This window comes from Saccharopolyspora tripterygii (genome assembly GCF_054778355.1).
Map to the genome: position 1 here is coordinate 1 of NZ_BAAGZP010000009.1, position 40,596 is coordinate 40,596.

The 40,596-nt window shown below is 66.2% G+C and carries 35 protein-coding genes; 6 read left to right on the forward strand and 29 right to left on the reverse strand.

The annotated features are described in order from the left end of the window. Positions 1–93 precede the first annotated feature (93 nt). Positions 94–1,068 carry an enoyl-CoA hydratase/isomerase family protein gene (locus tag ACYVF3_RS09535; protein WP_461153874.1) on the forward strand — a complete coding sequence of 325 codons (975 nt, stop codon included), beginning with the start codon at positions 94–96 and terminating at the stop codon, positions 1,066–1,068. Positions 1,069–1,108: 40 nt separating this feature from the next. Here the strand turns inward: ACYVF3_RS09535 and ACYVF3_RS09540 are convergent, their stop codons facing one another. The 5 genes from ACYVF3_RS09540 to ACYVF3_RS09560 all read right to left on the reverse strand — a co-directional run bounded on the left by ACYVF3_RS09540 (position 1,109) and on the right by ACYVF3_RS09560 (position 6,601). Beyond that, positions 1,109–2,467 (reverse strand): phenylacetate--CoA ligase family protein, encoded by a 1,359-nt coding sequence (locus tag ACYVF3_RS09540; protein ID WP_461153841.1) that lies wholly within the window; start codon positions 2,465–2,467, stop codon positions 1,109–1,111. A 34-nt stretch (positions 2,468–2,501) separates the two neighbouring features. Next, positions 2,502–3,326 (reverse strand): IclR family transcriptional regulator, encoded by an 825-nt coding sequence (locus tag ACYVF3_RS09545; RefSeq protein WP_461153842.1) that lies wholly within the window; start codon positions 3,324–3,326, stop codon positions 2,502–2,504. A 348-nt stretch (positions 3,327–3,674) separates the two neighbouring features. After that, positions 3,675–4,715, reverse strand: a complete 1,041-nt coding sequence (locus ACYVF3_RS09550) for a zinc-binding dehydrogenase (RefSeq protein WP_461153843.1) — start codon at positions 4,713–4,715, stop codon at positions 3,675–3,677. Positions 4,716–5,010: 295 nt separating this feature from the next. Continuing rightward, on the reverse strand, positions 5,011–5,772 hold the full coding sequence (locus ACYVF3_RS09555) for an SDR family oxidoreductase (protein WP_461153844.1): 762 nt from the start codon (positions 5,770–5,772) through the stop codon (positions 5,011–5,013). Positions 5,773–5,836: 64 nt separating this feature from the next. Next, the gene (locus ACYVF3_RS09560; RefSeq protein ID WP_461153845.1) at positions 5,837–6,601 is read right to left on the reverse strand and encodes an SDR family NAD(P)-dependent oxidoreductase; all 765 of its coding nucleotides are present in this window, start codon (positions 6,599–6,601) and stop codon (positions 5,837–5,839) included. A gap of 351 nt (positions 6,602–6,952) precedes the next feature. On the opposite strand from ACYVF3_RS09560, the gene ACYVF3_RS09565 reads away from it, so the two are divergent. From ACYVF3_RS09565 to ACYVF3_RS09575, 3 genes are all read left to right on the forward strand, one after another. Further along, a complete protein-coding gene (locus ACYVF3_RS09565; protein WP_461153846.1) occupies positions 6,953–7,804 on the forward strand; it encodes a transketolase in 852 nt (283 codons plus the stop codon). Further along, on the forward strand, positions 7,801–8,820 hold the full coding sequence (locus tag ACYVF3_RS09570; protein ID WP_461153847.1) for a transketolase family protein: 1,020 nt from the start codon (positions 7,801–7,803) through the stop codon (positions 8,818–8,820). The genes ACYVF3_RS09565 and ACYVF3_RS09570 overlap by 4 nt, the downstream gene beginning before the upstream one ends. A gap of 86 nt (positions 8,821–8,906) precedes the next feature. Then, the gene (locus ACYVF3_RS09575) at positions 8,907–10,370 is read left to right on the forward strand and encodes an NAD-dependent succinate-semialdehyde dehydrogenase (RefSeq protein ID WP_461153848.1); all 1,464 of its coding nucleotides are present in this window, start codon (positions 8,907–8,909) and stop codon (positions 10,368–10,370) included. A 616-nt stretch (positions 10,371–10,986) separates the two neighbouring features. Here ACYVF3_RS09575 and ACYVF3_RS09580 read toward each other — a convergent pair. The 4 genes from ACYVF3_RS09580 to ACYVF3_RS09595 form a co-directional block, all read right to left on the reverse strand. After that, the gene (locus ACYVF3_RS09580; RefSeq protein WP_461153849.1) at positions 10,987–11,799 is read right to left on the reverse strand and encodes an alpha/beta fold hydrolase; all 813 of its coding nucleotides are present in this window, start codon (positions 11,797–11,799) and stop codon (positions 10,987–10,989) included. A gap of 655 nt (positions 11,800–12,454) precedes the next feature. Then, complete coding sequence (locus ACYVF3_RS09585; protein ID WP_461153850.1) at positions 12,455–13,354, reverse strand: IS5 family transposase; 900 nt, start codon at positions 13,352–13,354, stop codon at positions 12,455–12,457. Between the two features lie 141 nt (positions 13,355–13,495). Beyond that, entirely contained in the window at positions 13,496–13,762 is a 267-nt protein-coding gene (locus ACYVF3_RS09590) for a hypothetical protein (protein WP_461153851.1), read from the reverse strand. An 811-nt stretch (positions 13,763–14,573) separates the two neighbouring features. Continuing rightward, positions 14,574–15,875 carry an MFS transporter gene (locus tag ACYVF3_RS09595; RefSeq protein ID WP_461153852.1) on the reverse strand — a complete coding sequence of 434 codons (1,302 nt, stop codon included), beginning with the start codon at positions 15,873–15,875 and terminating at the stop codon, positions 14,574–14,576. Between the two features lie 137 nt (positions 15,876–16,012). On the opposite strand from ACYVF3_RS09595, the gene ACYVF3_RS09600 reads away from it, so the two are divergent. Continuing rightward, entirely contained in the window at positions 16,013–16,537 is a 525-nt protein-coding gene (locus ACYVF3_RS09600; protein ID WP_461153853.1) for a CGNR zinc finger domain-containing protein, read from the forward strand. A gap of 13 nt (positions 16,538–16,550) precedes the next feature. Here the strand turns inward: ACYVF3_RS09600 and ACYVF3_RS09605 are convergent, their stop codons facing one another. The 18 genes from ACYVF3_RS09605 to ACYVF3_RS09690 all read right to left on the reverse strand — a co-directional run bounded on the left by ACYVF3_RS09605 (position 16,551) and on the right by ACYVF3_RS09690 (position 35,005). After that, complete coding sequence (locus ACYVF3_RS09605; RefSeq protein WP_461153854.1) at positions 16,551–17,057, reverse strand: flavin reductase family protein; 507 nt, start codon at positions 17,055–17,057, stop codon at positions 16,551–16,553. Positions 17,058–17,062: 5 nt separating this feature from the next. Continuing rightward, positions 17,063–18,595, reverse strand: coding sequence for an amino acid adenylation domain-containing protein (locus ACYVF3_RS09610; protein WP_461153855.1), 1,533 nt, complete (start codon positions 18,593–18,595; stop codon positions 17,063–17,065). 5 nt (positions 18,596–18,600) lie between these two features. Next, on the reverse strand, positions 18,601–19,533 hold the full coding sequence (locus ACYVF3_RS09615; protein WP_461153856.1) for a hypothetical protein: 933 nt from the start codon (positions 19,531–19,533) through the stop codon (positions 18,601–18,603). Next, on the reverse strand, positions 19,530–20,153 hold the full coding sequence (locus ACYVF3_RS09620; RefSeq protein WP_461153857.1) for a 4'-phosphopantetheinyl transferase family protein: 624 nt from the start codon (positions 20,151–20,153) through the stop codon (positions 19,530–19,532). Before ACYVF3_RS09620 ends, ACYVF3_RS09615 begins: the two co-directional genes overlap by 4 nt. Beyond that, positions 20,138–21,292: an acyl-CoA dehydrogenase family protein gene (locus ACYVF3_RS09625; protein WP_461153858.1), complete on the reverse strand. Its 1,155-nt coding sequence runs from the start codon at positions 21,290–21,292 to the stop codon at positions 20,138–20,140. The genes ACYVF3_RS09620 and ACYVF3_RS09625 overlap by 16 nt, the downstream gene beginning before the upstream one ends. Beyond that, positions 21,285–22,457, reverse strand: coding sequence for an acyl-CoA dehydrogenase family protein (locus ACYVF3_RS09630; protein ID WP_461153859.1), 1,173 nt, complete (start codon positions 22,455–22,457; stop codon positions 21,285–21,287). The genes ACYVF3_RS09625 and ACYVF3_RS09630 overlap by 8 nt, the downstream gene beginning before the upstream one ends. Next, entirely contained in the window at positions 22,454–22,699 is a 246-nt protein-coding gene (locus ACYVF3_RS09635) for a phosphopantetheine-binding protein (protein ID WP_461153860.1), read from the reverse strand. The genes ACYVF3_RS09630 and ACYVF3_RS09635 overlap by 4 nt, the downstream gene beginning before the upstream one ends. A 5-nt stretch (positions 22,700–22,704) precedes the next feature. Continuing rightward, positions 22,705–23,955 carry a type III PLP-dependent enzyme domain-containing protein gene (locus ACYVF3_RS09640; protein ID WP_461153861.1) on the reverse strand — a complete coding sequence of 417 codons (1,251 nt, stop codon included), beginning with the start codon at positions 23,953–23,955 and terminating at the stop codon, positions 22,705–22,707. Next, complete coding sequence (locus tag ACYVF3_RS09645) at positions 23,948–25,426, reverse strand: class I adenylate-forming enzyme family protein (RefSeq protein ID WP_461153862.1); 1,479 nt, start codon at positions 25,424–25,426, stop codon at positions 23,948–23,950. Before ACYVF3_RS09645 ends, ACYVF3_RS09640 begins: the two co-directional genes overlap by 8 nt. Continuing rightward, positions 25,423–26,502 (reverse strand): acyl carrier protein, encoded by a 1,080-nt coding sequence (locus tag ACYVF3_RS09650; RefSeq protein WP_461153863.1) that lies wholly within the window; start codon positions 26,500–26,502, stop codon positions 25,423–25,425. Before ACYVF3_RS09650 ends, ACYVF3_RS09645 begins: the two co-directional genes overlap by 4 nt. After that, positions 26,502–27,848, reverse strand: coding sequence for a TrpB-like pyridoxal phosphate-dependent enzyme (locus tag ACYVF3_RS09655; protein ID WP_461153864.1), 1,347 nt, complete (start codon positions 27,846–27,848; stop codon positions 26,502–26,504). The genes ACYVF3_RS09650 and ACYVF3_RS09655 overlap by 1 nt, the downstream gene beginning before the upstream one ends. Further along, on the reverse strand, positions 27,845–28,126 hold the full coding sequence (locus tag ACYVF3_RS09660; protein WP_461153865.1) for an acyl carrier protein: 282 nt from the start codon (positions 28,124–28,126) through the stop codon (positions 27,845–27,847). The genes ACYVF3_RS09655 and ACYVF3_RS09660 overlap by 4 nt, the downstream gene beginning before the upstream one ends. 25 nt (positions 28,127–28,151) lie before the next feature. Beyond that, positions 28,152–29,417: a glutamate-5-semialdehyde dehydrogenase gene (locus tag ACYVF3_RS09665; RefSeq protein WP_461153866.1), complete on the reverse strand. Its 1,266-nt coding sequence runs from the start codon at positions 29,415–29,417 to the stop codon at positions 28,152–28,154. Between the two features lie 6 nt (positions 29,418–29,423). Beyond that, complete coding sequence (locus ACYVF3_RS09670) at positions 29,424–30,152, reverse strand: SDR family NAD(P)-dependent oxidoreductase (protein ID WP_461153867.1); 729 nt, start codon at positions 30,150–30,152, stop codon at positions 29,424–29,426. Continuing rightward, positions 30,149–30,832: a thioesterase domain-containing protein gene (locus ACYVF3_RS09675; RefSeq protein ID WP_461153868.1), complete on the reverse strand. Its 684-nt coding sequence runs from the start codon at positions 30,830–30,832 to the stop codon at positions 30,149–30,151. Before ACYVF3_RS09675 ends, ACYVF3_RS09670 begins: the two co-directional genes overlap by 4 nt. Then, a complete protein-coding gene (locus ACYVF3_RS09680; protein WP_461153869.1) occupies positions 30,829–33,969 on the reverse strand; it encodes a non-ribosomal peptide synthetase in 3,141 nt (1,046 codons plus the stop codon). Before ACYVF3_RS09680 ends, ACYVF3_RS09675 begins: the two co-directional genes overlap by 4 nt. Then, a complete protein-coding gene (locus ACYVF3_RS09685) occupies positions 33,966–34,208 on the reverse strand; it encodes a phosphopantetheine-binding protein (RefSeq protein WP_461153870.1) in 243 nt (80 codons plus the stop codon). The genes ACYVF3_RS09680 and ACYVF3_RS09685 overlap by 4 nt, the downstream gene beginning before the upstream one ends. Positions 34,209–34,270: 62 nt before the next feature. Beyond that, positions 34,271–35,005, reverse strand: a complete 735-nt coding sequence (locus ACYVF3_RS09690; protein WP_461153871.1) for a thioesterase II family protein — start codon at positions 35,003–35,005, stop codon at positions 34,271–34,273. Between the two features lie 271 nt (positions 35,006–35,276). Here ACYVF3_RS09690 and ACYVF3_RS09695 point away from each other — a divergent pair, with 271 nt between their 5' ends. Further along, positions 35,277–35,405, forward strand: coding sequence for a hypothetical protein (locus ACYVF3_RS09695; RefSeq protein ID WP_461153872.1), 129 nt, complete (start codon positions 35,277–35,279; stop codon positions 35,403–35,405). Positions 35,406–35,468: 63 nt separating this feature from the next. Here the strand turns inward: ACYVF3_RS09695 and ACYVF3_RS09700 are convergent, their stop codons facing one another. Together ACYVF3_RS09700 and ACYVF3_RS09705 are read right to left on the reverse strand one after the other, a co-directional pair. Continuing rightward, positions 35,469–38,576, reverse strand: coding sequence for an AfsR/SARP family transcriptional regulator (locus tag ACYVF3_RS09700; RefSeq protein WP_461153873.1), 3,108 nt, complete (start codon positions 38,574–38,576; stop codon positions 35,469–35,471). Between the two features lie 565 nt (positions 38,577–39,141). Further along, positions 39,142–40,518 (reverse strand): recombinase family protein, encoded by a 1,377-nt coding sequence (locus tag ACYVF3_RS09705; protein WP_461153875.1) that lies wholly within the window; start codon positions 40,516–40,518, stop codon positions 39,142–39,144. Between the last annotated feature and the right edge of the window lie 78 nt (positions 40,519–40,596).

The following is a 40,596-nucleotide window of genomic DNA, read 5'->3' on the forward strand; positions in this document are numbered from 1 at the left end:
ACCACAACGACCCACCAAGCCGCCTGACCAACCGTCACAGAAACCTTCAGCAGCCCCGTCACCTTCACGGTCACCCGTGGGGTCGGCTCGATCCTGCTCAACCGCCCGCGCGTGCTCAACGCCGTCAACCGAGCGATGACCTTGGCAATCGACGAACAACTGGCAGCCTGGGAAACCGACGACAGCGTCCGGTCGGTGATCATCACCGGCGCCGGCGAACGCGGTCTGTGCGCAGGGGGCGATATCGTCGCGATTCACCGAGACATGCTGCGAGGAGACGGGATTCGCGCTCGCTACTGGCGCGAGGAGTACGCGCTCAACGCGCGGATCGCGGCCTTCCCCAAACCCTACGTCGCCGTGATGGACGGCATCGTCATGGGCGGCGGCGTAGGGCTCTCGGCGCACGGAAACGTCCGGATCGTCACGGAGAACTCCCGAATCGGGATGCCGGAAGTCTGCATCGGCTTCATCCCCGATGTCGGGGGCACCCACCTGCTCGCCCGTGCTCCTGGCGAGCTGGGTACGCACCTCGCTCTGACAGCCTCGGCGATGACCGGAGCCGACGCGATAGCTTGCGGTCTCGCCGACTACTTCGTAGCTGCCAGTGACCTCGCAGAGTTCTGCGCTACCGTCCGCGCCGGCGCACTGGACACTGCCATCCGCACCTTCTCACAACCCCCGCCATCCGCACCGCTGCTAGCTGAACGTGAGTGGATCGACGCCGCGTACGCCGCAGACACCGTGGAGGAAATCCTCCACAGGCTGCGGGCGAGCACAGCATCGGCCGCCGGTGATGCGGCGCGGGCCATCCAAACGCACTCCCCCACTGCACTGAAGGTGGCATTGCGGTCACTGCGTCGCGCGCGGGAGGCTGGGACATTGGCCGCCGCTTTGGCGAACGAGTACCGAGTTTCGGTCGCTTGCCTGAGTTCCCCGGACTTCGCTGAGGGAGTCCAGGCGAGGTTCATCGACAAGAACCGATCTCCCCGCTGGCGACCCGCGGCACTCGAAGAAGTCAGCGACGAACAGGTTGAGCAGTTCTTCGCAGCCGTTCCGGATATCAGCTGAACCGGCCATCGTACGCCCGACTTCGTGGCTAGTTCTGTCGTCAGACCTGCTGCTCAGCCGCAACCCGCCAGGCGTCCTCCTCGGTCCGACCAGCACGTTTGTCGATCAGGCGCATCGCCTTGTACGCGAACCGCGGAAGGGTACCGACCGCCTCGATCTGGATCTCGACCTTGCTGCCGATCGCGAGCCGGAACCGCTCAGCCAAGGCCGAACGGATCTCAGCCCGGGCCACCTCACCGGTGGACTCGGGCAGCTCGACACGCAGCGTCATCACGTCCAGGTCCCCAACCCGTTCCACGATGACTTGATATTCCGGGGCACCGAGGCCGGGAACTGATCTGACGATGTCGTCGACAGCAGCCGGATACACGTTGGCCGCCCGAACTGTAATCATGTCATCGCTGCGTCCAAGGATTCCTCCAACGAACCGAGCGCTTGTCCGACCGCACGGGCATGGCGACGTGTCGACTCGAACGAGGTCGCGCACCCGGTAGCGCAGCAGTGGTGCGCCGCTCGAGACCACGTCGGTCAGGACCAGTTCCCCGACCTCGCCGTCGGGCACGCACTGGCCGGTGCTTGAGTCGATGACCTCCCAGACGACTGCGTCCTCAGCGATGTGACCTCCTGCCCCCTCCTCGCACTCGGCCCAGATCATGGTGCCGATGTCGGTGATGCCACCAACATCCGACACCCGGCGCACCGTGGGGAAAAGCTCACGCAGTCGGTCCTTCGTCGCGGGGCTGGCCATCCCGACCTCACCGCCTCCGATCAACGTGGTGAGGTGCAGTTCCTTTGACATGCCTGCATCCGCGATCTTGCGTCCGAGATGCAGCAGGTAGCTCGGAGTCGCGTGCAGGGCCGTCACGCCGAGGGTTTCCAGTGACCACATCTGCCGGCTCGTGTTGCCGAGGCCTGCGTTGATGACAGTCACACCCGCACGTTGCGCCCCGCTGTGCAGCGCCAAGCCCGAGGCCATCCACTGGTACCCGAGAATGTTCTGGAAGATGTCTCCCCTGCCGAGGCCTGCAGTGGTGAAAGCACGGGCGTTGAGGTCGGTCCACGTCTCGATATCCGCGGCAGTGCGCGGCAGAACCAAGGGTGCGCCCGAGGTCCCGCTCGTGGTCGCGATCCAGACGATCTCGTCGCCGGCAGCGCTGACGTGGGCACCGTAGGGCTGCGAGGCATCCTGGTTGTCCCGCAACTGTTGCTTGGTCGTCAGCGGCAGCTTGTGAAGATCATCAACGCCACGGATATCGCAGGGCTCCACGCCGACGGAATCGAGCATGGTCCGGTAGAAGGACGACCGCTCGTACACATAAGCGAGCTGTCGGCGCAAGCGCTCGTCCTGCAGGCTCCGCAGCTGTTCACGAGAGGCTGTCTCGATCGTCGGATTCCACATCACGAGCGTCCTCCGCCGTTTGTCGTCCCGCGGCTCACGGTGCCTTCACGTCCTCCTGGCCGTGACTCACCATCCCTGCTGACGATGACTCTGGCCGTGCGATGAATCCGAGCGAACGAGAAATCGCTTCTGCTGCGGCAACAGTCATCTCGGTCATTGACTGTTCCGGACCAACGATGTGCTGCCGGAGACCGCTGACGGCGATAGAAGCCGAGAGACGACCGGCGTGATCGAAAACCGGGGCACCGACCGCCGCGATTCCTCGGGTCACGTCCCCGTCTGAGACGGCGAATCCGGACCTGCGCACATCCTTGAGCCTTTCGAGGACGTCCGACGTGGTCTGGGCACGGCCACTGGCAGGCGGCTCCAGCCCGACCGCTTCGACACGGCGCTGCCATTCGGCATGGAAATCTCCATCAAAGGCGAGCAGGACGACCGGTGACGCACCCAGATGAAGCGGCAATGACCCGCCGAGTCGCAGAGCCAGACTTGCGACTCCGTTGCCCTCGATCCGCTCGATGCACACTGCGTGCATGTCGCGCCGGACGCACAGATAGGTGGTCTGACCGGTTTTGTCGTGAAGCTCCTCGAGGTAGGGTCGCGCAACCTGACGGACGTCCAGTCGGTGCACAGCCCCGGCGCCCAAGCGGAAGAGCTCGATGCCGACCTGCCAGGTTCCGTTGGTCTCTGATTCCTCTACCCATCCGACCGTCGCGAGACTCCGAAGGGTCCGGTACACGCTGCTGCGCGGTTCGCCCGTCGCCCGGGCAAGCTCAGTTGCGTTGGCCTCGCCGAGCGCGGCTAGCTCAGTGAGGAGGCGCGCCACCTTGAGCACGAGACTGGGCGGCTGACCGGTCACGAACGGCTCCTACAGGTCGGTAACGAAGATTTCGATCCCGATTCTAGCGCCATCCGAACACGAATCTCGCCAAATGGAGTCTGTGCAGAGGCCTCCTGTGCGGCGCCTTCGTCACACCCGAGCACGGGCTAGAAGACGCTCGTCTCTGAGCGGGGCATCGCCCCAACGACCCGGACACGTCTCTCGCCGAACGTCGCCGGCTCGATCTGCACTCTGATCAAGGAACTTCGGCGGACCAGCATGAACCATGCGGTGTCGGTGCACGCGAGATGGCCCCGCGCCGGCGCCGCATGATTGGTGGCCCGAAGTAACTGGCGCGCTCGAACTGCGCACACCTGCTCGTGCGAACTATGCAGTGGGATCTTCACCGAATCTCAGGATGACCTTCGTCGACCGCGACGAATCTGCAGCGCAGGCAAAGGCATCGATGACCTCGTCCGCTGTGAACTCATGGCTCACGATCGACGCGAGCCGAGGTTCGGAAGCCAGCAGTGCGACGGCCTCGTCGAGTTCGACATCGAAACGCTGCGAGCCGAGCAGGGTGATCTCCTTCGCGATCAAGCCGGCCAGGGGTAGCGTCTGCGACCCTGCGGGAAGCATTCCCAACTGAAGTACCGAACCGCCGGGACGGACTGCCTGCAGGCCGCTGATCAGGGATGGGACGGCGCCAGCCGCCTCGACCACGATGTCGTAGGCGTCGCTCTCAACCTTCTCACCAGCGCCGAGCGCCACAGTAGTGTCCGCACCCACCTCGCGCGCGATCCTCAGCGGGTGTTCCTGGAGATCGGCTGCGGTGATGGACACGGCACCGGCCGCCGCAAGGCCCGCGATCGCCAGCGCCCCGATAGGACCGGCGCCGTTGACCAGGACACGCGCGCCCTTGACCTTGTTTCCGAGCCGGCCCACCCCGTGCAGAGCCACCGCCAACGGCTCAGCCAGAACCGCAAGACGCAGCGGCAAACCGTCGGGCAGCCGACGAAGCTGTCCCGGCTGAACGGCGAGGTATTCGACGAAGCCGCCTTGGGTGTGCGGATTGGTTGAGGCACTGCCGAGGTATGTGCCGCCAGGCGCAAGATGAAGGCCATGACCTTCGCGGCCGCCTACGGGTGGCGCGGGCGTGGCCGGATGGATCGCGACCGCGGTACCCACCACCGGCGAGCCACTGACCGCCGAACCAATTCGATCGACGATTCCAACAACCTCATGTCCAAGGGTGAGTGGCTCGACAATCGTGTAGGCACCGTTGCGTCCGTCCTGCGCATAGCGCATGTCAGATCCGCAGATGCCGCCGTAGACGATGCGGATCAGGACTTCGTCCGGTCCGGGCGTCGGCACGGGCCGGTTTTCGAGCCCTAGATCACCGGCGCCGTATGCGACGACCGCTTGCATAAGCCCTCCCGAGGTCGTGATGGAATAGCCAGCGGCTGGGAACACCGCTGGCGGCTATCCGTGGGCGCCTGAACGAACGCCGGTCTCACCTGTTGTGCAGGAACACTGGCTCCAGAGCACATACCGGTGGTCGTGAGCCTGACCGCGATCCCCTGGCCACTCGGGGCCCGTGCGCAAAGCACGCACCCGAACAATTCGGCTTTGCTGCTGGCCCGACGAGCAGGACCATCGCTTCGCACGGACGAGCGTGGTGGCCTCAGAGGGCAGCGCCTCAGCGTCCTCTACTGGTCATCTTCTACTGAATAACGAGACCGTCGACGGGCCCGAAGGATGGTTCCGGAAGGTCAGGTGTCGCTTGATAGGTCTTCCCCAAGGCCTGAAGCTGGGTCGCCACCAAGGTCATCTCAGCGACCGACGTGCGGTGAGCAAGAGTCACAGCACTGAGTGCAGCCTCCGCGACGTCCTCAGGTTGTACGAACTTCTCCCGCAGCTCCTGTGGGGGCGGCGACGGGCGCCGGTCGAGGATTGCGGTGTTCACGATGCCCGGCAGGATGGTGCAAATCCTGATACCGTTCCCGTGCTCGTCCAAGCCAGCGCCGCGGGCAAGCCCGAGAAGACCGGCCTTGGAGGCCTGATAAGCCGGTCCAGTGTGGTCCGGCCACGCAGCAGCCACGCTGCTGACAAGCACAACATCGCCCTGAGCTTCCCGCAGAGTAGGCAAGAAGGCGCGCAGGACATAGAAGGGGCCGCTGAGGTTGGTCCGGACGATGTCATCCCACGCTTGCACGGTGAGGTGCTCAAGCCGCCGCCGCGGGACATTGACACCGGCCGCGGAAACGAGCGTGTCAACTGAGCCGAGTTCTGAAGCGAGTGCCGCGACGGCCTCAGCATCTCCGACGTCGAGCGAGTGAGAGTGCAGCTTGCCCTCGTCCGGCGCTGCGTCCCCGGCAAGCTCGGCAACCAGGTGACCGCGCCGGGCAATCCCGTGGACGGTAGCGCCAGCCTCAAGAAAGCGACGGACCACTGCGAGGCCGATGCCACTGCTGGCCCCGGTCACGACGGCAGTGCGGCCGTGCATGTCTCCTAGACTCCGGCGGCATACGTTGGAGGTCGATGTCAACTCAGAACCGCCCATCAATCGTCAAACCACCGTCGACCTTGAGCACCTCTCCGTGAACGAAAGCCGCGTCCTGCGAGGCGAGAAAAGCGATCGCCGTTGCGATCTCGCCAGGATCGGCCAGCCGACGTAACGGCGTCCTGGACACCAGCGCGTCCTGGCTCAACGTTCCCGCATCCAAACCACTCTGGACCATCGCAGTCCTTACGTAACCAGGCGCGACCGCGTTCACGCGGATCCCGTCGGGCCCCCATTCTGCAGCGAGGGTGCGGGTGAGACCGAGGATCCCGCTCTTCGCCGTCGAGTACGCCACCCTTCCAGGCAGCCCGAACGTCGATCCCACGGAAGCGATGTTGACGATGCTCGGCCCGGGGCGACCCAGCATCAGTGCGTAGGCAGCGCGAGCGACCAGCATCGCTCCAGTGAGATGAACGTCGAGTTGACTCGCCCACTTAGCGGTGTCGATCGTCTTGGCGTCCTCCCGCATCAAGATCCCGGCACAGCTTACGAGCGCGTCCAGACCACCGCCGGTCGTCTCACTCACTTGCTCGAACGTCTTGGCGACCGCAGCTTCCGAGGTCACGTTGCAACCAAAACCGAAATGGCATTCGTCGCCGCCCCTGCTGTTGAGCTCCTTCGCGCGCTTGGCGGCATCCTCTTCGTTGAGGTCAGCGACGAGGACCTGCCAGCCGCGCGAGGCGAACTCGTCCGCGGTCGCCGCACCGATCCCCTGCGCACCACCCGTGATCAGTACAGATCTGCTGGTCATCCCGAGCACTCCTCGACTAGTCGATGTTTCAGGGCGCACCGAGCGCAGTGGCTCCCCGACGTGACAGACAACGTGGTGTCGATCGGAACCCTGTCACAAGACTCCCAAAAAAGCCACCAGGTGGACAGAGTTATCGCTCAACGGTTATGGTCCTCTCCGTCAGGCTGCCCGCCGACTGCGACCGGCTCCGTCCCGTCGCACCTCAACGTGCGGAGCTGGCGATCCCGTCGAAACCGTTCGAAGTCGCGAGTCAGGCACCAACCACCGGCGATGTTTCCGCCGGATGTCGTCCCTTCCCTCCGCAACGGAGTACGGAAGGCGAACTCGAGTTGACAAGGAGATCGAGTACCTATGGGTGATGCGAATCCACCAAGCGCGGAGGAGATCGCGCGCCTCGAAGAGAAGGCGCGCTTCGTCCGCACCGAGACTGTCCGGCTGATCGACATCGCAAAGACCGGGCATTACGCCTCGGCATTCTCCTGCGCCGAAATCTTCGCAGTGCTGTACTACGACATCCTGCGTCTCAAGCGGGGTGAGCCGGACTGGCCTGCACGAGATCGGCTTCTACTCGGCAAGGGACACGCGGCCGTCGGCCAATACCCGCTGCTCGTCGACTGGGGATTCTTCGACAAGGATGTCCTCGACGGCTACACCCGCCTCGGCAACCCGCTCGGCGATCACCCCGACATGGTCCAGGTCCCAGGAGTTGACTTTTCCTCGGGATCGCTCGGGCACAACCTTTCAGTCGGCCTGGGAATTGCGCTGGGTGCGCGCTACGCCCCCGACCCCTTCGACGTCTACGTCCTGCTGGGCGATGGCGAGCAAGAAGAGGGGCAAATCTGGGAAGCCGCGCTGGCCGCACGCCATCACGACGTCAGCAACCTGATCGCGATCGTCGATCGCAACCAGTATTCGCTCGACGGACCGACCGATGAGATCAGCGCGTTGGAGCCGCTCACTGACAAGTGGGCCGCCTTCGGGTGGGACGTCAAGACCGTCGACGGGCACGACGTCCGGGCGTTGACGGCGACCCTCCGCGAGATCAAGGAGACCGAGAACCGCACGGCACCCACCGTGGTGATCGCTCACACCGTCAAGGGCAAGGGCGTCGACTTCATGGAATCCGAGTTCGGCTGGCACCTGGGCTGGCTCGACACCGAAGACGAGGCCTACGCGTACGCGCAACTGGAGGCAAAGAAGTGACCATCAGCGACCCCGACCTCGGCACCCCGACCAACACCGCCGGTTCACGCGGCCGTTCGTGGCAGCTCACCGACATGCTCGAGCAGGCCCCCGGCTTCGCGGCGCTGTCGGAGACCCTCACCGAGCTCGTCGACGCCGGCGAACCGGTCGTCGTCGGCACCGCCGACCTGAAGTTTTCGAACGGCCTGGTCCGCTTCCAGGACCGCTACCCGGAGCGATTCATCCAGTTCGGAATCTCCGAGCAGAACATGATCTCAGCTGCGGCGGGGCTCGCGGCCACCGGAACACGTCCCTTCGTGGCGACCTTCGCAAGCTTCATGGCCCTGCTGTGCGCAGAGCAGATGCGCACCGACACGGCCTACACCAACCTCCCGGTGCGCATGATCGGGCATCACGCCGGCTTCACCCTCGGCTTCTACGGCACGTCCCACCATGCGACCGAAGACCTCGCGATCACCCGCAGCATGGCCAACATGACCGTCGTTGCCCCGGCCGATCCCGAGCAGCTCCGACAGGTCGTGCGGGCCACCACCGACGTGCCGGGTCCGGTCTACATCCGAATCGGACGTGGGCGAGATCCGCAGGTCTACCAGGCCGACGCCCTCGCGGACTTCAAACTCGGCAAGGCCATCACTCACGGCAACGGCACAGATCTCGCCATCGTCGCCACCGGTTCCATGGTCTCCCCCGCGCTGGACGCCGCGGAGAACCTGCGTGGAGAGGGCATCGCCACGCGTGTGATCGACATGCACACGATCAAGCCGTTCGACCGCGAGGCCGTCGCCGCAGCGGCTGGCCAATGCCCCGTACTGCTCACCGTCGAGGAACACAACGTGATCGGCGGCCTGGGCTCAGCTGTGGCCGAGGTAATTGCCGAAAGCCCTGGGGGCGCGCGGCTGGTGCGCCACGGAATCGCCGACGAGTACTGCCCCGTCGGACCTCCTACCCATCTCTACCGGCACTTCCAGCTCGATGCTGCCGGCATCGCAGCAGTTGCCCGAGAGGCGGTCCGGTGATCTCTGGCGGCAACCACACCCCCGTCGTCGGTGTCGTGCCATCCCGAGGGCCAGCTGCGACCGGCGCACCGAGCACTGCGGATGAGGTGACGTCGCTGCACGACGGCATCTTTGCACGGCTGCGCCGGCAGGGCGTCCGGGACGATACGAACGCCTCCGGCATGAGCGAGCTGTTTGCGGTCAGGGATCCAGCGACGGGGAGTGTGATCGCGCACGTCCGCGACGCAAGCATCGATGAGGCGAATACCGCTGCCACCAATGCCGCGGCGGCGCTCGCTTCCTGGCGCACCACCCCGGCACGCGCCCGCTCCGAGGTTCTCAGGCGCGCGTTCGATCTCATGACCGAACGGTCTGACGAAATCGCCGCGCTGATTTGTGCGGAGAATGGCAAGTCAGCAGCGGACGGGCGATCCGAAGCAACCTATGCAGCAGAGTTCTTCCGCTGGTACGCCGAGGAAGGCGTACGCACCGAGGGTGCCTTCGGACCGTCACCTGCCGGCGCTACCCGCACGGTCATCACCCATCGCCCCGTTGGTGTCGCCGCGCTGATTACGCCGTGGAACTTCCCAGCGGCCATGGTCACTCGGAAGCTGGGGCCCGCGCTCGCAGCGGGATGCACGGTCGTCGTCAAGCCGGCATCGGAGACACCGCTGACCGCGCTGTACATAGCCGATCTCCTGAGCGAAGCAGGTGTACCCGACGGGGTTGTCAACGTCGTTACAACAAGTTCATCCTCCACCGTGGTGGGAACTTGGATGCAGGATCGGCGGATTCGCAAGATCTCCTTCACCGGGTCCACCCCGGTCGGACGGTTGCTGCTCCACCAGGCAGCCGACCGGGTCGTCAACGCCTCGATGGAGCTGGGAGGTAGCGCCCCGTTCATCGTGACCGACGGCGCTGACCTCAACGCAGCCGTGCTCGGGGCGATGACGGCCAAGTTCCGCAACGGCGGTCAGGCCTGCACGGCTGCGAACGCCTTCTACGTGCACGAGGAAGAGGCGGACGCGTTCACTGCGAAGCTGATCTCTGCGGTGCGTGATCTGCGAATCGGACCGGCTGCCGATTCAACCAATGACATCGGACCGATGATCACAGCCCAGGCCGCTTCCGAGATGCGCGACCTCGTCAACAAGGCCACGTCCGGGGGAGCACGCATCGCCTTCCAAGCCGAGCTGCGAGCCGGGCTGGGCCCTGCCTTCTTCCCACCCACGGTTCTCACTGATCTCCAGCCGACCTCCGAGGTGGCCTCCGAAGAGATCTTCGGCCCGATCGCCCCAATCGTCACGTGGACAAACGAGCAAGAACTTATTGACACGATCAACGCCAGCGAGTACGGGCTGAGCTCCTACGTCTACGCTTCCGATCTCGGCCGTGCAATGCGGATCGGCGAAGCCCTCGACACCGGCATGGTCGGCGTTCACCGGGGCCTCGTGTCGGATCCCTCCACACCGTTCGGCGGCACCAAGCAGAGCGGCCTCGGCCGGGAGGGCGCCCGCGAAGGAATCCGGGAATTCCAGGAGACCAAGTACATGAGCGTCGCCTGGGAATGACGACCTTCTCAACCAGTTCCGATCAGAACAATGAGGTGCACATGACAGACTGCGCTTCACGGGCTCCTGCTGCGCCCTCCACATCGTGCAGCGACGAGGATTTGGCCGGACGCGCACGCCGAGCACGGCTCTTGGTCCTGCAGACCGTCGCCGCTAGCCGAGGAGATTTTATTCCGCGATTCCCATCTGGAGGGTTCTGTCAGGGTGCGCTGCGGCGAAAGCACGGCCCGTCGCCTGATCGGATCCACGACCGCGTCCTCGCCGTGGCTTCCTCACTGCAGGCACACGCAGAGTAAACGACGCTGCAGCTCGGTTCTCCCGCTTCCGCCAAGACAGTGACGGTGGCTCGCATTGCGATCGTCGGCGTGTGCAGACCCGTGCCCGGGTGGGCGCCCACCCGGGCACGGGTCTGCACCACCACCCGGTCTGTGGCACGTGGTCGAGCAGGCCGAAGGTTCCGACCTTTGAACAGGTCCACTGATTCAACCACCGCCGACTGCACTCCTGGCCGCGGACTTGTCCGGTCGAGCTGGAGACGGGCTACCGCCGTCAAAACTTCGGCCAGCCTACCGTGAGTCGGCAAGTACACGTCGGTCAACCGCGCCCGGGACGATTCTTAGTTGGCTGCGAAGAAGTCGATGACACGAGCGTTGACCACCTCGGGAGCCTCCAGGAGAGGACTGTGCCCGATTCGATCCATCATCCACAGCTCAGAGTTCGGGAGACCGTCTGCCAGTTCGTGGGCCCATTCCGGCGGACGGCAGATGCACTCCTCGCCCGAGATCACGAGCGTGGGCGCCGTGATGTCCTCCAGCAGGGGAAGGGCGCTGCGACGTCGGATCACGCCGGCCATCGCGGGCTTCAGGGACTTTGGCAAGGCCGCGATTCGCTCGTTCCACAGCTTAACGACGTCCTTGCGGGCAGGGTCGTTGAGTGTCGTCTCGCCGAACATGATCCGCATTGTGGAGGTGAGCACATCGTCGACAAATCCACGCTCCCCCACGTTTTCGACCCATTCGAGGAACTCATCCAGCTGTTCGGCCGGCTCGGCGCGGGCAGAGGAGCCGGTGATCACCATCGAACGGATCAGGTCAGGCCGATAGGCAGCGACGCGCACGCCGACATCGCCGCCCATTGACGATGCCAAGAAGTGCGCGCGCTCAATTCCCAGCGCATCGAGCACCGCGATCACGTCCCCCGCGACGCTCTCTACGCTGATGATGTCACGGATTCCGGCGCTGCTTCGTCCTTGGCCGCGGAAATCCGTTCTGATCACGCGGAACTTGCCCGCCGCCGCTCGCGTGAACTCGTCGAACTGGCGGTGGTCGAGGAAGAGGGAGTGCAGACACACCACGGGCGTGAGGTTGGCCTCCCCCGTGTCATCGACGAAGAGCTCCCCGCCGGCAAGGGTGAGTGTCGTACTGGTCATGAAACGATCCTTTGCCTCGTGCGACGGGATCAGGACCCGCGCGCAAGCGTGAACTCGCACACCAAGTTTCCAGAGATTGAATACAAAGTCCAGCATGGCTGGCATGATTTCGGTACTGTCCCGGAAGATACGAGATCTGCGGTTAAAGTCGGATCCAATTTGCGCGATGCTCCATGTGTCAGCGAACTACGCTTCAGACCATGAGGGGGCTCGAGGAGTCGGGCGAAAGCGCCCAGATGCCAGACGGCGCAGGAGAAACCCCACGCCGCCTGCCCTCACACGGCGTTGGGGAGGAAAACGCTCTCGGCGCCTACGTGCCGAGCTCTGCGTACTGTCCAGCGCTGCCAGAGCAACACGCCGACTCCGAGGAGCACCGGGCACGCCGCGTGACTAGACGACAACGGTCGCAGCAACACGCCGACAAACCTCGCGGGACGCGCCCCACACACGCCGACGCATACTCGCCCCACGAACACGGCACCGCCTGCTACAGTTTTGGTGTGATTTCCCCAAACACGGGAAATCGCAAGCACTTGCGGGATCGAGTCCTCGGACACAGAATTTCCTTACGGGTTTGAACTTGCGTGGCCTTCGGGGTTCGTGATGGCAACTGAGGCGGGACCGCGGTCCCGCCTCAGTTGCGTCTAGGAGCTGTTTAGGAATTGATCTTGGTGAGGTCGCGGAGCCAGATGTCGATGGTGGCGATCTGCACGGTGGCTTCGTAACGCACGGCGAGTTTGTCGTAGCGGCTGGCCACGGCGCGGTGGTGTTTGAGGCGGTTGATGCCGCATTCCACGGCGTGGCGCTGCCGATAGGCATCGGAGTCGAAGGCGGGTGGACGGCCTCCGGATGAACCGCGGGCACGACGGTGACCGGCTTGGTCTTTCGGGACCGGGATCGTTGCCATGATCCCGTGCTGACGCAGGTAGGAACGGTTCGCGCGGGAGGAGTAGGCCTTGTCGGCCAGCACCCGATCCGGGCGGGTGCGCGGGCGTCCGCGTCCGCCACGTGCGACCCGGATCGCCTCCAGTACGGCGGTCATCTGAGGGCTGTCGGCGCGTTGACCGGCGGTGATCAGTAGCGATAACGGCTTACGGCCTTGTTCGCAGGCCAGGTGGATCTTCGTAGTGAGCCCACCACGGGAGCGTCCCAGCGCGTGATCGGCCGGTTCGTCGCCGGGCGGTTCGACCTGCTCATCGGGCCGGCGGCGAGCTCCGGCGGCGTGCTGGTGGGCCCGGTTGATCGTGGAATCCACTGACACCTGCCAGTCGATCAGGCCCGCCTGTTCCGCCCACGCCCGCAGCGCCGAGAGAATCCAGGGCAACACGCCCTCACGCTGCCACCGGCGAAACAGCTGGTAGATCGACTGCCAATGCCCATAGCGTTCCGGCACGTCCCGCCACGGAGCACCGCCCCGCACCCGCCACCGGACCCCATTGAGTAACTGCCGACGTGTCCACTTCGGACGACGTCCCACCACAGGCTGAGGCGGCAACACACGCTGCAACGCCACCCACTGCCGATCCGTACGCGCGCCAACCGATACGCTTCCCACCGAGGTCTCCGGCTAGATGTCGATCTTCTTGGTCGTTGATCCATCTACCGGAGACCTCTCTACTTCCCGACAGCACCCCTCGTTCCTAAACAGCTCCTAGGCCAGCTTCCCGAAGCCGACCCGCCCGGCATCTCAGCAACGTCAGCGTTCCCCGCCGCACCCAACCGGCGCATCGATCAGCACCCGGGCAAGGACAGCTGCCTTCCGCCGGATTCCGGTGCTGCGGCGCCGCTTCAGGATCGAATCGGCGATCCGCTGCTGCTCCTGGAAGGAGTCACCCAGGATGAGCTCGGCAATGGCCTGGAATTCTTCAGCGTGGCGCGACCAATCAACGTCTCCGCTCAGGTGCTGTGCGCCATAGCCCGCGTCTGGCACCGCGCCGGAACGGTGTTCGACGCCGATACGCACGTGACATCCTAGTCCGCCACCGCAGCGAGCCAGGACGATATTCGCAGTCTGCGCCTGCTGGCGCACGAACTGCACTCGACACTGGCCCGCCTCGACGCGAACGCCCCCTGACCGGTTCTCTCGGCACGAGACCACGACCTTCCTAAGGGCGCGCTCGAAGTCCACCGTCCGGATGCGCTGCTACCTGACCTGAACCTGCGCCCTGCGCGGACAAGACTTGGTTCAGGGACACCTCGGGACACCAAAGAACACCCGCCCCTCATCACGAGCCATTCGCGTTTCCCCAGCTCATAAAGCTACTGAGCCCGTCCTCCGCGGTGTCCCGAAGAACGCCACCAACGGGACAGGTGGGACAGCAGAAAACCCAGCGGATTTACCCAGTCCTCGGCAACCGAAGCCGTGTGGTTAGTGCGCAACTCGCCCTCGGACACAGAATTACCCCACGGGTTTGACCTTGGGGATCCCGGACATCAGCTGGGGCGAGACCACGGTCTCGCCCCAGTCGCGTCTAGGGTGGGTTTCGCAGCTCATCTTCTACACCGTAAAGGCCAGCTGTGTCCCGCTGGGTGGCAGTGCTGTGGACGCCGTTTTCCGGCTGAAGCTCTTCGAGTGTCCAGTCCGGGCCGAGGTAGACGATCACTAAACCCGTTCGCGCGAAGATGATCGATCACCTCCTCGTCGCAGCCACCGGTGGGCTCGGGCAGCCGGGATAGCAGCCCGATCCTCTCGACTGCCATCTCAGATCCGAACCTGAGTTTTCGAACTGCTCGTCCTTGCCCAGCCGGTACCGCAGGCACGGTGAGTTGCCGGATCATTCCTGTGGGGCGGATCCGGTTCGGTGTTCGGCGAGCTGATCCTGCTTCGCCTTCTCGACGCCTGCGAGGACTTGTGGGGTGACGGTGCGCAGGAACGGCGGGATCGTGATCAGGACCGCGATGGCGAAGACGATGAAGGCAGCGCGCATGCCGAGGAACTCGGCCAGCAGTCCGACCGCACCGGCGCCGACGGGCATCGCACCCCAGCTGAACAGGCGGGCGACGGCGCTGTAGCGGCCCATCATCTCCGGATCGACGAGGTACTGGGCGATGGTGCGGGAGTTGACCGCCCACAGGGTTCCCCCCATCCCACCGAGGAAGGCACCCGCAGCCAGCGCCCAGAGCTCGGTGGTGAGCACGGGCGTGATGACCATGGCGAACGTGCCGATGAGGTCGGCGAACAGCGCCCACCGGCGGCCGATGAGGCGGTTCACTGTCGTCACGGTGAGCGCGCCGACGAGGCCACCGACCCCGAGCGCGCTCAGCAGCATCCCATACTCACGAGGGCCGAGGCCCAGCACTGTGGTGGCCATGAGAGGCATCAGCGCGAGCCAGGCGCCCCAGCAGGAGCACAGCACGGTCAGCACCAGGGCCATGAGCCGCAGCAGACGGCGCCTCCACAGGTAGCGCAGCCCCTCGCCGATCTGGCTGCTGACGCTCACCTCCAACTCACGTTGGCGCGGGACGCGGAAGCGACCGATGAGGAACACCAGCACCACAGTGGCCAGCACGTAGCTGACGGCGGTGGCACCGAGAGCGAAAGCGCTGCCGACCGCGACCAGCAGGCCTCCGACGAACGGTCCGCAGAACTCGTTGCACACCGTCTCGGCACCGGTGATCCAGGCATTCGCCTGCTCTCGCCAGCGCGGCCCCACCGCGGTCGGGGTCAGCGCCATCGCCGAGGTCAGAGCGATCACCTCGGCAACGCCCAGGACCGCCCCTCCGACCAGCAGCAAGGGCAGCGTCACCGCCTCCGAGTACCAGGCCGCCAGCAGCCCGGCCAGCGTCAGCAGCCGCAGACCGTTGGCCAGCCACAGCAGCAGACGACGGTCGAACCGGTCAACCAGCACGCCCACGTGGAGCGCGGTGAGCAGCCACGGCAGCGTCAGCGCAAGCGAGACGGCCGCGACCAGTGCCGGCGAGCGGGTCAACGTGGTCGCCAACAGCGGAAGAGCCATCTTCAGCACGCCGTCGGCGAGGTTGGTGATGGCGGTGAACACCACCAGCACCAGCGTGTTGTGCCCGCTGTGATCGCGTGGCGGTGCAGCAACGGGCGGCTCGGCGAGTCGGTCCGTCATGTCCCTACCTCCTTCTAACCAGCAAAAGCATTTAGACGGATAGTATCGAGGCCGCTTCGTTGCGGGTCCATCCCGCAAACGGGTAACCTCTTATCGGGGTGACTGGTTACCGCACGTCAACGAAGAGGTGAGTCGCCGTGGATCCGTCCCCGCACGCCGAGCTGATCATTGCGTTCGCGAACACGCTGGACATCGAGGACGACACCGACACGCTGCGGGAACCTGCAGGTCTCGCCGGCTGGCTGGTGGAACATGAGGTCACCGCCCGGACGCCTGCGGTGACCGATGCTGACCACGAACGATGTCTCCGGCTGCGCGCCGGCGTCCGCGAGCTGCTGGGCACCGAGCAGCAGCGTTCGCACGTGCTCGCCGACGCCGACGCCGTCCTGCTCGATCTCCCGCTGCTCGCATCGCTCACCCCGGACTCCGCACTCCAACCCGACCCGCACCTGCCGCTCACCTCGCGGGCGCTAGCGAGCTTGGCCGCGGCGTTGACCACCTTGCTGATCACCGGCGAGGTTGAGCGCATCAAGCGTTGCCCCGCCGAGGACTGCGGCTGGGTGTTCTGGGATTCGACCAAGAACCGAAGTCGCCGATGGTGTTCCATGCAGGTCTGCGGCAACCGCCAGAAGGCGCGCACCTTCGCCGCGCGCAATCGCTGATGACCACCGCAGTTCATGCGACCGTTCGATAGCAGCCTTGATGGAACACCAGCGGCCTGCGCTGCGCCTCGCCCATGCGGACCGCGGTCACTCGTGCCAAGAACAGCACGTGATCACCCGCTTGCTGCGCGGCCTCGACGTGGCATTCCATGCTCAGCAGGGCCGCATCGACCAGGACGTTGCCCGCCCCGTCGACCTCGTCGCCCAGCAAGGCCGCGGCGGAGTCGCCTCTCGGCCGGTCGCGGCTGGCGAACACCGCCGACAACTCCTGCTGATCCGCGCTCAACACGTTGATGGCGAAGGTCCTCGTCTCGTCGAGCCGGAACCGCATTCGCCCAGCCGCTCCGACCCCCACCTGCACCAGAACCGGCTCGAGCGAGACCGAGAGGATCGAATTGGCCGTGATCACCTCGGTGCGCGCTCCGCTGCCGCAGGTGATCAGCGTGACCCCGGTGGGGAACTGTCCCATGGCACGCCGGAACGTCGCGCTGTCGGGAGGCGTCCGATTCTCCTGAGTCATCGCGCTCACCGGTCCTCCACGGTATCGGCAAGAGCCTTGCGGTCGATCTTGCCGTTGGGGTTGAGCGGGAACAGCTCGAACGGAACCACCCTGCGCGGCACCATGTACGCAGGCAGCTGACGTCCGAGCGCCTCGACGAGTTCGTTCTCATCACGCGGTTCGCCGGTGTAGGCAGCAGCGAGTTCGGTTTCACCGTCGTGGCCGGTGATCGCGAGCACGACCGCGTCGGTGACCGCGGGCTGATCCCGTAGCGCGGCCTCGATCTCGCCGAGCTCCACCCGATAACCCCGGATCTTGACCTGGTGATCGAGCCGTCCCAGATGCACGATCTGTCCCTGCTCCACTGCCACCCGATCACCGGTGCGGTACCAATGCGCCTCGGTCACAGGCTCCTGCCCGTCGTAGACGGAGGCGAACTCACCGTCGAAAGACACGAAACGGCCCGTGTTGTTTGCGGCGTCGACGTATCCCGGGAACCGTTGCGGTCCGCGCAGGCACAGCTCGCCCACCTCGGCGGGTCTGCCGTCCTCATCGAGGACCAGGTGCTCGAGTTCGGGGTAGACGGTACCGATGGGGACCGTGCCGTTCGCGGGACGCGGCCAGTCGGCGGGATCGCTGGGCAGCCGGTACTCCGTGCAGGTCACCGTCATCTCGGTGGGCCCGTAGATATTCTCCATCATCGTGTTGGGGGCGGCTGCGCGCCAGGCCTGCGCCTGGTGCAGGGTCAGCGGCTCACCGCAGAACAGGCTCCAGCGCAGCGTCGGCATGCTCTCCTGCTTCAGCGCCCGCAGCCTGCTCGCCAGCGAGATCACCGACGGCACCGAGTTCCAGTGCGTGATCCGGTTGCGGTTGACGAAGCGAACGGGTGCGAGCAGGTCGGCGCGGGCAGGAACGACCAGTGTCGCGCCCGATCCCCACGCGGTGAACATGTCGTACACCGAGGGGTCGAAGGTGAGGTCGAAGGTCTGCGACAGCCTGTCGCCCGGTGCGACACCGTAGCGATCGATGACGTGGGCCAGGTACGCGCACACGTTGCGGTGCTGGAGCTGGACGCCTTTGGGCCGACCGGTCGAGCCCGAGGTGAACAGGATGTAGGCCAGGTCTTCGGGTTTCGCGGTCGACGCCGGCAGCGCGCCCGGCTTCGGCAGGGCATTGAGTTCGTCGTCGTCCAACCGCACAACGGGCATCGGGAATCGCGTCGGGAGGTCGGCGTGCACCAGCACGACGTCGAGCTCGGCTTGTTCGGCGATGGCGGTGTTGCGTGCCTCGGGGAAGGCGGGGTTGAGCGGGATGACGGTCGCTCCGAGCCGTTGCGCCGCGAGGTATCCCGCGTAGGCCACCACGGTGCGGGCTGCGAGCAGGCCGACGCGGGCGGGAACACTCCCGGTTCGCTCGACGAGAGCGGCGGCGATCGCTTCCGCGACGCTCTCCAGTTCGGCGTAGCTCAGGGAGGTGCCCGCGACCTCCAGCGCGGTGGCGGACGGATGGGTGGCGGCCGAGTCGGCGAACCACTCGTACAGTGTGGGCTTAGTTTCCATAGTGGTCATCCCTTCGGGAAGAGTTGTGGGTGCGACACGTGCAGTTCGTGCGTGACCTCCGCGAGATGTCCCAAAGTCTTCTCCAGCAGCGCCGGCCTGGGTCGTGATCGGCGCGCGGAGTCCAGCGCGAACCGCAGGGAACGGGGAAGCTCACCCCACGCATCCCAGGCGGGCCGCACTACTTCGCCGTCGATCAGTCCTGCGTGGACGAACGAGTTGAGCTGGAAGCGCTGGTGCCGAGCCGCGGCCCACAGATCTTCGACGTGCGCCGCGAGAGTGCTCACGCTGCCGACGATCCGTTCCGCGACCAGCCCCAAGGTCGAGTTGATGTCGACCCGCACACGAGGACTGGACGCACCAGCTGACGGTTGCTTGACCAACCACCGGTAGTGCTCCTCGTCCGGCACCGCGATCCGTTCACCCAGCGCGTAGGCATCGCGGTTGCGGGCGGTTCTCGCGAGCGCGCACACCGGTGTCAGGGCCGCCCGCAGCTCCTCATCGGTGATCCACTGCTCGTGCGGATGTTGCTCTCCGGTCGAGAACAGCGCCGAGAAGCGATCGACCACATGCCATCGGTCGCTGTCACGATCCGTGAGCAGCACCCAGTGCGGCGTCTCGGCGTCACCCGGCGCCCACGGCAGGAAGCGCGTGTTCGCCACGGCCAGGACACGGCCCTGCGCCTCCACTTCGTCGCGCAGCCCGGACACGCACTGCGCCCACCGGGCCGCACCGCGATAGCCGAGTTCCCGGTCGCCCGGATCGCGATCGACGCGCTCGTGGTGGGAGAAGATCAATTCCTCGGTCTCCCCCAGCTGCACTCGCAGGTCGATGGCCTCGGCGAGTCGGTTCGAAGCCGACGTGTCCTCCGCTTCCAGGTAGGTGAGCAAGTTCGACGTGTAGCAGCTCAGCTCCTGCTGCCCGCGCACGATCGCCGTCATAGTGCCTCCCCCTTCGGTGGCCCGAAGGCGCAGCTCAGCGGGACCTCGGAGCGCCCGCGCAGGCTCACCCAGCGATAGGCGCCCCACGTCCCGGTCTCGGTGTCCGGCGGAACGTCGATCGCCCAGGGCCGTCCGCCGATTCCCTCGCCAGTGGCTTTCACGCACGCTTCCTGCGCGGTCCACACCCACGCGAACTCCAGAGCGCGTTCCGACGGCGGCAGGTGGAGCACCTCGTCGGCGTAGGTGCGCAGGCAGCGCCGAACCAGGGCGCGTTCCACTTCCTCGGGCGCGCCTTGCACGTCCACTCCCACGTCCCGGCTGGTGGCGACGCAGGCCGCCACCAGCCCGTTGTCGTGCGAGATGCTCACACCCAACCCCGCCGCGCCGCCCAGGTACGGCTTCCCGTTGTCTGCGGCCATGACCTCCAGCCCGGCGGCGTGCGGGTGCAGTTCCCGCAGCATCAACCGCAGCACGGCTCTGCCTGCGAGGAATTCGCGGGAACGCCAAGCAGGCATTCCCCTGGTCAGCGCCAGATCCGCCGGATGCTGACTCGTGATGTCCTCGATGCGGCTCGTGCTCAGCCAGATGTCGTCGGCGACTTCGATCAGCTCCCGGTGCATGACCACCCACTCGGGTTCAGCTCGGCGAGCACCGTCATGGCGTCGTCGGCCACGGCGGCGCGGACGACCTCGGTCGTACCGCCCCCGATCCCGAAGATCGCGGCCTGCGCGCGCAACTTCTGCGCACCGCGCGCAGTGAATCCCTCCGCTCCTTGCAACTGGGCGCATTCGGCGAGCACCCGATCCACCGTCGTGCCCACCGCCGCTTTGAGCAGCGCGGCGGCCGACGTGTCGTGGTTGTTCGCGATGCGCTCGCTGAGATCCTTGACCAACGCGTCCAGCTGCCGCACCTCCACCAGGCAGCCGGCGAAGCGCTGGCGAACGCTGTCGATGTCCCACAACGTGCCCTGCTGGTGCGGACGAACCGACAGTCCGCGCAGCGTGTGGTCCAAGGTGCGGCGGCACAGCGCCAACGCCCACAGCGCACCGGCGAGCCGTTCGACGGCGATGTGCCGGGCGAAGCTGGCGAGCCCGCGACCCGGCCTGCCGATCACCCGGGCTCGCTCCAACCGCACCTGCTCGAACGCCACATCACCCACACCCGACCCGTGGAAGAGGTCAGATTCGGCCGACGACACGTGGACACCCGGAGCATCCGCGGGCACCAGAACCCAGGTGAAGTTCGTGAAGTGCCTGCCCTGACGGTGACGGGCGAGCACCAGGAACTCGTTCGCCGTGGTGGCGTTGGTGATCCAGCGCTTGGCGCCGGTGAGCACGACATCGTGCTCACCGAGCCGGACCTCGGTTTCCAACGCGGTCAGATCCGAGCCCGGTCCGACGTCGGTGGCAGCCAGCCCGAGCGACACCTCGCCGCGCAGCGCGGAGTGCAGAATTCGGGCCGAGGCGGCCGTGTCCCCCGCGAGCAACGGCAACGCGGTGGCGGTCTGCACGCACAGGGCGAGGGTGGTGCCCACCGGAAACCTGCAGTCCACCGCGGTCAGCAGCCGCGCCAGCCGCTCAGGCAGCACCCCATCGGCCGGCGAGCCGTGCCGGTAGACCTGTTCGATCAGCCCGGCTCTGCCGAGCGCCAGCCAGATCTCGGTCGCCGGAGCCGACGCGTCGAGTTCCCCCAGGACCTTCTCCAGTACGTCGAAATCCGGGATTCCGACGAGCGGTTCCAGCAAGGACGTCTCAGACAAGATGCACCTCCGGATCCATCAGCGCCAACCGCCCGCCCGCGAGGTGCAACCGGTCGTTGCTGAAATTCAGCGCCGCCGACCGCAGATCGCGCAGCGCGAGTTCGAGCCTGGTCGGTGAGTTCTTCATATAGCCGTGCCGCAACCCCACGGCGGCGACGAGATCTTCGACCGCGGCGTGGCATTCGTCGGCTGCGGTGATCTTCAGCGCGTTGAGCAGAAGCTGGTGGCGCGGAGTCGACAGATCCCGTCCCGTACGCACCAACTCCTCGGTGCGCCACAGCATCGCGTTGACCGAATCCAGCCGTCGGCGCGCCTGGGACAGCCGGGTGAGCAGGAGTTCGGACTTGGTATCGAACTTCTTGCGCCCATCTTCGCTGCGCACCAGGCGCAGCACCCGTGAGAGGGCACCTGCGGCGGTGCCCAGCCAGGCCGCCGACCATCCCAGGTGCGCCATCGGCGCGAAAACCGCACCAGAGATATCGGCGAAGCCTCCCCGCTGCCCGATGATCTGGTGCGCCGGCACGCGGCCCGTCAGCTGCAGCGCGATACTGTGGCTGGCGCGCATCCCCATCGGCTGCCAATCCCCCGATCCGCTCGCGACGAGCTGATCGCGATGGGCGTAGACCAGCGATACCTGGTTCGGCGAAACGTCTTCCGCGGCACGCATGGTGATCAGGAACCCGTCGGCATGAGCGCCTCCGGTGACGATCGGCGCGAACCGGTCGATGTCCAGGTTCCGCTCGTCGCCGCCGAGGGCCGACTCCGCGTTGAGCAGGTGACCGCCGGTACCGACCTCGGTGGTCACCGACGCGAGGTACTCCTCACCTCGTCCGATCCGGCCCAGCAGCTCCTCCCGCACCGGCTCCCGGGCGTAGTCGACGACAGCGGCCACCTGTTGGCAATGCATCGTGAAGATCATCGCCAGCGACATGTCCGCGCGCCCGAGCCGGATTCCCACCCGGAGAACGTCCGCGATGTCGCCGCCCAGCCCTCCGTGCTCGACGGGCACGAGCAAGCCCAGCAGACGGGTGCGGCGCAATTCCTCCAGCGCCGCTACGGGAAACCGCGCCTCGTGATCGGTTTCGGCCACGTACCGCTCGGCCACCGTGGCGACATCGTCGGCCAGCTCATCAACGTCGAGACGAAGCTCGACCGGCGCGGTCATGCCGCGGCCTCCTGCACCTGCGCGGCCACCACGCGCCACAGACTGCCCGCCGTGGCGAAGGTGTCGTCGTTGAGCTCGTCATCGGGCAGCGCGATGCCGTAGCAGTCCTCAATGGCGAATAACAGCTCGATGGCCTGCATCGAATCCAGGCCCCACTCGCGCAGGTCGGAATCCTCCGTGATCTCGCGGTCGCCCGCGAACTTCAGGAACGGCGTCAGCAGCGTGATGAATCGGGATTCCATCGTGATCAGACCTCCAAATGTGTTCGGCTCAGTTCCAGACGAGAAGACTGTGGCGGACGGTTCGGCTCGTCGCTGTCGACGATCACTTCCCAAGGCATCGGATGGCCTAGGAACGCCAGCAGGCTGGCGTAGAGCCCGTAGGCCCCGACGTTCGGAACCGTCAGCACTTGCCCGGGTTTCACCTCGGGAATGACTGCGTTGCGCGCCCACATGTCCAGCGGGGTGCACAGCGGCCCGGTCAGCATCGCGGTCATCCCGGGGCCTTCTCCGGATCCGGCCACCCCGGGCAGCAGCGGCGGCACACGCCGCAGCCCGGCCATGCCGCCGAGGTGGTTGATCCCGGACTCCAGCACGACGACGTCGCGACCGTGCGACTGCTTGACGTCGAGCACCCGGGTTACCAGCGCGCCTGCAGTCCCCACGAGATACCGACCCGACTCGAAGCAGACCCGCGGAGCGGGGTCGGGGAGCTCTTCGTCGAGCAGCACGTCCAGCTCGTCACGCAGGCCCTCCAGTGAGATGCGCTCGCCCGGTTTGGCGAACGGAGCTCCGAAACCGCCGCCGAGGTCGAGCACGTCGATGTCCGCGCCACAACGCCCGAGCGCGGCCACGAGCCGGACCGCCGTGCGCACCGAGTGCCGGAATTGCGCGACGAGATCGTCGACACTGGTCAGGTTGGTTCCCATGTAAAGGTGTAGGCCGTGCACTCGTGCGTTCGGCCGGCCTGCGAATCGGGCGGGTTCAGCCAGCACCTGATCGAGGTCCGCGCCGAACTGGGACGCGACGCCGGTCATCGCCAAGCCCTGTCCCGACGTCGGCTGGTCGTCGTTGATCCGCACCAGGCAACCGACCTCGATTCCCTGCTCGGCGGCGATCGAATCCAGCTGGTCGAGAGCCGACACTGAATCCACCGAGAATTCCCTGACTCCCAGTCGAATCGCCCGCGCGATCTCGGTGTCGCGCTTGCCCGGCCCGGTGTAGAGGACCTCCGACGCCGACCAACCCGCGGCCAGCGACGCGTCCAGCTCGCCCTCCGAGCACACCTCGGGCAGCGCCCCGCTCCGGCGCAGCTCACCAAGGACCGCCGGGTGCGGGTTGGCCTTCAGCGAGTAGTACAGCGCGGCGCGCTCGGGCAGGGCCGCGCGCAGGTGGGTGTGGTTCTCGCGCACGATGGCCAGGTCGTAGACGTAAGCGGGAGTGGCGGCCGAACCGAGTTGATCGACCACGTTCTCGTACCAGAGCGCGGACTCAGTCATGGTCGGCCTCCACCCTGGCGGCCATGATCTTGCGGTCGACCTTTCCGTTGCCGGTCAGGGCGATTCGATCCACGACGAGACAGCGAGAAGGAATCTTGAACTCCTCGATCTCGGCACGCATCGCCTCCAACACCGCACCTGGTTCGAGGTCGGCGACGACCAGGAGAACAGCCCGGCGATCACCCTCCGGTGGGAGAACCGCGGCCGAACTCACGCCGTCGAGACGGCGGGCAGCCGCCTCCACTTCGGTCGCACTGACGCGGAAGCCGCGTTCCTTGTAGATGTCGTCACGGCGTCCTTCGAAGTACAGGTGGCCGTCCTCATCGACCCATCCGAAGTCACCGGTGCGCAGCTCCGGGAAGAGATCACCGCGCCGGGGGAATCGCCGGGACGACATCTCCGGTTGCCGCCAGTACCCGGACATGACGTTCGGTCCGCGCACGGCGATCTCCCCGACTTCGCCTGCGGGAAGCCGATTTCCGTCCTCGTCGACGGTGAAGACCTCGGTACCCGGCAGAGCACGCCCGCAGGTCCCCGGGCGGAGCAGGTCGGCATCCGGCTCAGCGATCGTCGCGCGCTTGCACTCGGTGAGTCCGAACATCAGCTGCACCCGGAGGTCGGGAAGGATCGCCCGCAAGGTCTGGATCACCTGGGCGGGCATCGCGGCACCTGTGTTGGTCATCAGCCGCAGCGCGGGCGTCCCGACCCCGCGCCGCGACAGCAGCCTGCCGAGCGCCTCCGCGACCGCGGGAACGGCCGGCAGGACTGTCGCACCGGACTCCACCAGGTTGGTGACCAACCCGGGCCCAACCTCCGCCGGACGTCCCAGCCACACGTGGGCGCCGGACGCGGCACCGAGGAAGAGCTGGTACATGCCGTAGTCGAACGACATCGGCAGCGGGCAGTAGACGACGTCGTCATACCGGTAGCCCAGCAGTGTCTGGATCGCACGGATTGCGAAGGTGACCTGCTGCTGCGTGCTCACCACCGCCTTCGGCGCGGAGGTGGTGCCCGAGGTGTAGATCAGGAACAACGGATCGACGGCGATGGGTTCCGGTCCCGTCGGCTCCGCCTCCCCGGTGCTTAGCTCCGCGAGCAGAGCTTCGCTGGTCAACACCGGAATCTCGCGGTCGCGAGCGGGCACCGGGTCGGTGTCAGCAATGACCAGAACCGGCTGACAATCGTCGAGAACGTGTTCGAGCGCGCGATCGTTGGTCTGCTCGTGCAGCACCGAGATGATCGCTCCGACCCGGGAGGCCGCGTAGATCAGCGCGGGGTGCACGACGCTAGAGGGCAGCAGCACCACGACTCGCTCACCGCGACCCACACCGCGGTCTTGGAGCAGCCAGGCGAAGCGAGCTGCCGCCGTGCTCAGCTCCCGGTACGTCCAGGTCGTGCCCGCGGCAGTCACAGCGGGGCGGCCCGGGTGTTCCCGGGCAGCGTCCTCCAGGAGGTGGTGTAAAAGTGTCATCTCGTCACTCCCTCCACGAGCACCGTGAACGGCCTGCTGACGCGGCAGAGGTCGTCCAGCCTGTGCAGGTTTTCCGGAATCAGGTCATCAGCGTCGATGTCAGCGCCCAGTTCGCTCTCCAGCCGTTCGACGATCTCCACCAGCCGGAACGAGCTGAATCGCGGCGAGGAACTGAACGGCATCCCGTCGAGCAGGTGCTGCGCGTCGACCTCCAGCACGGCGGCCACCTCGCTCGCCACCGCCTGCCGCCAGTAGTCGCCGTCCGCAGCGAACACCGTCCGGTCCGTGGCGAGCAGGCTCCGCATCCGCTCCAGAACGCCGCTCGGCTCCGGACGCCCTCGTGCCACCCGCCGTGCAGCGAGGTAGGTCTGCTCGACCAGCGCGTTCCAGCCCTGGAGGTGTTCGGCGACCGCGGCCGGCTCCGGCTCGCCGCGGTGTTCGCGGAAGGCTGCGTGCAGGGCGCGGGATCGCCGCAGCAGCCACGTCTCCAGCGTGAGCCGCTCCAGTGCCGCCACCCGATCCGCGTGGGTCTTGTAGGCCCGGAGGTACTGCGCGACATCGACGTCCGCGACGGTCGGCACCGGATCGGCGATCGGCACGGGGTCGAAGTGCAGCACGCGCGCGGGACCCGCCAAGCGCAACCCGGGGTGGTGCCACGTGCCAGGTGCGGCCGGACCCCACGGGGTGTCGTTGTCGTAGGCGTCGTGCACGGTGCCGTCGGGGCCGAGCAGGAAGCTGTGCTCCATGTGCCGCTGCCCGAAGTAGGGAACCCAGGGCAGTTCGAAGGCGTCCGCGACGACGTAGGCGACCTGGCCCGGCCGAACCCGCTCCGTCAGCGGTTCGTCGACGACGACCTCGTCGCCGCTGGGGTCGAGGCCGAGCAGCCGCCGGGCGTCGGCGAGATGCCGCTCCAGCTCGGGTTCGACGGTGGGCAGCTCGTCACCGCGCCACGACATCCTCAGTTCCGCACCCAGGTTGAGGTGGGCGCCCGGGCCATGGTGGTGATCGGCGAGCACCGCGAGGTTGGCTTGAACGCAGTCCAGGAGCTCGGAGCGAACCGTGGTCAGCGACAACATCACGCCCTCCCCGCACCGGAGAGCACGGACCCCGCGACCGAGTTCAGCCCGGACACCGCAGCGGACAACGCCGCCGGCTGCGGCGCCACGTCGTCGAGCTCGCCGTCGAGGAACTGCTGGTAGGCGGCCAGGTCCAGGTATCCGTGCCCGCTCGCGCAGACCACCACTCCGCGTTCCGCGCGCAGTCCCTCGGCACCGGTGGTCGCCAGCTTCGCCGCCGCCGCCAGCGCGTGCCCGGACTCCGGCGCGGGTAGAACCGCCTCGTGCACCGTCAGCAGCCGACCGGCTTCCAACGCCTCGACCTGACCGATGCCCATCGCCTCGACCTGGCCGGCGTGGCGCATCGCGGAGATGACCTTCGCCGCGGCGTGGAATCGCAGGCCCGCCGAGTGCGAGTCGGGAATCACGTAGTCGCTGCCGATGGTGTACATCGCTTCGAGCGGACCGGTGCCGGTGGCGTCGGTCTGGTCGTAGGCGTAGACCCCTCGCGTGAGCTTCGGGGTCGTGCTCGATTCGGCCGCGACCAGCATGGGGGGTCGTCCCCCGGTCGCAGCGGCCTCGGCGTGGAACGGCAGTGCGATCCCGCCGAAGTTGGATCCGGCTCCGACACAGCCGACCACCGCGTCGACGTCGGCGCCAAGCTCGCGCAGCTGCGATTGCGCCTCCTGCCCGATGACCGACTGGTGCAGGATGCTGTAGGTCTCGCCGCTGCCGATGCTGAACGCGGCCCCGTCGGTGTTGCGGGCGTACTCCACCGCTTCGCCGATGGCCAGCGACAGGCTGTTGCCGCGCGACCCGTCGTGGTCGCGCCCCACCGCGGTGAGGTCGCTGGGACTCGCGTGCACCTGAGCTCCGAGCATCCGCATCAGCACGCCTCGGTAGGGCTTGCGCCGCAGGCTGGAGTCGACCATGAACACCGTGCAGCGAAGTCCGAACAAGGCACACGCTGCGGCCAGCGCGGTCCCCCACTGGCCTGCTCCGGTGCCCGTGACCAGCTCGTCGACGCCGGCTCGTGAATAGTAGTAGGCCTGGGCGAGAGCGGTGTTGAGCTTGTGGCTGCCCGAGATGTTGCCGCCCTCGTACTTGACGTAGACCGGTACCCGAGCGCCGATGGCCCGCTCGAACCCGGTGGCGCGCCACAGCGGAGTGGGCCGGAACTTCCGGTAGGCTTCGGCGACCTGCTCGGGAATCGGCCAGTACTCCTTGCCCGGCATGCTCTGCCGCACCAGTTGGAGCGGGAGGTTCGCCTGGATCGCGGCGCCACCGGTTCCCTTCGGACTGCGGTCGGCAGGAAGCTCCTCGATGTGCGGGAGCACGCTTCGCCAGTGCGTCGGCAGCTCGCTCATCCCGCCACCCCCGCCGCTTCGATGACCACCGCGGTCAGGTCGTCGACGGTGCGGAACTGCCTGCCGACGAACATGTCGTCGGAGAGCTCTACGTCCAGCTCGTCTTCGAGGCGGACGAGCATCCCGACGAACCCCAGCGAGTTGACCGACAACCGTTCTCCGTTGAGCGGCTCGTCGTCGGCGATCTGGTCGGGCCGCAGCGACAGGCGCGACTCGGCGATCACTAGTCTCTTCACGGCGTCGATGACCGCAGCGCGGTCGAGTACAACTGTGGACATGAACCCTCCTGTGCCGAAACGGGTTTCACCTGACGGTGCTGCGCAGCGTGCCGTTCGCCTCTACCAGCCAGGTGTAGGTCAACAGCGACCGCAACGTCACCGGGCCGCGCACGTGCAACCGGCCGGTGCTGATGGACACCTCGGCTCCGAGCCCGAGAGTGGGTCCGTCGTGCAAGCGCAATGATCCGTTGACCACCAGGGCCGCGGCGTCGACGCGCTTGACGAACTCGCCGCTGACCTGCACATCCGAGGCGACGACGCCTTCGGTGTGCATCGAACCGAAGCGGCTGATGTGCTCAACCGCCTCATCGAGACCGTCGACCATGAGCACGCCGACGGCAGGCGCGAGGAATTCGCGGCCGAAGTCGTGCTCGGCGAGCCGCTCAATGCGCCACCGGTGCGGTTCGTCGGCGGTCGGCTCGTCGATACGGCCGTCGAGCTTGATCGTCACCTCGGCATCGGCGGCGGTGAGGGAGGCCACGAACTCCTGGGCCACGGCCCGGTCGACCAGAACGAGTTCGAGGGTGTTGCACGCGGTCGGTTCCGCCAGTTTGCTGTCGAGCGTCACCGCTGCGGCCAGCTCCAAGTCGGCGGAGCGGTGCACGTAGAGGTGGTTGACCCCGCCTCCGCTGGCGACGACGGGGATGGTGCTGCTGGTCCGGCAGTAGTCGATCAGCGAGGGGCTTCCGCGCGGGATCAGCACGTCGATGGCGTCACCGCGGCCGAGCAGCTCGCGAAGCACCTTGCGGCTGGGATCGTCCAGAACGCTCACCATGCCGGCCGGAAGACCCGACTCCACCAACGCCTTGGCCACCACTGCCGAAAGGGCCTGGTTGGTGCGCACGATCTCCTTTCCACCGCGCAGGATCACGGCGTTACCGGTGACCACCGGCAGCAGGGCTCCCTCGACGGTGACCGTCGGCCGCGCTTCGTAGACCATCAACGCCAGACCCAGCGGTTTCGGGATCTTGCGCCGGACGGCGGCGGTGTTGCCGACTCGGGTCTCGGGCTCGGGCGCGAGCACGTCGGGAAGTGACCGGGCGACCGCGCTGCTCAGCGCGGTCAGCTGCGCGAGGTGATCGTCTCGCAACCTGATTCGTTCCACTAGAACGGAGGGCAGTCCTCGTTCCTCCGCGCTGGCCACATCCTCGGCGTTGGCCCGCATGATCTGCGGCCACGCCTGTCGCAGTGCGTCGGTGAGTTCGTCGGGATAGCGGAAGTAGGCGTCATCGCCGACCGGAGGGGCGCTGGCGTAGGCCGCGCGGGAGGCGCGGAGCATATCTTCAGTCATGGTCTCCTACCACATGAATTGGCCGCCGTCGACGATCAGCTTCTGCCCCGTCAGGTAGCTGCTGTGCGCGCTGACCAGGAATTCCAGGGCGTCGGCGATGTCGTCGGGGGTACCGATACGTCGTTGCGGGATCTCGTCGAGCACTGCGACGCGCTGCTGCGGGTCGTCGAGCCGGAAACGCGTGATTAACTCCTCGGTCTCGGTCATGCCGGGGATCAGGCAGTTGACCCGGATGGTCGGGGCCAGTTCGGCGGCCAGGCACTTGGTCAGCTGCAGCAGGCCTGCCTTGCTCGCCGCGTAGTTCGCCCCGTTGATGCGAGGCCGGATTCCCGTCGTGGCGCCCACGTTGATCACCGTCCCGCCGGCTGCGGCGAGCATGGCCGGAGCGAACGCTTTGATCAGGTGGAACGGGCCGGAGAGGTTCGTGTCGACGACCCGCTGCCAGTCGGATTGGGTGAGTTCGAGGAACGGCCGGTCGATGTTGATGCCGGCGTTGTTCACCAGCACCGACGGCGGACCGAAGTCGGTGAGGACCCGTTCGGCGAACGCGGCGACGCCCTCCGGGTCGCTGACGTCGACCTGCACCGGCGTCACCCCTGCGGTGGCCACGGCATCGGCAGCGGTGCGGTTGCTCCGGTAGGCCGCCACCACCCGGTACCCGAGCTTGTCGAGCCGACCGCTCATGGCCGCGCCGATGCCCCGGGTACCCCCGGAGACGACCGCGATATCCGTCATTGCTCCTCCAGCGTGCGCAGGAATTCATCGAGATGCCGAACGACCGTCGGCAGGTTCGCGCCGTCGAGGACGTCGAAGTGTCCACAATCGACGTTCGCGTGATGCAGCGAATCGCTCATCCGCCGCCACCGCGCGGCGTGGACCTGGTTCTCGCGAGCGCACGAGATCAGCAGCGCGGGACCCGGGTACTCGTGCTCGACGTGGTAGGCGGTGGCCGCCGTGATGTGCGCGTCCGCCGTGGCGATGAGCCGTTCCTCCCCGCTCTCCCCCGCGATCGTGCGCCGGAGCGCGGCCCGGTCGAGAGGGCTGACGAACTCGGGCACTGCGGGACTGTCGATCATCACCACCGCGGGCTGATGACCGCTCTCGGCGTAGCGCAGCGCCAGTTCCCAGGCCAACGCTCCCCCGAGCGACCATCCGAGTAGCAGGCGTGGTGTGCCGATGTCGTGCAGAACCTCCCAGTACCGCTGGACCATCGCCGCCACGTCGTGATCCGGATCCTCACCAGGCATCAGACCGCTGGCGCGGATCCCGCACACCGGCCCTCGCCGAGCGAGGTGCGCCGCAACACCGAGGCAGGAACCGATGCCGCCACCGGCCGGCGGGAGTACCACCGACGGTGACCCGCCCCCGCGCTTGACCGGGATCAGCAGGGAGGAACGGGCGAGCGCGCCGCTCATCGCTCGGCCCCGAGTTCGCGCAGCGTCACTGCCATCGCCGCCACCGTCGGACGTTCGAAGAACTCCAGGATCGTCGGCTGCGCCCCGTACTCTTCGTGGACCTGCGCCAAGACGGTCAAGGTGTTCAAGGAGTGGGCTCCCAACTCCACCAACGACTCGTCCACCGCAGGCAGATCCCCGAGCAGTTCGGCCCAGGTGCGTTGCAACCACGCCTCAATGGAGTCGGCCGAGATCGAGGCCGCCGTTCGCGGACCTCGGCACTCGTCGAGCAGGTCCGCGGTGCTCACCAGCGCCGCACGATCAACCTTCCCGTTGCCGGTGGTCGGGATCGACTCCACCACGTGCACCGCGGCCGGCACCATGTAGTTCGGGAGCGCTTCGGCGAGAACGCGCCGCACGGCAACCGGATCCGGGCAGGTGCCGGACGCGGCTGTCACGAACAGCAGCAGCCGACGCGCGCTCGCTTCACCGGCCACCGCCGCGACCGCGAGCTGAACACCGGGCAGGCTCTGGGCCGCGACTTCGATCTCCCCGAGCTCCACCCGGAATCCGCGGATCTTGACCTGGTCGTCGTTGCGCCCGAGGAACACCAGCTGGCCCTCCGCCGACCACATCGCCTGATCACCGGTCCGGTATCGGCGCCCGTCGTGCGGCCGGTAGGGATCCGGCAGAAAGCGCTCCTGGGTGCGGTCGTGGTCGTTGATGTAGCCGATCGCCGGGCACCGACCGCCGAGCAGGAGCTCACCCATGACTCCCGGTGGCGCCAGGTGCCCCGTGCGGTCGACCACCTGCGCGCTCACGCCGCTGATCGGGCGGCCGATCGGCACGTGCGACTCCCAATTCCCGGTCTCGGTGGGCGAGAATGTCGTCACCGCATGCGTTTCGGTGGGCCCGTAGAGGTTGACCAGGTCGATGTGCGGCCGTTGTGCGAAGAAGGACCGGATCTCGTCGGTGGCCACCAGCTGCTCTCCGGAGACGCACAGCTTCCGCACGTTGCTGAGCGGTTCACCGGCTGCTTCGACCGCGTGCACGAAGGGAGCCAGGGCGGCCACCGGCAAGTACACGTGGCTCACCCGCTCGTCTCGAACATGAGTGACGAGTCGCGGGAAATCGCGCCGGTCGACGCCGTCACGCGCCACGACCGTCCCACCCGTGACCAGGGTCGGCACGATCTCCTGGAACGAGACGTCGAAACCGCTCGGCGCGTACTGCAAAAACCTCGTCGATGTGGTCATGTCGAGCGCCTGGATCTGCCAGGCCGTGAGATTCACCAGCGGCCCGTTGTGCATCAGCACGCCCTTGGGATTGCCCGTCGACCCCGAGGTGAACATGAGGTACACAGGGTCCTGCTCGCCGCGGGGGCCAGGATCGGGCGCCGATGCCCCCTGGCCATTTCCGCCGGGTGTGACGATGCGCGTTCCGGGAATCGGAGAGTGCGACACCGCGATCCGGCACTCCGCCTTGGCGAGCATGTATCCGAGTCGATCCTCGGGCAACGACGGGTCCAGCGGCAGGTACGCGGCGCGCAGTCGCAGAGCGGCGAGGATCGTCACGATCGTGTCCAGGAGGGTTTCCGTAGCAAGCCCCACCACCGCACCGGGAACGACACCGGCCTCGTTCAAGCGGCTCGCCATCGCGGCGGCTTCGGCATCGAGCTCCGCGTAGCAGGTCTTGCGCCCGCCCTCGTCCACGGCGACCTGATCAGCATTGCGCGAACATGCCTCGCGCAACCAGCTGTCGAGGTCCGCGGCAGCCGGACTCGGTCCTTCTACGGCCGCGGCCTGGTCGAGATCGGCATCCTCGAACAGCTCGTCCAGCACGACGTCGGTGTCCGCGGTCACGGCACTCAGGGCGGCGCGAAGGGAAGCCGCGATGCCGGCGACGACGGGCTTCGGGAGCAGCGCGACATCGTGCTCCAGTTCCAGCAACCACCCGTCGCGCGTCGGTGTCACGCCCAGCCACAGGTCGAATTTCGCCGTGCCGGTGCCGTGTTCACGCACCCCTCGAACCGGCGAGTCCGACTCCGCGCTCGTGGAATCCTGCATCGCGAGCATGCAGGAGAACAGCGGATTGCGGTTGCCCGACCGTTCCGGGGCGACGTCCCGGACGATGCGGGTGAACGGCACGGCGGCAGCGGCCTTGACCGCGGCGATGCGGGGAGCGACGTGCTCGCGCACGAACTGCGCGAAACCGCTGCGCCACGGGACGTCGATCGCGACGGGCAAGGTGTTGACGAAGAATCCGCACAACTCGAACGATCCGACCGTCCGGCGGGCCATGAGCGGGGCGCCGAAGACGGCAGAGTCCTGGCCTCCGTGTCGCGCGAGCACCGCGGCGTAGACCGCCGAGAAGAACGTGAACGCGGTGATCCCCAGCTTCCGGCAGGTCTCATCGATCATCTCGCTCTGCTGCGCCGAGAGCGCGATCGCGAGTCTGTCGCCGGCGAAGTCGGTCGCGGCGGGACGATTCGGCCGCGGGTGCAGCGTCGTCGGCGTCGTCCAGCGCAACGATTCGGCGAGACCACGCGTCAGGTCGTCGACCTCGGGGGCCTCCACCGCGCCGACCTGCGCCGCCAGCTCCCGGCGATACGCCCGTTCCCGCGGCGAGCGCAGTCCGTCGACATCGAGTTCGCCGGTCAACGCGCGGTTGAGGTCCTCCACCAATGGCCGCAAGGAGAACCCGTCGAACACGGTGTGGTGCACGACCAGCAGTAGGACGGCGCGGCTGCCGTCGGCGGCATGCAGGTGCACGGCGCGCAGCAGCGGCGGGCTCGCGAGGTCGAACGAGGTGTTCGCCAGCTCGTCGACCAAGAATCCGCGTTGGGGGTCGAAATTCTCTGCGGGAACCTGGGTCATCCGGAGCGGAGCCTGGTTCTCCGGCAAGTCGATCAGGGTCGAGTGGGGTGCGGGGTGATCGCGCAATCCGGTGCGGAGCGCGGGCTGCACGGCCATGACGCTGGCCAGCGCGGAACGCACCTGAGGCCCGCTGCACCCGGGATCCAGCTCGAGTTCGACCACGACGTTGTAGAGGTTGCCCGCTCGCACTGATCGGTGAACGACGAGCAGACCGAGCTGCGATTCGGTCAACGCGACCGAATCCGAGGCCGTCTGGTTCGGCGAGATCTGCGCGGCGGTCATCGGCTAGCTCCCGCAGGAATCAGGTCGCGCAGCCAGCGGCGGAACTGTCCGATCGTTTCGATCCCGCTCAGAGTTCCGGCATCGATCTCGAATTCCTCATCCGGCACCAATCCGACGATGATGCGCACAGCTGTCAACGAATCGATTCCCATCTCGGTCAAGGACGAATCGTCACTGAACGGCACCCGCACGAACTTCTGCAACTGCACATCGATTTCACTCGGGACAAGTTCCGTCATATCCATTCTCCCCAACAAACACAGTTCTCCACTGATGGGTTGGTGACTATTAATTTCTGGCGCTATGAGCACAGGACCGACGCCAGCACGGCCTGTAGCGAATCTGGGGCGGAAAGAAAGTCGTACTGATTCCCCGGGATCACATGCGCGGTGGTGAGGCCGAGGTCGCTCCAGCCCGCCATCGCCGCAGACGTCACCTCGTCGTCATCGGACCAGCTCACGGTGATCAGCCGAAGCAGTGACGGTTCAGGGGGCCGGGTTTGGTAGCCGGCGGCGGCCAGCACATCGGCCTGGTAGGACCGCACCTGGTTCTCCACCAAAGACGGAAGGGGATTACCTCCAATTTCCAAGATCACCCGGCACAGGATCTCTGCCAGGTCGGAGTCCGTGCGAGCACGTCGTGTCGATCGCGGCAACCCACGGGGAGCCGCTTGAGCAGACAGGAACACCCACGGCGACACCTGGTCGTCGGCACGCGACAAGGCCACCGCTGTGGCGTAGGCGAGCAGGGCGGATTCTCGATGCCCGAACACCGCTACCGATCGCTCCCAGTACTGTTCAATCCTGGAGGCGAGTTCCCCTGAGAGCACCCGGTATCGCTCGGTGCGTTCACATCGGTCGGTCGAGCTGTCCGGCAATTGGATCGGACAGATCTCCCACCCGCCGATTGCGCTCGGCCAGCGGCGGTAGGTTTCGGCACCGCATCCAGGGTGCGGAAACACGAACAGCAGCGGTCCGCCTCCAGGTTGAGGCTCCCGCAACAACCAGCGCGACCATCCGGATTCTCTCTGAAGCATCGCGCGCTCCTTCCGGACGGCACACCATTTGAGTCTTGAACGGCGGGCTCCGGACCGTTTCCGATGTTTGTGAACCGCCGTGCTCAAACAATGTCCACAAGGGCGCCATCAGTTCGCTATCACCACACCATCGCGGCCATCACCGGCGACGATAAGAACATGACAGCCGCGCAACGCTTGGCTGATAAGGGAGCTACCTAGATTGGCGACAGATCGAGTTTCCCGAGAACTAATCGGAAATCACGAAGTCACGTGCTGTGGAGGAGCTATCATGTCGTTCTGGAAGAAGATCGTCGTCACCGTCGCCCTGCTGTCCGCTGCCCCCATCGCCGGTGCCGTGGCAAGCGCAGCTGAGGCCCCGGTCGTCATCGCGACCGCCGACGACACTCCCTGGGGCTGACCTGATCTCCGCCTCAACGTAGGGGTGGTGCCGACCTGAACTCGGCACCACCCCTACGTGTTATCAACCAGGAATCAGCCCGCCATCGGAGAAGGGCTCGCTGAGCGAGCGCAGCTGCTGAGCAATGCTTTCCGCGAGTTGGCGCGCTTCGCGGGACGTGGCCTCTCCGATGAGTCCCAAAGCTTTGCGCCACAGAGATTCCGCGGTAGTACGCTGTCCGGTGCGCAACCGAACCTGCGCGAGCGCGTCGAGGGTGCGCGCGTGCCAGAGTTTGGCTCGCAAGTCTTCGAAGGAGTCCGATGCGCGTTGAAGGTATTCATCAGCGCTGTTGAGCTCGTGCCGTGCCAAGTACAACCATCCCAGCGCGAGCAGAACGCGTCCTTCGCCGAGATGCGCGGTGACCACCTCGCACAGCTGCAGGGCACGAACAAGCACCTTCTCGGCTTCCAGGAACATCTTCTGAGCGGTCCAGGTCATGCCGAGGCCGCTGAGCGCGAACACCTCGCCGACCTGGTCACCCATCGGCCGAACGAGCTCGAGCACCTGTCTGAACGAGCGCTCAGCGGCTTCAAACCGCTCCTGTCCCAGATAGAGTTCGCCGTACCGCTGCCAGGCTTGGGCTTCGACGCGCTCGTTGCCGGTGCTTCGGCATAATCGCATCGACTCCTCCAGGGCCTCGGTGGCTCGGTCGAAATTCTGCACGTCGGAGTACACTTGTGCGAGGTTGACCAGGGTGTGCGCTTCGGCCACGAGATCGTCGGCCTCGCGGAATCCGTCAATCGCCGAGGTGTACCGCTCCGCCGCCCTGTCGAAACGACCGGCCATTCGATCCACGAATGCCAGGTTCCGCAAGGCCAGAGCCCGCCCGTGGCGGTCTTCGAGCTCGGTGAACAAACGCAGGGCCTCTTCCAGGTAGGACACGCCGGACTCACCCCGCATGACCTGCCTCAACGACCCCAGAGAACATAAGATCGCGGCTTCACCACGCCGGTTTTCCCGCCGACGGACGACTTCCAGCGCCCACCGATGTGTTTCCTGCCAACGGTGCAGACGGCCGCGAGCTTCGAACAACGTGACCGTTGTCAACGCCAGGTCCCAGCACTGTTCGTCGGCATCGGATTCCGCCGCCTGCCGCACCGCCGCCACCAAACCGGCTTCTTCGATTTCCAACCAGCTCATGGGTTCGGTAAGCAGGAGTTCGACCTCACGCTCGGGCAATTCCCAGCGATACCCGTCGCCGTGCAGCACTGTGTAGTCGCCACCGTAGAGTCGACGGTGAGCTTCGCCGGCCAGGCTCAAGTATGCGCCTAAGAGCCGACGCAGCGCCGCATCACGCTCGGACTCGGGCTCGTCTTCAGTCAGCGCTTCCTGCGCGTAAATTCGGATAAGGTCGTGCCACCCGAAACGTTGGCCATGTGCGTCGGAAATATCGATCAGCCGAGCCTCGACGAGTTCCTCAAGCACATCGCTGGCATCGAACTGGTTGGTGTCGAGCAACGCCGCGGGCACCCAGACAGCAAAATCCGGTGCACGACACAAGCCCAGAAGCCGGAACAGCCGCTTAGCCGAGGCTGACAGCCCTTCGTAGGTGACCGATAAGGTCGATCGCACATGCAGGTTGCCGTATGCGATCTCGTCAAGTCTGCGTTGCTCGTCTTGTAAGCGGTCGACCATCGCCGAAAGCGGCCAGTGTGGTCGCGCCGCCAACCTCGCCCCGATGATCCGAATCGCCAATGGCCATCTACCGGACAACTGCGTCAACGCATCCAAGGACTCGGTCTCTGCGGAGGCCCGCTCATGACCAACCAACCGTGCGAGAAGATTCCTGGCGTGGTTATTCTCCAGGCTGTCCAGGTTGATCGTGACGGCTCCGGGCAGACCACCTAACGGGCGCCGACTGGTGACGATCACCGAGCAGCTGGAGCTGCCGGGCAGCAGCGGCAGCACCTGCTCCTCGCCGGCCGCATCGTCGAGCACGACGAGAATGCGACGCCCGCTCAGCCTGCTGCGATAGACTTCCTGGAGTTCGTCCGGATCCAACGGGATTTCCGACTCACGCATTCCCAGAGCTCGTAGCAAGCGTGCGAGCAGATCGACGGTCGCCACAGGTGCGCCGGCAGTGCCGTAAAGATTGATGAACAGCTGTCCGTCCGGATAGTGCTCCAACAACCGGTGGGCCACGTGTACCGCGAGGACGGTCTTGCCGATCCCGCCGCGCCCGGAGATCCGCACGATGCGCATCGTGTTCTCCGCCGCGGTACCGTTCAGCTCTTTCTCGGCAGCCGACACCACCAGGCCACGACCGGTAAAATCCCCAATAGACGCAGGTAGTTGCCGGGGAACCGCCACGGTTGCGACGTCAGACTTGATCTCCGGGCTCGAGACCTCGCCTAGGTTGAGCTCATCCGCACCGGAAAGGATTGACGATTCCAGCCGACGCAACGAGTCGCTGGGTTCGATCCCCAACTCATCGATGAGATCCCGGCGCGCCTCGCGGTACACCTCTAAGGCTTCAGCCTGCCTACCAGAGCGGTACAAGGCGACCATCAAGTACGCACGCAGCTGTTCCCGGAGCGGGTACTCGCCAACCAGTGCTACCAGTTCGCTGATCAATTCCCGGTGCTTCCCCACCGCAAGTTCGAGTTCGATGCAGTGCTCCGTGACGCTGATCTTCTTTTCCACCAAGGAATCAGCCAACAACCGCGCGCGCCCGGACGCACCTGGGAGAACAGGGCCACGCCACAGTCCAAGCGCACGCCGAAGAACCAACGCCGCTCTCAGATTGTCGCCACTCGCAGCGTGGTTCTCGCCCTCCCGGACGAACTCGTTGAACTGTGAAGCATCCACGAATTCCGGGTTGACCTGACAAACATAACCGCCACTCCGCGTAACGATCACCTGCTCGCCGAGGACTTCGACAAGCATCCTTCGCAACCGCGATACGCAGATTTGCACCTGCTCACGAGATGTCGACGGCGGCGACTCTCCCCAAACTGCGTCGATTAACTCTTCCACGGAAACGAACTCGTTCGCCCGCAGCAAAAGGAGCCCCATCGTCACGTGATGCCGGTACGCAGTCAGCCGACGAGCCGCCGAGCCTCGCCTAATCTCCACAGGGCCCAGCACGAGAAAGTCCGGGCGGCCATCTGGGTCTTTACCGTCGTCGCCCACGTTTCAAACGTCCCCCCAAGAACTCCCATCATGACGGCGCAGCCCCATCTTCCTAAAAACGCCGCGTCAGAAGTAGGGGCACACCTAGAACGCTATCCAAATTTGACTGGACCTCTATACGCTAAACGGACCAACTCGCTTTAAGGTCGACTTTCGCGTCCATGTCACCCAGATGGGCTACTATCACGCAACGTTCGACGGCACGACGCCCCTTGTCAACCCCAGAAACTAGACCAGTTAAGCTCTTTGATAACCAGCACATCGCAGCGGTGCCTCGCCGTAGAGTCGCTTCCACCCACTTACCAAAAAGGCCCGCCGACAAGGCTCACATGATCGACATATTAGAATCTTGATCTCCTGGGATTTCATGATGATCTCCGCGACGGTCGCACGGTCCCGTACGGGACCGCCCCTGGACGCTGTGCTGTGCCGGTGCGGTTCCACACTTCCCACCACCGTCGGCGTCATCCACTCCACGTCTAGGGCATTTCGCAGCTCGCCTGCCTGGCGCTCGCTCGGCAGTTCGGCAACGCCAGCAGTCCTGCGTTACCCGGCCGCAGCGTCGCTAACGCACCGGTAAGGCCAGCTGTGTCTCGCTGGATGGCACCGCTGTTGGCGCCGATTCCAGCTGGAGCTCTTCGAGTACCCAGTCCGAGCCGAGGTAGACGATCACCAACCCGTTCGCGCGAAGATAGTCGGCCACCTCCTCGTCGTCGGCGAGCTCGGGCAGTCGGGATCGCAAGCCGTCGAGAAGGTGTCCCTCCCGGACATAGACACTCTTCAGACCCGGTGTCTCGGCGCGTGCGCTGGTGCGGCCGTGCCGGCACCGGTAACCGGGCCGGTGATGTACCCAGTGCGAATCAAACCGCCGATCACACGCCCCACACACCACCAACCCGGCCAGCAGATACGTCCGGGTCCCGCCGTCCCGGGATTTACGCGCCGCCCGGATGCCCTGCACGGACCGAAATGTCGCCTCATCAACCAACGCGGCATGGGCGGGTGCATTCGACACCGCCCACTCCCCCGAGTCCGTACGACGACCCGTACCACCGGCACGACGCGCCGACCCAGGACTCCGGACCGTGCCGGTGCGATTCCACACCTGCCTGCCCGTGTAGCGCGGGTTTTCCAAGATCCCCGCCACCGTCGGCGTCCTCCACATCCGCCCCGAACGATGTCGATTCCGCCCCGGATCCGCACCCGACGGACACGGCACCCCACGATCATTGAGCTCCCGCGCGATCCCAGCAATGCTCCGCCCCGCCGCACGCTGCTCGAAAATCCACCGCACCCACGGGCCCGTCACCGGATCCGGCTCCAACTGATGCAACCGACGCCCCCACCGCGCATGCGCCTCAACGGGATGCGGACCCGCATCCACCAGCCGATACCCATACGGCGGCCTCCCACCCAAAAACCGCCCCTGCTCGCACGCCTGTGTGCGCATCGCGGCCAACACCCGATGCCGCGACCGCACCGCCTCACGCCGCGACTGCGACCCCAACAACACCATCAACGCCCGATGCTCCGGATCCCCCAGATCCACCGGCCCATCCGCCTCCGGCAACCACAACCCAACACCCCGCTCGCCCAATACCGACATAACCTCGCGGAACTGAGTCCCGCAAAACGCCCGCTCGTACTCCCCCACGATCACCGCATCAAAACCGCAATCCGAACGCCCGGCCGCAACCAACAACGCCGCGGCAGCCGGCCGCTTCCACCAGGACGACCGCCGTGAACAGCCCTCATCGAAATACTCCTCCACGATCACCCCACGCCCGGCGATCGTGGCCTCCGCGACCTCACGCTGCCACCCCCGCGACGTCTCCCCATGCTGAAACTCCCTGGTCGACATCCGACCGTAAAACGCAAACCGCACACCCACCCCACGCCGTCTCCGACGACCCGATACTTCAAATGACCCCGTCTCAGTCACAACGCACCTCACATCCAGAACGGGGCTGCTGAAGGGATGTGTGACACCTTTGATCGCTTGTTGAAGTGCAAGCTGGAA

Bases quoted from the DNA above. Each gene is read 5' to 3' on its own strand.
- ACYVF3_RS09540 (WP_461153841.1), bottom strand. From the start codon at position 2,467: ATGTGGAATCCGACGATCGAGACAGCCTCTCGTGAACAGCTGCGGAGC.
- ACYVF3_RS09550 (WP_461153843.1), bottom strand. From the start codon at position 4,715: ATGCAAGCGGTCGTCGCATACGGCGCCGGTGATCTAGGGCTCGAAAAC.
- ACYVF3_RS09560 (WP_461153845.1), bottom strand. From the start codon at position 6,601: ATGACCAGCAGATCTGTACTGATCACGGGTGGTGCGCAGGGGATCGGT.
- ACYVF3_RS09565 (WP_461153846.1), top strand. From the start codon at position 6,953: ATGGGTGATGCGAATCCACCAAGCGCGGAGGAGATCGCGCGCCTCGAA.
- ACYVF3_RS09580 (WP_461153849.1), bottom strand. From the start codon at position 11,799: ATGACCAGTACGACACTCACCCTTGCCGGCGGGGAGCTCTTCGTCGAT.
- ACYVF3_RS09595 (WP_461153852.1), bottom strand. From the start codon at position 15,875: ATGACGGACCGACTCGCCGAGCCGCCCGTTGCTGCACCGCCACGCGAT.
- ACYVF3_RS09605 (WP_461153854.1), bottom strand. From the start codon at position 17,057: ATGACTCAGGAGAATCGGACGCCTCCCGACAGCGCGACGTTCCGGCGT.
- ACYVF3_RS09610 (WP_461153855.1), bottom strand. From the start codon at position 18,595: ATGGAAACTAAGCCCACACTGTACGAGTGGTTCGCCGACTCGGCCGCC.
- ACYVF3_RS09615 (WP_461153856.1), bottom strand. From the start codon at position 19,533: ATGACGGCGATCGTGCGCGGGCAGCAGGAGCTGAGCTGCTACACGTCG.
- ACYVF3_RS09620 (WP_461153857.1), bottom strand. From the start codon at position 20,153: ATGCACCGGGAGCTGATCGAAGTCGCCGACGACATCTGGCTGAGCACG.
- ACYVF3_RS09630 (WP_461153859.1), bottom strand. From the start codon at position 22,457: ATGACCGCGCCGGTCGAGCTTCGTCTCGACGTTGATGAGCTGGCCGAC.
- ACYVF3_RS09635 (WP_461153860.1), bottom strand. From the start codon at position 22,699: ATGGAATCCCGATTCATCACGCTGCTGACGCCGTTCCTGAAGTTCGCG.
- ACYVF3_RS09640 (WP_461153861.1), bottom strand. From the start codon at position 23,955: ATGACTGAGTCCGCGCTCTGGTACGAGAACGTGGTCGATCAACTCGGT.
- ACYVF3_RS09645 (WP_461153862.1), bottom strand. From the start codon at position 25,426: ATGACACTTTTACACCACCTCCTGGAGGACGCTGCCCGGGAACACCCG.
- ACYVF3_RS09650 (WP_461153863.1), bottom strand. From the start codon at position 26,502: ATGTTGTCGCTGACCACGGTTCGCTCCGAGCTCCTGGACTGCGTTCAA.
- ACYVF3_RS09655 (WP_461153864.1), bottom strand. From the start codon at position 27,848: ATGAGCGAGCTGCCGACGCACTGGCGAAGCGTGCTCCCGCACATCGAG.
- ACYVF3_RS09660 (WP_461153865.1), bottom strand. From the start codon at position 28,126: ATGTCCACAGTTGTACTCGACCGCGCTGCGGTCATCGACGCCGTGAAG.
- ACYVF3_RS09665 (WP_461153866.1), bottom strand. From the start codon at position 29,417: ATGACTGAAGATATGCTCCGCGCCTCCCGCGCGGCCTACGCCAGCGCC.
- ACYVF3_RS09670 (WP_461153867.1), bottom strand. From the start codon at position 30,152: ATGACGGATATCGCGGTCGTCTCCGGGGGTACCCGGGGCATCGGCGCG.
- ACYVF3_RS09675 (WP_461153868.1), bottom strand. From the start codon at position 30,832: ATGAGCGGCGCGCTCGCCCGTTCCTCCCTGCTGATCCCGGTCAAGCGC.
- ACYVF3_RS09680 (WP_461153869.1), bottom strand. From the start codon at position 33,969: ATGACCGCCGCGCAGATCTCGCCGAACCAGACGGCCTCGGATTCGGTC.
- ACYVF3_RS09685 (WP_461153870.1), bottom strand. From the start codon at position 34,208: ATGACGGAACTTGTCCCGAGTGAAATCGATGTGCAGTTGCAGAAGTTC.
- ACYVF3_RS09690 (WP_461153871.1), bottom strand. From the start codon at position 35,005: ATGCTTCAGAGAGAATCCGGATGGTCGCGCTGGTTGTTGCGGGAGCCT.
- ACYVF3_RS09695 (WP_461153872.1), top strand. From the start codon at position 35,277: ATGTCGTTCTGGAAGAAGATCGTCGTCACCGTCGCCCTGCTGTCCGCT.